The sequence below is a fragment of the Streptomyces sp. NPDC055254 genome (assembly GCF_053606025.1).
In genome coordinates, this window is sequence record NZ_JBSGQV010000018.1 from 69,824 (window position 1) to 127,494 (window position 57,671).

Annotated in this window: 46 protein-coding genes (1 of these 46 cut by a window edge); 29 read left to right on the top strand and 17 right to left on the bottom strand. The window is 73.5% G+C overall.

Annotation, left to right across the window (positions count from 1 at the left end):
• Positions 1 to 174: 174 nt before the first annotated feature.
• Entirely contained in the window at positions 175 to 1,395 is a 1,221-nt protein-coding gene (locus tag ACWFQ8_RS19065) for an acetyl-CoA C-acetyltransferase (RefSeq protein WP_453787408.1), read from the bottom strand.
• A gap of 204 nt (positions 1,396 to 1,599) precedes the next feature.
• Entirely contained in the window at positions 1,600 to 2,619 is a 1,020-nt protein-coding gene (locus tag ACWFQ8_RS19070; protein ID WP_453787409.1) for an SGNH/GDSL hydrolase family protein, read from the bottom strand.
• Between the two features lie 127 nt (positions 2,620 to 2,746).
• Between ACWFQ8_RS19070 and ACWFQ8_RS19075 the strand changes: the two genes are divergently transcribed.
• Positions 2,747 to 4,132, top strand: coding sequence for a cystathionine beta-synthase (locus tag ACWFQ8_RS19075; RefSeq protein WP_453787458.1), 1,386 nt, complete (start codon positions 2,747 to 2,749; stop codon positions 4,130 to 4,132).
• A 352-nt stretch (positions 4,133 to 4,484) separates the two neighbouring features.
• On the opposite strand, the gene ACWFQ8_RS19080 is transcribed toward ACWFQ8_RS19075, so the two are convergent.
• Entirely contained in the window at positions 4,485 to 4,871 is a 387-nt protein-coding gene (locus ACWFQ8_RS19080; RefSeq protein ID WP_453787410.1) for a hypothetical protein, read from the bottom strand.
• 131 nt (positions 4,872 to 5,002) lie between these two features.
• On the opposite strand from ACWFQ8_RS19080, the gene ACWFQ8_RS19085 reads away from it, so the two are divergent.
• Positions 5,003 to 5,845, top strand: a complete 843-nt coding sequence (locus ACWFQ8_RS19085) for a MurR/RpiR family transcriptional regulator (protein WP_453787411.1) — start codon at positions 5,003 to 5,005, stop codon at positions 5,843 to 5,845.
• A gap of 33 nt (positions 5,846 to 5,878) precedes the next feature.
• Here ACWFQ8_RS19085 and ACWFQ8_RS19090 read toward each other — a convergent pair whose 3' ends face one another.
• Complete coding sequence (locus ACWFQ8_RS19090) at positions 5,879 to 7,225, bottom strand: diaminopimelate decarboxylase (protein ID WP_453787412.1); 1,347 nt, start codon at positions 7,223 to 7,225, stop codon at positions 5,879 to 5,881.
• Positions 7,226 to 7,391: 166 nt separating this feature from the next.
• On the opposite strand from ACWFQ8_RS19090, the gene hutU reads away from it, so the two are divergent.
• The 8 genes from hutU (at position 7,392) to ACWFQ8_RS19130 (ending at position 17,390) form a co-directional block, all read left to right on the top strand.
• Positions 7,392 to 9,056, top strand: a complete 1,665-nt coding sequence (hutU, locus tag ACWFQ8_RS19095; RefSeq protein WP_453787413.1) for a urocanate hydratase — start codon at positions 7,392 to 7,394, stop codon at positions 9,054 to 9,056.
• A gap of 38 nt (positions 9,057 to 9,094) precedes the next feature.
• Entirely contained in the window at positions 9,095 to 10,300 is a 1,206-nt protein-coding gene (locus ACWFQ8_RS19100) for an allantoate amidohydrolase (protein WP_453787459.1), read from the top strand.
• Complete coding sequence (locus tag ACWFQ8_RS19105; protein WP_453787414.1) at positions 10,276 to 11,739, top strand: formimidoylglutamate deiminase; 1,464 nt, start codon at positions 10,276 to 10,278, stop codon at positions 11,737 to 11,739. The genes ACWFQ8_RS19100 and ACWFQ8_RS19105 overlap by 25 nt, the downstream gene beginning before the upstream one ends.
• A 161-nt stretch (positions 11,740 to 11,900) precedes the next feature.
• Positions 11,901 to 13,097: an imidazolonepropionase gene (hutI, locus tag ACWFQ8_RS19110; protein ID WP_453787415.1), complete on the top strand. Its 1,197-nt coding sequence runs from the start codon at positions 11,901 to 11,903 to the stop codon at positions 13,095 to 13,097.
• A 126-nt stretch (positions 13,098 to 13,223) separates the two neighbouring features.
• Positions 13,224 to 13,898 carry an LPXTG cell wall anchor domain-containing protein gene (locus ACWFQ8_RS19115; RefSeq protein ID WP_453787416.1) on the top strand — a complete coding sequence of 225 codons (675 nt, stop codon included), beginning with the start codon at positions 13,224 to 13,226 and terminating at the stop codon, positions 13,896 to 13,898.
• Between the two features lie 17 nt (positions 13,899 to 13,915).
• Complete coding sequence (locus ACWFQ8_RS19120; RefSeq protein ID WP_453787417.1) at positions 13,916 to 14,941, top strand: COG1470 family protein; 1,026 nt, start codon at positions 13,916 to 13,918, stop codon at positions 14,939 to 14,941.
• Between the two features lie 5 nt (positions 14,942 to 14,946).
• Entirely contained in the window at positions 14,947 to 16,062 is a 1,116-nt protein-coding gene (locus tag ACWFQ8_RS19125; RefSeq protein WP_453787460.1) for a hypothetical protein, read from the top strand.
• Positions 16,063 to 16,076: 14 nt separating this feature from the next.
• Positions 16,077 to 17,390, top strand: coding sequence for a hypothetical protein (locus ACWFQ8_RS19130; protein WP_453787418.1), 1,314 nt, complete (start codon positions 16,077 to 16,079; stop codon positions 17,388 to 17,390).
• 74 nt (positions 17,391 to 17,464) lie between these two features.
• On the opposite strand, the gene ACWFQ8_RS19135 is transcribed toward ACWFQ8_RS19130, so the two are convergent.
• Positions 17,465 to 18,982 (bottom strand): peptide MFS transporter, encoded by a 1,518-nt coding sequence (locus tag ACWFQ8_RS19135; RefSeq protein WP_453787419.1) that lies wholly within the window; start codon positions 18,980 to 18,982, stop codon positions 17,465 to 17,467.
• A gap of 509 nt (positions 18,983 to 19,491) precedes the next feature.
• Between ACWFQ8_RS19135 and ACWFQ8_RS19140 the strand changes: the two genes are divergently transcribed.
• Together ACWFQ8_RS19140 and ACWFQ8_RS19145 are read left to right on the top strand one after the other, a co-directional pair.
• A complete protein-coding gene (locus ACWFQ8_RS19140; protein ID WP_453787420.1) occupies positions 19,492 to 20,169 on the top strand; it encodes a response regulator transcription factor in 678 nt (225 codons plus the stop codon).
• Between the two features lie 97 nt (positions 20,170 to 20,266).
• On the top strand, positions 20,267 to 21,532 hold the full coding sequence (locus tag ACWFQ8_RS19145; RefSeq protein WP_453787421.1) for an ATP-binding protein: 1,266 nt from the start codon (positions 20,267 to 20,269) through the stop codon (positions 21,530 to 21,532).
• 72 nt (positions 21,533 to 21,604) lie between these two features.
• Here ACWFQ8_RS19145 and ACWFQ8_RS19150 read toward each other — a convergent pair whose 3' ends face one another.
• Positions 21,605 to 22,162 (bottom strand): GtrA family protein, encoded by a 558-nt coding sequence (locus ACWFQ8_RS19150; protein ID WP_453787422.1) that lies wholly within the window; start codon positions 22,160 to 22,162, stop codon positions 21,605 to 21,607.
• Positions 22,163 to 22,365: 203 nt separating this feature from the next.
• On the opposite strand from ACWFQ8_RS19150, the gene ACWFQ8_RS19155 reads away from it, so the two are divergent.
• From ACWFQ8_RS19155 to ACWFQ8_RS19170, 4 genes are all read left to right on the top strand, one after another.
• On the top strand, positions 22,366 to 23,505 hold the full coding sequence (locus ACWFQ8_RS19155; RefSeq protein ID WP_453787423.1) for a 5-(carboxyamino)imidazole ribonucleotide synthase: 1,140 nt from the start codon (positions 22,366 to 22,368) through the stop codon (positions 23,503 to 23,505).
• Complete coding sequence (gene purE, locus ACWFQ8_RS19160; protein ID WP_453787424.1) at positions 23,502 to 24,044, top strand: 5-(carboxyamino)imidazole ribonucleotide mutase; 543 nt, start codon at positions 23,502 to 23,504, stop codon at positions 24,042 to 24,044. The genes ACWFQ8_RS19155 and purE overlap by 4 nt, the downstream gene beginning before the upstream one ends.
• Positions 24,041 to 25,258 (top strand): dipeptidase, encoded by a 1,218-nt coding sequence (locus ACWFQ8_RS19165; RefSeq protein ID WP_453787425.1) that lies wholly within the window; start codon positions 24,041 to 24,043, stop codon positions 25,256 to 25,258. The genes purE and ACWFQ8_RS19165 overlap by 4 nt, the downstream gene beginning before the upstream one ends.
• Positions 25,259 to 25,513: 255 nt before the next feature.
• Complete coding sequence (locus ACWFQ8_RS19170) at positions 25,514 to 26,605, top strand: membrane dipeptidase (protein WP_453787426.1); 1,092 nt, start codon at positions 25,514 to 25,516, stop codon at positions 26,603 to 26,605.
• A 119-nt stretch (positions 26,606 to 26,724) separates the two neighbouring features.
• Here the strand turns inward: ACWFQ8_RS19170 and ACWFQ8_RS19175 are convergent, their stop codons facing one another.
• Positions 26,725 to 28,068 (bottom strand): UDP-glucose dehydrogenase family protein, encoded by a 1,344-nt coding sequence (locus ACWFQ8_RS19175; RefSeq protein WP_453787427.1) that lies wholly within the window; start codon positions 28,066 to 28,068, stop codon positions 26,725 to 26,727.
• A gap of 205 nt (positions 28,069 to 28,273) precedes the next feature.
• On the opposite strand from ACWFQ8_RS19175, the gene ACWFQ8_RS19180 reads away from it, so the two are divergent.
• Positions 28,274 to 29,446 (top strand): acyl-CoA dehydrogenase family protein, encoded by a 1,173-nt coding sequence (locus tag ACWFQ8_RS19180; RefSeq protein ID WP_393850838.1) that lies wholly within the window; start codon positions 28,274 to 28,276, stop codon positions 29,444 to 29,446.
• 111 nt (positions 29,447 to 29,557) lie between these two features.
• The gene (locus tag ACWFQ8_RS19185) at positions 29,558 to 30,640 is read left to right on the top strand and encodes a sugar phosphate nucleotidyltransferase (protein WP_453787428.1); all 1,083 of its coding nucleotides are present in this window, start codon (positions 29,558 to 29,560) and stop codon (positions 30,638 to 30,640) included.
• A gap of 65 nt (positions 30,641 to 30,705) precedes the next feature.
• Here the strand turns inward: ACWFQ8_RS19185 and ACWFQ8_RS19190 are convergent, their stop codons facing one another.
• Complete coding sequence (locus tag ACWFQ8_RS19190; protein WP_453787429.1) at positions 30,706 to 32,043, bottom strand: LCP family protein; 1,338 nt, start codon at positions 32,041 to 32,043, stop codon at positions 30,706 to 30,708.
• Between the two features lie 180 nt (positions 32,044 to 32,223).
• Here ACWFQ8_RS19190 and ACWFQ8_RS19195 point away from each other — a divergent pair, with 180 nt between their 5' ends.
• Positions 32,224 to 32,760 (top strand): acyl-CoA thioesterase, encoded by a 537-nt coding sequence (locus ACWFQ8_RS19195; RefSeq protein ID WP_384539912.1) that lies wholly within the window; start codon positions 32,224 to 32,226, stop codon positions 32,758 to 32,760.
• An 89-nt stretch (positions 32,761 to 32,849) separates the two neighbouring features.
• On the opposite strand, the gene ACWFQ8_RS19200 is transcribed toward ACWFQ8_RS19195, so the two are convergent.
• On the bottom strand, positions 32,850 to 34,343 hold the full coding sequence (locus tag ACWFQ8_RS19200) for an LCP family protein (protein ID WP_453787430.1): 1,494 nt from the start codon (positions 34,341 to 34,343) through the stop codon (positions 32,850 to 32,852).
• Between the two features lie 176 nt (positions 34,344 to 34,519).
• Between ACWFQ8_RS19200 and ACWFQ8_RS19205 the strand changes: the two genes are divergently transcribed.
• On the top strand, positions 34,520 to 35,563 hold the full coding sequence (locus tag ACWFQ8_RS19205) for a glycosyltransferase family 2 protein (protein ID WP_453787431.1): 1,044 nt from the start codon (positions 34,520 to 34,522) through the stop codon (positions 35,561 to 35,563).
• 82 nt (positions 35,564 to 35,645) lie between these two features.
• Here the strand turns inward: ACWFQ8_RS19205 and ACWFQ8_RS19210 are convergent, their stop codons facing one another.
• The 4 genes from ACWFQ8_RS19210 to ACWFQ8_RS19225 form a co-directional block, all read right to left on the bottom strand.
• Positions 35,646 to 37,379: an LCP family protein gene (locus tag ACWFQ8_RS19210; RefSeq protein WP_453787432.1), complete on the bottom strand. Its 1,734-nt coding sequence runs from the start codon at positions 37,377 to 37,379 to the stop codon at positions 35,646 to 35,648.
• Between the two features lie 63 nt (positions 37,380 to 37,442).
• Positions 37,443 to 39,158: an LCP family protein gene (locus tag ACWFQ8_RS19215; RefSeq protein WP_453787433.1), complete on the bottom strand. Its 1,716-nt coding sequence runs from the start codon at positions 39,156 to 39,158 to the stop codon at positions 37,443 to 37,445.
• A 223-nt stretch (positions 39,159 to 39,381) separates the two neighbouring features.
• Positions 39,382 to 40,686, bottom strand: a complete 1,305-nt coding sequence (locus ACWFQ8_RS19220; protein ID WP_453787434.1) for an LCP family protein — start codon at positions 40,684 to 40,686, stop codon at positions 39,382 to 39,384.
• A 223-nt stretch (positions 40,687 to 40,909) separates the two neighbouring features.
• Positions 40,910 to 41,659 (bottom strand): TIGR03089 family protein, encoded by a 750-nt coding sequence (locus tag ACWFQ8_RS19225; protein WP_453787435.1) that lies wholly within the window; start codon positions 41,657 to 41,659, stop codon positions 40,910 to 40,912.
• A 139-nt stretch (positions 41,660 to 41,798) separates the two neighbouring features.
• On the opposite strand from ACWFQ8_RS19225, the gene ACWFQ8_RS19230 reads away from it, so the two are divergent.
• Both ACWFQ8_RS19230 and ACWFQ8_RS19235 read left to right on the top strand, forming a co-directional pair.
• Positions 41,799 to 43,181 (top strand): peptidoglycan recognition protein family protein, encoded by a 1,383-nt coding sequence (locus tag ACWFQ8_RS19230; RefSeq protein WP_453787436.1) that lies wholly within the window; start codon positions 41,799 to 41,801, stop codon positions 43,179 to 43,181.
• A gap of 261 nt (positions 43,182 to 43,442) precedes the next feature.
• The gene (locus tag ACWFQ8_RS19235) at positions 43,443 to 44,441 is read left to right on the top strand and encodes a DNA-3-methyladenine glycosylase family protein (RefSeq protein ID WP_453787437.1); all 999 of its coding nucleotides are present in this window, start codon (positions 43,443 to 43,445) and stop codon (positions 44,439 to 44,441) included.
• Positions 44,442 to 44,453: 12 nt separating this feature from the next.
• On the opposite strand, the gene ACWFQ8_RS19240 is transcribed toward ACWFQ8_RS19235, so the two are convergent.
• From ACWFQ8_RS19240 to ACWFQ8_RS19250, 3 genes are read right to left on the bottom strand one after another with little or no spacing between them, the layout of a single operon-like run.
• Positions 44,454 to 45,758: a coenzyme F420-0:L-glutamate ligase gene (locus tag ACWFQ8_RS19240; RefSeq protein WP_453787438.1), complete on the bottom strand. Its 1,305-nt coding sequence runs from the start codon at positions 45,756 to 45,758 to the stop codon at positions 44,454 to 44,456.
• Complete coding sequence (gene cofD / locus ACWFQ8_RS19245; protein ID WP_453787439.1) at positions 45,755 to 46,714, bottom strand: 2-phospho-L-lactate transferase; 960 nt, start codon at positions 46,712 to 46,714, stop codon at positions 45,755 to 45,757. Before cofD ends, ACWFQ8_RS19240 begins: the two co-directional genes overlap by 4 nt.
• A 32-nt stretch (positions 46,715 to 46,746) precedes the next feature.
• Positions 46,747 to 47,295, bottom strand: a complete 549-nt coding sequence (locus ACWFQ8_RS19250) for a cysteine dioxygenase (protein WP_453787440.1) — start codon at positions 47,293 to 47,295, stop codon at positions 46,747 to 46,749.
• 646 nt (positions 47,296 to 47,941) lie between these two features.
• Here ACWFQ8_RS19250 and ACWFQ8_RS19255 point away from each other — a divergent pair.
• The 3 genes from ACWFQ8_RS19255 to ACWFQ8_RS19265 all read left to right on the top strand — a co-directional run bounded on the left by ACWFQ8_RS19255 (position 47,942) and on the right by ACWFQ8_RS19265 (position 53,549).
• Positions 47,942 to 48,205, top strand: a complete 264-nt coding sequence (locus ACWFQ8_RS19255; RefSeq protein WP_003983763.1) for a WhiB family transcriptional regulator — start codon at positions 47,942 to 47,944, stop codon at positions 48,203 to 48,205.
• A gap of 218 nt (positions 48,206 to 48,423) precedes the next feature.
• Positions 48,424 to 52,044, top strand: coding sequence for a glycosyltransferase (locus ACWFQ8_RS19260; protein ID WP_453787441.1), 3,621 nt, complete (start codon positions 48,424 to 48,426; stop codon positions 52,042 to 52,044).
• Entirely contained in the window at positions 52,041 to 53,549 is a 1,509-nt protein-coding gene (locus ACWFQ8_RS19265; RefSeq protein WP_453787442.1) for a DUF5719 family protein, read from the top strand. Before ACWFQ8_RS19260 ends, ACWFQ8_RS19265 begins: the two co-directional genes overlap by 4 nt.
• A gap of 29 nt (positions 53,550 to 53,578) precedes the next feature.
• Here the strand turns inward: ACWFQ8_RS19265 and ACWFQ8_RS19270 are convergent, their stop codons facing one another.
• On the bottom strand, positions 53,579 to 54,070 hold the full coding sequence (locus ACWFQ8_RS19270) for a metallopeptidase family protein (RefSeq protein WP_453787443.1): 492 nt from the start codon (positions 54,068 to 54,070) through the stop codon (positions 53,579 to 53,581).
• 131 nt (positions 54,071 to 54,201) lie between these two features.
• Here ACWFQ8_RS19270 and ACWFQ8_RS19275 point away from each other — a divergent pair, with 131 nt between their 5' ends.
• From ACWFQ8_RS19275 to ACWFQ8_RS19290, 4 genes are all read left to right on the top strand, one after another.
• Positions 54,202 to 54,651 carry a DUF3499 domain-containing protein gene (locus ACWFQ8_RS19275; protein WP_453787444.1) on the top strand — a complete coding sequence of 150 codons (450 nt, stop codon included), beginning with the start codon at positions 54,202 to 54,204 and terminating at the stop codon, positions 54,649 to 54,651.
• 78 nt (positions 54,652 to 54,729) lie between these two features.
• Positions 54,730 to 56,100: a phosphomannomutase/phosphoglucomutase gene (locus ACWFQ8_RS19280; RefSeq protein WP_453787445.1), complete on the top strand. Its 1,371-nt coding sequence runs from the start codon at positions 54,730 to 54,732 to the stop codon at positions 56,098 to 56,100.
• Between the two features lie 290 nt (positions 56,101 to 56,390).
• A complete protein-coding gene (locus ACWFQ8_RS19285; protein WP_388946262.1) occupies positions 56,391 to 56,576 on the top strand; it encodes a Trm112 family protein in 186 nt (61 codons plus the stop codon).
• Positions 56,577 to 56,682: 106 nt separating this feature from the next.
• Positions 56,683 to 57,671: the 5' portion of an SIS domain-containing protein gene (locus tag ACWFQ8_RS19290; protein ID WP_453787446.1), read on the top strand. Its footprint extends 145 nt past the window's final position; 989 of the gene's 1,134 nt are visible here — the first part of the coding sequence; it begins with the start codon at positions 56,683 to 56,685; the stop codon falls past the right edge of the window.

Sequence of the window (57,671 nt, forward strand, 5' to 3'; positions counted from 1 at the left end):
GCGCTGGGCTTCGCCACCGCTGCGGGCAGGTGCCGCCCTCGTGCCTCGGGCGACCCCTACCCTCCGCTACGGCTCAGCTCAGCCGCTCGATGACCTTGGTCGCGCTGGGCTTCGCCACCGCTGCGGGCAGGTGCCGCCCTCGTGCCTCGGGCGACCCCTACCCTCCGCTACGGCTCAGCTCAGCCGCTCGATGACCATGGCCATGCCCTGGCCGCCGCCCACGCACATCGTCTCCAGGCCGAACTGCTTGTCGTGGAACTGCAGGCTGTTGATCAACGTGCCCGTGATGCGCGCGCCGGTCATCCCGAACGGGTGACCGATCGCGATGGCCCCGCCGTTGACGTTCAGCTTGTCCAGCGGGATCTCCAGGTCCCGGTAGGACGGGATGACCTGCGCCGCGAAGGCCTCGTTGATCTCGAACAGGTCGATGTCCCCGACGGTCAGGCCGGCCCGCTGCAGCGCCTGCTTGGAGGCCTCGACCGGGCCCAGGCCCATGATCTCGGGGGAGAGGCCGGTGACGCCGGTGGAGACGATGCGCGCCAGCGGGGTCAGGCCCAGGTCCCGCGCCTTGGTGTCGCTCATGATGACCAGCGCCGCGGCGCCGTCGTTCAGCGGGCAGCAGTTGCCGGCGGTGACCAGGCCGTCGGGGCGGAAGACGGGCTTGAGGCCCTCCACGCCCTCCAGGGTCACGCCGGCGCGCGGACCGTCGTCGGCGGAGACCACGGTGCCGTCCGGGGTCGTGACCGGGGTGATCTCGCGGGCCCAGAAGCCGTTCTTGATGGCCTCTTCGGCCAGGTTCTGCGAGCGCACGCCGAACTCGTCCATGTCCCGGCGGGTCACGCCCTTGATGCGGGCCAGGTTCTCGGCGGTCTGGCCCATCGCGATGTACGCGTCCGGGACGAGGCCGTCCTCGCGCGGGTCGTGCCAGGAGCTGCCGCCGTTCTGCGCGACGGCGGCCGTACGGGCCTCCGCCTCGGCGAAGAGCGGGTTGTGCGTGTCCGGGAGGCCGTCCGAGGAGCCCTTGGCGAACCGGGAGACCATCTCGACGCCCGCGGAGATGAACACGTCGCCCTCGCCCGCCTTGATGGCGTGCAGGGCCATCCGCGAGGTCTGCAGGGAGGAGGAGCAGTAGCGGGTGACCGTCAGGCCCGGCAGGTGGTCCATGCCCATCTGCACGGCCACGATGCGGCCCAGGTTGTGGCCCTGCTCGCCGCCCGGGAGGCCGCAGCCGAGCATCAGGTCGTCGATCTCGCGCGGGTCCAGACCGGGGACCTTGGCGAGCGCGGCCTGGATGATCGTCGCGGTCAGGTCGTCCGGACGGACGTCCTTGAGCGACCCCTTGCCGGCGCGTCCGATGGGCGACCGGGCGGTGGAAACGATGACGGCTTCGGGCATCGGGGCTCCAAGGGTGTGTAGCGGCTCTAACCGGGACCGCAAGCGAAGTTACCGCCCCGTACGGTCGAGGTCACCGGCCTTGCGGTGTGATGCCCGTCGCTCCCGCGGGGACGGCGGGTACCGCGCGGCCCGCGGCCGGGCCCCCGTCCGTTCGCCTCCAGTGTGCTCCCGCACGGCGTCCCGGGGTCCGGCGGGGCGGCTCGGTCAGGACACCGGAGCCTCCGGGTCCGGGGTCGGGGCGTGGGCCGGGTCCTCGCCCGGAAGGCGCCGCCGCCGGCGGTGCTTGAGGAGCGCCCAGGGCCCGCGCGCGGCCGTGACCTCCGTACCCGCCTGGCCCGCCGCGGCGGACGCCGCCTCGGCGACCGGGAGCATGTCCTCGTCGCGCGAGACGTCCAGCCGGTCCGACTCGGGCCAGACGCCGAGCGCCGCGCACAGGGTCGGCAGTACGGCCATGGCGGCGGTCGCGTACCCCTCCGCCGAGGGGTGGTAGGAGTCCGGGCCGAACATCTCGCGCGGGTTCGCGGCGAACTCGGGCCCCAGCAGGTCCCCCATGGAGACCGTGCGGGCGCCCAGCGCGACCACTCCTATGGTCTGCGCGGCGGCCAGCTGGCGCGAGACCCGGCGGGCCACCCAGCGCAGCGGCTGGTACACCGGCTCGATGGTGCCCAGGTCCGGGCAGGTGGCCACGACGACCTCGGCGCCGGCGAGCCGCAGTCTGCGCACCGCCGAGGTCAGCAGCCGCACGGACTGGGTCGGCGGCATCCGGCGCGTCACGTCGTTCGCCCCGATCATGATCACGCACACGTCCGGGGCCGGCCCCGCACCGTCCAGCAGCATCCCCACCTGGCGGTCCAGGTCGTCCGACATGGCACCCGACACCGCGACGTTGCGCAGCTCCACCGGGCGCTCCGCCACCGCCGCCAGCCCCGAGGCCAGCAGGGCCGCGGGCGTCTGGCGGGCCCGCCGCACGCCGAGGCCGGCCGCCGTCGAGTCGCCCACCATGCCCAGGCGCAGCGGCCCGGGGCTCAGCTCCGGCCCGCCGAACTCGCTCCCGTACAGCCCGTCCGCGCGCGGCGGATCCGGCAGCCCGCTGCCGACCGTCCGCTTGGCGAACTGCACCTCGGCCAGTACCAGTCCCACCGCGGCGGCCCCCACCAGCCCGAGCCCGCCCCCGCCGTACGCTGCCCCCGCCGCGATCCGGCGGGCCGTTCTCGCCCTGGACACCCTTCAGGCCACCTCCGTCGGTCCTCGTTGACCTTCCTGCCCCGTACGGACGGTCGGCCAATCCCTTTCGGCATACTCTGGCCGGACCTCCCGGAGAACCCGTGGAGTCCCCTCCTTGGAGAACATGGTGCAATTCCACGACTCGATGATCAGCCTCGTCGGCAACACCCCGCTGGTGAAGCTCAACCGTGTGACCGAAGGCCTCCGGGCCACCGTCCTTGCGAAGGTCGAGTACTTCAATCCCGGTGGATCCGTGAAGGACCGGATCGCCGTACGGATGATCGAGGCCGCCGAGCAGAGCGGAGCCCTCAAGCCCGGCGGCACCATCGTGGAGCCGACCAGCGGCAACACGGGGGTAGGACTCGCCATCGTGGCCCAGCAGAAGGGCTACAAGTGCATCTTCGTCTGCCCTGACAAGGTGTCCCTGGACAAGATCAACGTCCTGCGTGCGTACGGCGCCGAGGTCGTGGTCTGCCCGACCGCCGTCGACCCGGACCACCCGGACTCGTACTACAACGTCTCCGACCGCCTCGTGCGCGAGACGCCGGGGGCCTGGAAGCCCGACCAGTACAGCAACCCGAACAACCCCCGTTCGCATTACGAGACCACCGGTCCCGAACTGTGGGAACAGACTGAGGGGAAGATCACCCACTTCGTCGCGGGCGTCGGCACGGGCGGCACCATTTCCGGCACCGGCAACTACCTCAAGGAGGTCAGCGGCGGGAAGGTCAAGATCATCGGCGCCGACCCCGAGGGCTCGGTCTACTCCGGCGGTTCCGGCCGTCCGTACCTCGTCGAGGGCGTCGGCGAGGACTTCTGGCCGACCGCCTACGACCCGGACGTCACCGACGAGATCATCGCGGTGTCCGACAAGGACTCCTTCCAGATGACCCGCCGCCTCGCCAAGGAGGAGGGCCTGCTCGTCGGCGGCTCCTGCGGCATGGCGGTCGTCGCCGCCCTGCGCGCCGCCGAGGGCCTGGGCCCCGACGACGTGGTCGTCGTCCTGCTGCCCGACAGCGGACGCGGTTACCTGAGCAAGATCTTCAGCGACGAGTGGATGGCCGGACACGGCTTCCTGGAGGAGGCCGGTCCCGCCGCGCGGATCGGCGCCGTGCTCGCGGACAAGGAGGGCGCCATGCCGTCCCTCGTCCACATGCACCCCGAGGAGACCGTCGGCGAGGCGATCGAGGTCCTGCGCGAGTACGGCGTCTCGCAGATGCCGATCGTCAAGCCGGGCGCCGGCCACCCGGACGTGATGGCCGCCGAGGTCATCGGCTCCGTCGTCGAGAAGGAACTGCTGGCCGCGCTGTTCGCGAAGCGCGCCTCGCTGGGCGACCCGCTGGAGAAGCACATGAGCGCCCCGCTCCCGCAGGTCGGCTCCGGCGAGCCGGTGTCCGAACTGATGGCGGTGCTCGGCGAGGCGGACGCCGCGATCGTGCTGGTGGAGGGCAAGCCCACGGGCGTCGTCAGCCGCCAGGACCTGCTGGCGTTCCTGGCCAAGGGCGCGAAGTAGCACCTGCGGCGGGCGGTACCGGCTGCGGTACGGGCGGTGCGGGCGGTGCGGGCTGCGGTACGGGCCGTACGGGGCCGCGCGCGGCCGTCGCGCAATCGGTACGGCCCTGTCACGTGGCGGCAGCACCGGCTTAACACGGCTCCGGCACAGTGGTGGTTGTCGGCAGGGAGGACCGGGAGACCGGAACCCCGGCCGGCACCACCGAACGGCGTTTGCGCACCTCCGGAGCGGCTCCCGGACCGCGTGGACGCCACGGACGCGGACGGCCCTGACCCGGCCCGTGTCCTCGCGGGGACCGCCGTCGTCCCGCCCCCGGGCAACCGGGGTGCGGCGGTCCCCGCGTGTTTTTCCCTCAGTCCGGGGTGGGTCGGGTGCGGTGCAGGCGCTTGCGGGCGTGGATGAAGTTCACGCCGACGATCCCCGCCCACGTGACCAGCAGCCCCTCCAGGCCCCCGGCCTGCGTCGCGCCGACGGCGGACAGCGGGATCGCCAGCACCAGCGTGATGACGGCGAAGCCGAAGCGCTCCCCGAAGTTCGCGTCCCCCGTCGCGGAGCGCGCCGCGGGCCCGTCCCCGCGGGCGGCGGCCAGGCGTTCCTCCGCCAGTCGGCGCCGGACCTGCGTGTCCACCTTCTCGACGAACGAGTCCACCAGCGCGGCCTCGTACTCCGGACCCAGCTCCCGCCGGGCGTCCAGGGTGGCGTCGAGTTCCTTCTTCAGCTCTTGGGTGTGGGCGTCCATCCCTCCACCGTAGGAACGCGCGCGGGCCCCCGCACGGGGGCTGTCCCCCGTATCCGGATCGTGGGCGCGGGTTGCCGAGCTGCATAAGCGCATGCAGAGTGCTCGGTGACTGAATAACCGGAGGGGACGGGATGAGCGACAGCCCGGCAGCGCGCCTGCAGAAACTGTTCGAGGGGCACCGCCTGACGCCGACCCAGCGGCGCATCGCGCACTGCATGGTGCGCGGCGCCGCGGAGGTGCCGTTCCTGTCGAGCGTGGAGCTCGCCGAGCTGGCCGGCGTCAGCCAGCCCTCGGTGACCCGTTTCGCGGTGGCGCTGGGATTCGACGGCTACCCCGCGCTCCGCCGCCACCTGCGCGACGTGGCCCCCGCCGAGCGGGCCGGCGCCGCGCACGAGGACGCGTACAACGAGTACCAGCAGGCCGTCCAGGGCGAGATCGAGAACCTGCGGCAGCTGTCGGCCGCGCTCGCCGACCCCGGGCCGGTCCAGGAGGCGGGGCGGCTGCTCGCCGCGTCGACACCGCTGCCGGTGCTGGGGCTGCGGGCGGCGTCGTCGCAGGCGCGCGGCTTCGCGTACTTCGCCGCCAAGGTGCATCCGGACGTACGGCTCCTCGACGAGGGCGGCTCGATGCTGGAGGACCGCATCGACGCGGCCCGCTCCGAGGGGGCCACGGCGCTGCTCTGCTTCGCGCTGCCGCGCCATCCCCGGGAGGTCGTGGAGACCCTGGAACGCGCCCGGGGGGACGGGCTGACCGTGGTGACGGTCGCGGACTCGGCCTTCGCGCCGGTGGCCCGCCACTCGGACCTGCTGATCCCGGCGCCGGTCGGGACCGGGCTGGCCTTCGACACGGCGTGCGCGCCGATGCTGCTGGGGCGGGTGCTGCTGGAGGCGATGGCGGACGCGCTGCCCGACGCGCAGGCGCGGCTGGAGGCCTTCGACGCCAGGGCCGCTGCGCGGGGCCTGTTCGTGGAGTAGCCCCGGCGGGCCCGACGCGGCGCTCCGGCGCCGCTACAGCAGCGCGTCGCGCCAGGCGGCACCGGCCTCCGTGACGAGGTCCGCCAGCGGCTGCCCCGGCCGGACCACCGCGAAGCGGACCCGGCCCGACGGCGTGAGCGTGTAGCCGTGGACCGCCGGCCGCGGGAGGCTGTTGTAGCCGTAGTGCGCGGTGAAGAAGTACGCCCCCGTGTCGGGGACGCCGATCAGGTCGCCCGGGGCGAGCTCCGGCAGCTCCCGCCCCGTGGCCAGCAGGTCCGCGGCGAAACAGGCGGGGCCCGCGATGTCCTGGGCGACCGGCGGCCCGGTCTTCGGCGCGCCCCGCGCGTCGTACGGCAGGATCCGCAGCGGCCACTCCGCCGGGGCGTACACGGTACGGGTCGCCAGTTGCACCCCCGCGTGGGTGACGGCGACGGCGCGGCCCCCGGCGGTCTTCGTGTACTCCACCCGGGCCAGGACCAGCCCCTGCTTGGCCAGCAGGGACCGGCCGAACTCCGTCACCAGGCCGTACGAGCCGTCGAAGAGCGCCGGTACGGCGGCGCGGAGGGCGGCCGCGTACTGCGCGTACGTCGGCCCGCCCGTGTCGCTGGAGAAGTCGACCGGCAGGCCCCCGCCGATGTCGAGGGTGTCGACCTGGCGGCGCCCGACGGCCCGGTTGATCTCCTCGGCCAGCGCGTGCAGCTCCCGCACGCCCTCCGCCATCAGCGTCAGCGGTACGCCCTGGGAGCCCGAGTGGGTGTGCAGCCGGGTCAGCCAGGGCCGGTCCGCGAAGGCCCGTACGAGCCACGCGCGGGCTCCCGGGTCGCGCAGCGCGATGCCGAACTTCGAGGTCGCCGTCGCGGTGGACAGCGCGCCGATCGAGCCCGCGCCGGTCTGCGGGTTGATCCGGACCCCGATCGGCGGGTGGGGGGCGCCCGCCGGGCGCGAGCCGAGGAGGGCGTCCAGGCGCCCCAGTTCCTGGCGGTTGTCGACGTTGACGGCGATGCCCGCCGTGAGGGCCTCGCCCAGTTCCGCCACCGTCTTGGCCGGGGAGTCCAGGACCGTGTCCCGTGCCGGTACCCCGGCCGCCCGGGCCAGCGCCAGCTCCCCGGGGCCGGCCACCTCGCAGCCGAGGCCGGCGTCCGAGAGCAGCCGCAGTACGGGCACGAGCGGGGCGGCCTTCACGGCGAAGGCGTGCAGCACGGGGGTGCCGGGCGCCACGGCGGCGGCGAAGGCGGCGGTCAGCTCGGCCGCGGCGGCCCGGATGCCGGCCACGTCCAGCAGGCAGACCAGCGGCTCCTCCCCGCCCACCAGCCCCTGGGCGACCGCGGCCCGCACGACCCGCTCCCGCCGCCGCGCCCCGGCCGTCCCGGCTCCGTCCATCTCCGCGACCTCCGCCCGTGTCCCGCACGTCCTGCGGCCAGTCCACCACCTTTCCCCCTCCCGCGTCCTCGCACTGGCCCGCACTCGCCCGCCCGCAGCTGTTGACTGAATCTATTCAGGGAGCGAGGATGTGAATGGATTGACCAACATCGGAGGAGGCACAGCCATGTCAGGACCTCGCCCCGTACGGGCCTCGCGCGGTACCGCACTCAGCACCCTGGGATGGCAGCAGGAGGCCGCGCTGCGGATGCTCCAGAACAACCTCGACCCCGAGGTCGCCGAGCACCCCGACAAGCTCGTCGTCTACGGCGGCACCGGCAAGGCCGCCCGCGACTGGCGCTCGTACGATGCGATGGTCCGCACGCTGCAGACCCTCAAGCAGGACGAGACGATGCTCGTCCAGTCCGGCCGCCCGGTCGGCGTCATGCAGACCCACGAGTGGGCGCCGCGCGTCCTGCTCGCCAACTCCAACCTCGTCGGCGACTGGGCCAACTGGGAGGAGTTCCGCCGCCTGGAGCAGCTCGGCCTGACCATGTACGGGCAGATGACGGCCGGCTCGTGGATCTACATCGGCACCCAGGGCATCCTCCAGGGCACCTACGAGACCTTCGCGGCCGTCGCGGCCAAGAAGTTCGGCGGCACCCTCGCCGGCACCATCACCCTCACCGCCGGCCTGGGCGGCATGGGCGGCGCCCAGCCGCTCGCCGTGACGATGAACGACGGCGTCGCGATCTGCATCGACGTCGACCCCCGCGCCATCGAGCGCCGCATCGAGCACCGCTACCTGGACGTGCGGGCCGACAGCCTCCAGCACGCGCTCCAGCTGGCCGTCGAGGCCCGCGACGCCCGCAAGCCGCTCTCCATCGGCCTGCTCGGCAACGCCGCCGAGCTCCTCCCGCGGATGCTGGCCGAGGGCGCGCCGATCGACATCGTCACCGACCAGACCAGCGCGCACGACCCGCTGGCCTACCTCCCCGTCGGGGTGGACCTCGACGACATGGCGGCCTACGCGGCCAAGGACCCGGCCGGCTTCACCACCCGGGCCCGCGAGTCCATGGCCGCGCACGTCGAGGCCATGGTCGGCTTCATGGACGCAGGCGCCGAGGTCTTCGACTACGGCAACTCCATCCGCGGCGAGGCCCAGCTGGCCGGCTACGACCGCGCCTTCGCCTTCCCCGGCTTCGTCCCCGCCTACATCCGGCCGCTGTTCTGCGAGGGCAAGGGCCCCTTCCGGTGGGCCGCCCTGTCCGGCGAGGCCTCCGACATCCACAAGACCGACAAGGCGATCCTCGACCTCTTCCCGGAGAACGAGTCCCTGCACCGCTGGATCAAGATGGCCGGCGAGCGGGTCCACTTCCAGGGCCTGCCCGCGCGGATCTGCTGGCTCGGCTACGGCGAGCGCGACAAGGCCGGCGAGCGGTTCAACGACATGGTCGCGAGCGGCGAACTGGCCGCCCCGCTGGTCATCGGCCGCGACCACCTCGACTGCGGCTCCGTGGCCTCCCCGTACCGCGAGACCGAGGCCATGCTCGACGGCTCCGACGCCATCGCCGACTGGCCGCTGCTCAACGCCATGGTCAACGTCGCCTCCGGCGCCTCCTGGGTCTCCCTGCACCACGGCGGCGGCGTCGGCATGGGCCGCTCCATCCACGCGGGCCAGGTCACCGTCGCCGACGGCACCCCGCTGGCCGGCGAGAAGATCCGCCGCGTCCTCACCAACGACCCGGGCATGGGCGTCATCCGCCACGTCGACGCCGGCTACGACATCGCCGAGTCGGTCGCGGACGAGCGCGGCGTCCGCGTCCCCATGCGCGAGGGTGACGGCGCGTGAGCGAGGCGCCCGCGGGCGAGGCCCCCTCCTTCCACCGCATGTGGGCGGAGCTCGCGCCCATCGGCCGCGACAGCGGCTCCGGCGGCTACCGCCGCTACGCCTGGACCGGGGCGGACGCCGACTGCCGGGCCTGGTTCCAGGAGCAGGCGCGGGCGCGCGGCATGGCGTACGAGACCGACCGCAACGGCAACCAGTGGGCCTGGCTCGGCGACCCCCTCGCGGGGGACGCCGTGGTCACCGGCTCGCACCTGGACTCCGTCCCCGACGGCGGGGCCTTCGACGGCCCCCTCGGGGTGGTGTCCTCCTTCGCGGCCCTGGACGAACTCCGCAGGAGGGGCGCGGAGTTCGCCAGGCCCCTGGCCATCACCAACTTCGGTGACGAGGAAGGGGCCCGCTTCGGCCTCGCCTGCGTCGGCTCCCGGCTCGCGGCCGGGCAGCTGACCCGGGAGAAGGCCTACGAGCTCCGCGACGCCGACGGCGTCAGCCTGCCGAGCGCCATGGAGGCCGCCGGGCACGACCCCGGCGCCATCGGGGCGGATCCCGAACGCCTCGCCCGGATCGGCGCCTTCGTCGAACTGCACGTGGAGCAGGGCCGCGCCCTCGACCTCAGCGGCGACCGGGTCGGCATCGCGTCCGCGATCTGGCCGCACGGCCGCTGGCGGTTCGACTTCCGCGGCGAGGCCAACCACGCCGGCACCACCCGGCTCGTGGACCGGCGCGACCCGATGCTGACGTACGCGGCCACCGTCCTCGCGGCCCGTACCGAGGCGGCGCTCGCCGGCGCCGTCGCCACCTTCGGGAAGATCTCCGTCGAGCCCAACGGGGTCAACGCGATCCCGTCCCTGGTGCGTGGCTGGCTCGACTCCCGCGCCGCCGACCAGGCCACCCTCGACACGGTGGTCACCGCCGTCGAGAAGGCCGCCCGCGAGCGCGCCGACCAGGACGGCACCGACCTCGCGGTCGTCCGCGAGTCCTTCACCCCGGTCGTCGAGTTCGAGCACGCCCTGCGCGACGAGCTGAACCGGATCCTGGGCGGGGCGGTCCCCGTCCTCGGCACCGGGGCGGGACACGACGCCGGAATCCTCTCCGCGGCCGTCCCGACCGCGATGCTGTTCGTACGGAACCCGACCGGCGTCTCCCACTCCCCGCGGGAGTTCGCCGCCGAGGACGACTGCGTGGCCGGCGTCCTCGCCCTCGCCGACGTACTGGAAGGACTCGCATGCAGTCGAAGGGGCACGCGGTGACCGCGCGGAAGACGTACTGGCTGGAACACGCCTGGCTGGGCACCCACGTCGGGCCGGGCGTGGCCCTGGCCGTATCGGCCGACGGCCGCATCGCGGCCCTGCGCACCGGCGCGGACACCCCGCCGCCGGGCGCCGAGCCGCTGCGCGGCCTGACGATCCCGGGCCTGGCGAACGCCCACTCCCATTGCTTCCACCGCGCATTGAGGGGAACCGTCCAAGCCGCGGCCGAGCTGTCCGTACCGGGACCGGCGACCGCGGACAGCCAGGCGGGATCACCCCCGCGTGCGCGGGGAGCGGGCGCGGTGGAAGCCATGGGGCGTGCGCCGGATTCCTTCTGGACCTGGCGCGAGGTCATGTACGGAGTGGCCCAGAAACTCACCCCGGACCGCTACTACGCGCTCGCGCGTGCGACGTACGCGGAGATGGCGCTGGCCGGCATCACGAACGTCGGTGAGTTCCACTACGTCCACCACGCCCCCGGCGGCGCCCCCTACGCCGACCCGAACGCCATGGGCGAGGCGCTCATCGAGGCCGCCGCCGCGGCCGGCATCCGCATCACCCTCCTCGACACGGCCTACCTGTCCGCCGGCTTCGGCCAGGCCCCCGAACCGCACCAACTGCGCTTCTCCGACGGCACCGCCGAGGCCTGGGCGGAGCGCGTCTCGGCCCTCAAGCCCCGCGAGCACGCGCTGATCGGCGCCGCGATCCACTCGGTCCGCGCCGTGCCCGCCGACCAGTTGGCCGCCGTCGCGGACTGGGCCCGGGAGCGGCAGGCCCCCCTGCACGTCCACCTCTCCGAGCAGACCGCCGAGAACGACGCCTGCCGGGCCGCCCACGGCCGCACCCCGACCCAGCTCCTCGCCGACCACGGGGTCCTCGGCCCGCGCACCACCGGCGTCCACAACACCCACCTCACCGACGAGGACATCGCCCTGCTCGGCGGCACCTCCACCGGCACCTGCATGTGCCCCACCACCGAACGCGACCTCGCCGACGGCATCGGCCCGGCGACCCGCCTCCAGCACGCGGGCAGCCCGCTGTCGCTCGGCAGCGACAGCCACGCGGTGATCGACCTGCTGGAGGAGGCCCGGGCGATGGAGCTCAACGAGCGCCTGCGCAGCCGCACCCGGGGGCACTGGACGGCGAACGCCCTGCTGTCCGCCGCCACCGCCGAGGGCCATGCCGCCCTCGGCCGGCCCGACGCGGGCCGGCTGGAGCAGGGCGCGCTCGCGGACTTCACCACCATCGCCCTGGACTCCGTCCGCACGGCCGGCCCCCTGCCGCACCTGGGAGCCGAGACGGCGGTGTTCGCCGCCACGGCGGCGGACGTCCGCCACACCGTGGTCGGCGGCCGCCACGTCGTCCGTGACGGCGCCCACACCCTGGTCGGCGACGTCCCCTCGGCCCTGGCCGAGTCCATCGCCGCCCTCCGCGCCTGACCGACCGTTCCGCCTGGGGCGGGCTCATTCCCCCACCCCGCCGCTTCCCGAAACCCGGCTCCGCCCGGACCCGGTCCTCAAGCGCCGGACGGGCTGAAGACAGCCCCGCCGGCGTGTGAGGCGCCGGGTCCGGGGCGGAGTTCCCGTCCTGAGAGGAACCCGTGACCACCACCGCCATCACCAACATCGGCAGCCTCGTCACCAATGACCCCGCCCTCGGCGACGGCACCCCCCTCGGCCTCATCCGGGACGCGGCCGTCGTCATCGAGGACGGGGCCATCGCCTGGGTCGGCCCCGCCGGCAACGCGCCCGCCGCCGACACCGCGTACGACGCGCACGGCCGCGCCGTCATCCCCGGCTTCGTCGACTCCCACTCGCACCTGGTCTTCGCCGGCGACCGCACCGCCGAGTTCAACGCCCGGATGTCCGGACGCGGTTACACCGCCGGCGGCATCCGCACCACGGTCGCCGCCACCCGCGCCGCCAGCGACGCCGAGCTGGAGGCCAACCTGCTGCGCCACCTCCACGAGGCCCTCCGCCAAGGCACCACCACCTTCGAGACCAAGTCCGGCTACGGCCTCACCGTCGCCGACGAGGCCCGCGCCCTGCGCATCGCCGCCGCGCACACCGAGGAGGTCACCTACCTCGGCGCGCACATCGTCTCCCCCGACTACGCCGAGGACCCGGCCGCCTACGTCGACCTCGTCACCGGCGAGATGCTGGCGGCCTGCGCCCCCTACGCCCGCTGGGTCGACGTGTTCTGCGAGAAGGGCGCCTTCGACGGGGACCAGGCCCGGGCGGTCCTGACCGCCGGCGCCGCCGCCGGGCTGATCCCGCGCGTCCATGCCAACCAGCTCGGCCACGGCCCCGGCGTCCAGCTCGCCGTCGAGCTCGAAGCGGCCTCCGCCGACCACTGCACCCACCTCACCGACGCCGACGTGGACGCGCTCGCCCAGGCCCGCGCGACCACCGTGGCCACCCTGCTGCCGGGTGCCGAGTTCTCCACCCGCGCCCAGTGGCCCGACGCCCGCCGGCTGCTCGACGCCGGTGCGACCGTCGCGCTGTCCACCGACTGCAACCCCGGCTCCTCCTACACCAGTTCCATGCCGTTCTGCATCGCCCTCGCGGTCCGGGACATGCGGATGACCCCCGACGAGGCCCTCTGGTCGGCCACCGCCGGCGGGGCCCGCGCGCTGCGCCGCGGCGACATCGGCGCCGTCACCCCCGGGGCCCGCGCGGATCTGTCCCTCCTCGACGCCCCGAGCCACGTCCACCTCGCCTACCGGCCCGGCGTCCCCCTCGTCTCGGCCGTCTGGCAGCGCGGCGTACGGGTGCCCGCGCCGGCTCCTGTGGCCTGAAACCGTGCGGCCGACGGGCCGTCGATCCGGGCCGTCCTTTGTCTTCCCTCCGTAAGGCCCCCGGCGTACCTTGAGCCACTGATCTGATGTGTCGTCAGTAACTCGTGGCCCGAGGGGAAGACGAAGGTGTCCAACCGGAAACGCTCCACCGCGCTCGCGCTGGCCTCCGCGCTGGCCGGATCGGCGGTGCTGCTGGCCGCCCCCGCAGCCCACGCCGAGGTCGTCGACGTGGCCTACGACTGCAAGACCCCGATCGGGGACAAGTCGGCCGTGTCGCCCATCGACATCAAGGCCGTCAAGGAGGGCGACTCCTACAAGCTCACGATGTCCTTCCAGAAGGGCGTCTCCTCCAGCCCGATCGAGCTGGGCAAGGGCGCGATGTCCCCGAGCGCGGTCATCCTCGCCGACGGCGCGGAGAAGGTGTCCGTACCGGTCTCCGGGCCGCCCAACGCCGAGGCCGCGCCCGCCGACACGCCCATCAGGATCACCGACCTCTCGGGCACCTACACGCCCGGGAAGAGCGGCAAGGTCACCTTCACCGCCGGGGTCCTCACCATCAAGGCGATGGGCACCACCACCACCTGCGTCCCCGGCAACAACCCCCGGCCCGCACTGGAACTGGACGTCACGGCGCCCGGCGCCGCCGCCCGGTCCGGCGGCGGGGCGGCCGGCGACACCCTCCCGCAGACCGGGCCCGTCGACTCCGCCCTCGCCCTCGGCACTTTCGGCGCCACCGTGCTGCTGTCCGGCGCCGCCGGTGTCCTCTGGCTGACCCGGCGCGGCCGGCGGACCCGGTCCTGAACGGAGCACCCCCGGCCATGCCCGTGCTCCACAGCCTCCGGCGCCCCGGCGCCCCCTTCCTCACCGCCCTCGCCGCCCTCGCGCTGTACGCGGGCCCCGCGCATCCCGCCGCCGCCGACGGGTCCGGCTGGACCGCCGAGCCCGCCGCGGGCACCGCCGCCACCCGGGCCGGCGGCGCCCGCCCGTACTTCTACCTCGCGGGCGCCCCCGGTTCCGTGCTGGAGGACCGCCTCGCCCTGGCCAACACCACCGAGCAGGAGCGCACCGTCACCCTGCGCGGCGCCGACGCCCACCACACCGCGGAAGGCGCCCTCGCGGTGCGCCCGGCCGCCCCCGCGACCGCCCCGGCTCCCGGCGCCGGCGCCTGGATCAGCTTCGGCCCCACCGCCACGGTCACGATCCCGCCCCGGACCCGCGCGGTGGTCCCCTTCACCGTCACCGTGCCCCCCGCCTCCGTGCCCGGCGACCACCCCGCCGCCGTGGTCGCCACCGAGGGCGGCCGCGAGGTGGGCGTACGGGTCCACCTGCGGGTCAGCGGGCCGACCCTCGCCGCCCTCACCGTCGAGGACGTCGCCGTACGCGGCCGGGGCGCCACCGCGCGGGTCGCGTACACCCTGGTCAACCGGGGCAACGTCGCCCTCGCCCCCGAGCTGGAGGTCCGCGCCGTCGGCCGCCTCGGCGACGTCCCCGGACGCGGCCCCCGCACCCTGCCCGTGGAACTGCTCCCCGGCCGGCGGATCGAGCTGACCGAGCCCTGGCCCGGTGCCCCCGTCCTGGACCGGGTCCGCGTCACCGTCGCCGTCACCGCCCCCGGCGGCGCCCGGGCCGAGGCGAGCACCTCCGCGTGGTTCGTGCCGTGGCGGATCGCCGGCTGGACCGGCGCGGGGCCGGCCGCCCTCACCGGGACCGCGGCGGCCGCGCTGCACCTCGTACGGGGCCGGCGGCCCGGGCAGGGGCGGCCGCGCGGCGGGCCGCCCGGCGCGGCCCCCGGGCCGGGGCCCGCCCACGGACCGGAACACGAACTGACGGGAGCAGTCACGTGAGTGCCATGCCCGGCCCCGGCGCCACCGCACGACTCGCGGCCCTCCTCGCGGCGGGGCTGGCGGTGTGCGCCCTGATCCTGGCGCCCGCGCCCCCGGCCGCCGCCGACGAGGGCAGGGCGGCCGCGGCCCTCTCGCTCCAGGAGACCGCCAAGGGCACCGAGATCACGGTCACCGGCACCGGCTGGCGGCCGAAGACGATGGTGATGCTGCTGGTCTGCGGGCAGAACATGATCGGCGGCACGAACAGCTGCGCCAACGCCGACGGCGCCGCCGTCCCGGTCGCCGACGACGGACGCTTCGCCGCCCAACTGCCCGTGGTGGCACCGCCCAAGCCCTGCCCGTGCGTCGTCAACGTCACCTCCGTCAACGGCGACCGGTCCACCGTGGCCCTTCCGCTGAAGATCACCGACCACCCGGTGGCCGAGCTGCCCGCCGAATCCGGCACCGCCCGCCTCGCGATGCTCACCGGCGTCCGGCTGGAGGGCGAGGACGGGGTGCTCACCTGGTTCGGGGCCCCGCCGAGCCGGAAGTTCACGGTCACCGTCGGCAACCTCGGCTCCGCCCCCGTCGAGGACCCCGTCTTCCAGCTCGGTACCGCCCACGGGGTGTTCGCGCCTCTGTGGGAGGAGGTCCGCTGGAAGGGCACCATCGCCCCCGGCGGCAAGGCGGAGATCGCCCTGGACGTCGCCCTCGCCGCGGGGGCCCACGGGGACTACACCCTCTCCCTCAAGTACGGCGAGACCGTCGTGGCCACCCAGCCCTGGGGCGTGGACCGGCCGTACGGGGTCCTGCTCTTCCGGGGCCTGCTCCTGGTGGTGATCCCCGCCGCCGTCTTCCGCGTCGGCATGGCCGTCGTCGACAGGGTCCGCCCCCGCCCCGCGCCGGCCGGCGGACGCCACCGGGACGCGCGGCCCCCGAACGGCCCGGCGGCGGCGACGGCCCGGCTGCCGAGGATCCCCGCCCTACGGGGATTCGCGGCTGCCCGCTCCGCACCGCCGGCCGAGCCCCCCGAGACCACCACGGCGGTCCTGCCGTGGTTCACCCCGGACAGCGCGCCGGAGACAGCACCGCAGACGTCCGCACCGTCTGAGAACCGTTCGACGACGAAGGGACATTCGTGAAGACCCAACGGAGGGTGAGCGCGACCGTGGTCGCGCTGCTGCTCGGCGGCGCGGGTATCGCCACATCGGCTTCTCCCGCCCTGGCCGCCGAGACCACGTACAAGGTCACGTGCGTGCCGCCGGCCGGCGGTGGCGGCCCGGTCGAGGGCGAGACCACGGCCAGGGTCACGGCCCCGGCCGCGGCCAAGGTCGGTGATGAGGTCGATGTGGTCTGGGAGACGGTCAAGCCCGCCTCGAACAACACCGACCTGATGGACATCCCGCAGGACGCCGTCCAGCCGACCGGCTGGATCGCGCTGGGCGGCGGGATGGGCGAGCTCAAGGTCGTCGGGGAGAAGAAGAACCCGCCGATCGCCAAGAAGGCCCCCATGGTCATGTCGGCCATGAAGGGCAAGCTGAAGCTCACCAAGGCCGGCAAGATCACCCTGACGCCCGGCAAGTACGACGTCGCCGTCTCCTTCTCCTTCGGCACGTTCGTCACCAAGTGCGCGCCGCAGGGGAACGTGGCCGCCGGGGCCACCATCGACGTGTCGGCCGGCTCCACCAACGGCGGCACGAACAACGGCGGCACGAACAACGGCGGCACGAACAACGGAGGCACGAACAACGGAGGCACGAACAACGGAGGCACCACCGGCAACGGCGGCGCCGCCAACGGCGGCGCCACCGCCGGCTCCGGGGGTCAGACCGACTTCCCGGGCAAGCCCGTCGAGGTCGCCTTCGACTGCGGCCCCGTCGTTCCCGGCGGCATCAAGACCCCGGTCACGATCAACGCGAAGAAGAAGGGCGGCGGCTACGACCTGACCGTCAAGACCGCCAAGGGCGCGATGGCGGCGCCCATGGCCCTGCCCGCGGGGGCGCTCAAGCCCTCGATGAACGTCAAGCTGGGCGGCGCCGACACCGGCGTGGTCAAGGTCTCCGGCCCGGCCAACGCGGAGGCCATCCCGGACAAGGGCCCGGTCAGCCTCAGCGACATGACCGGCACCTACACGCCCGGCAAGACCGGCAAGGTGACGCTGAGCCCGGACCAGCTGACGATCGACGTCACGATGGCGCCGGGCGCCACGCCGATCAACGTCCCGTGCAAGGCGGCCAGCAGCGGCGTCTCACTGGAGCTGGACACCACCGCGCAGCAGGGCGGATCAGGCTCCCCGTCCGGCACCGGCAGCACCTCCTCCGCCGCCACCTCGGGCAACCTCGCCGAGACCGGCGCGCAGGACGAGGGCGGCATCAAGGCCCTGGCCCTGATCGCCGGCACGGTGATCCTGCTCGGCGCAGCGGTGTTCACCTTCACCCCGTGGCGCCGTCTGCGCGGCACCCGCCGCTAGTCCCCGTACGACAGGACGGCCCGGCACACCTCGCGGTGTGCCGGGCCGTCCCGGTGAGGCAGCGGTTCAGGGCGTCAGCGGACGTCGCCCATCAGCGACTGGACCTTCTTGCGGTACATGTAGATCGCGAAGCCGGCGAGCACCGCGAGCGCGGCCTGCGCGCCGATGATCGAGGTGCCGTTCAGGTCGACCCCGGCGATCGAGAGCAGACCCGTGGTGCAGTCACCGGCGGTGACGGCGAGGAACCAGACACCCATCATCTGGCTCGCGTACTTCTGCGGGGCCATCTTGGTGGTGACCGACAGACCCACCGGCGACAGGCACAGCTCGGCGATCGTCTGGATCATGTAGATCGAGACCAGCCACATCGGGCTCACCTTGTCGCCGCCGTTCGCCATGCCCATCGGCACGACGAAGACGAAGAACGAGGCGCCCACGAGGACCAGGGCCATCGAGAACTTCACGATGGTGCTCGGTTCCTGGTTCTTGCGTGCCAGCCAGATCCACAGCCAGGCGAAGACCGGGGCCAGGGACATCACGAAGAGCGGGTTCAGCGACTGGAACCACGTCGAGGGGAAGTCGAAGCCGAAGACGGTGTTCGCGGAGTTCTTCTCGGCGAAGGCGGCCAGCGTGGAACCACCCTGGTCGTAGATCATCCAGAAGACGGCGGCGGCGACGAAGAACCAGATGTAGCCGTTCATCTTCGACTGCTCGGGCGCCGACAGGTCCTTGTCGCGCTTGATGCGGACGAGGACGCCGACCGGGATCAGCAGACCGGCGAGGGTCAGCGGCACCAGGGCCCAGTTCAGGGTGAAGATGCCGGTGAAGGCGATGACCGCGTAGAAGGCGGCCACGACGCCGACGGCGCCGGCGACCTTCATGACGATCGCGGTGCGCTCCTGCGCCGTCAGCGGGTTCGGAACCAGGCTGCTGGTCGGGCTGAGGTGCTTGGTGCCCAGCATGAACTGGATCAGACCCACGGCCATGCCCGCACCGGCCAGGGCGAAGCCCACGTGCCAGTTGACGGTCTGGCCGACGGTGCCGATGACGAACGGCGCGACGAACGCACCGAGGTTGATGCCCACGTAGAAGAGGGTGAAGCCACTGTCACGGCGCGGGTCCTGCGGACCGTCGTAGAGGTGGCCGACCATCGTGGAGATGTTGGCCTTCAGCAGACCGGAACCGGCCGCCACCAGGGCGAGACCGACGAAGAACATCGCCTGGCCCGGCAGGGCGAGCGAGAAGTGGCCCGCCATGATCACGCCACCGGCGATGGCGACCGTCTTGCGGGCACCCCAGACGCGGTCGCCGAACCAGCCACCGGGCAGGGCCATGAGATAGACCATGGCCACGTAGATGGAGTAGATGGCCGTGGCCGTGGCGGCCGTCATGGCCAGACCGCCGCCCTGGCTGTCGGTCGCGGCGTCGACGCCACCCGAGATCAGGTAGACGACGAGGAGGGCGCGCATGCCGTAGTAGGAGAAGCGCTCCCACATCTCGGTCATGAACAGAGTGGCCAGGCCACGGGGGTGGCCGAAGAAGGTCTTCTCGGTGGACGGATCCGCCGGGTCCTTCGTCAGGCTGGAAGCCATGGTCGATCCTTGCTTGCTCGGGACGCCTCGGCCTTGTGAGCTGATGAGCGCCCGGTGAGGGGTGGCCGGCGCCGGCGGCGGACGACCCACCCCACGCCCGGGGGTCTCGCCCCCCACGCATCGGGGGGCGAAAGGGCAGCCGTCACCCGGATCCACGCCCTGTCGCGCACCATCGCGCGCAGGGCCCGACCCACAGGTCATTCGCTGTCATCGAGGCCGGACACAGCAAGTCCGTCACTGCTTCACCAGGACCGCCGAACCGGCCGGAACAGAAATCAGAGACCTTCGGCTCGCTTTTCGGCACAAAGGTCCCCTGGGTAGTGCATCAGGCGTCTCGCCACCATACGACACGACAGTGCCGTATATGGAAGGACTTGAGATATGGATCACAAGGGCGTACGGGAACCGTTTGGCCCTTTTCGAAGGTCCACAATCGTTCATAACCCCAGATCGGCAGGGCTCTGCGGGCAGGCCCCTCCTTTTAGCTCGTGCGGACTACCATCACCCACATGACGCGTGTACTGCTCGCCGAGGACGACGCATCCATCTCGGAACCCCTCGCCCGCGCCCTGCGCCGGGAGGGGTACGAGGTCGAGGTCCGGGAGGACGGCCCCGCGGCCCTGGACGCCGGACTTCAGGGCGGCGTCGACCTCGTCGTCCTGGACCTGGGCCTGCCGGGCATGGACGGCCTGGAAGTGGCCCGCAGACTGCGCGCCGAGGGCCACGGCTTCCCGATCCTGGTCCTCACCGCCCGCGCGGACGAGGTCGACACGGTCGTCGGCCTGGACGCCGGCGCCGACGACTACGTGACCAAGCCCTTCCGGCTCGCCGAGCTGCTGGCCCGGGTCCGGGCCCTGCTCCGGCGCGGCGCCGCCGAGACCGCCCAGCCCCCCGCCACCCACGGCGTGCGGATCGACGTCGAATCGCACCGCGCCTGGATGGGCGACGAGGAGCTCCAGCTCACGGCCAAGGAATTCGACCTGCTGCGGGTCCTGGTCCGCGACGCCGGCCGGGTGGTCACCCGCGACCAGTTGATGCGCGAGGTCTGGGACACCACCTGGTGGTCCTCCACCAAGACCCTCGACATGCACATCTCCTGGCTGCGCAAGAAGCTGGGCGACGACGCCGCCAACCCCCGCTACATCGCCACCGTCCGAGGCGTCGGCTTCCGCTTCGAGAAGAGCTGATCGGGCTCCCCGAGGAATCGGACCCGAGGACTCGACCCGAGGACCCGACCCCCAGGGACCACCCCCAGGGACCCGACCCCGAGGAACCTCCCCAGCCATGCGCCGCCGCCTGATCAACTCCACGCTCGCCGTGGTGCTCGTCGTCATCGCCGTCTTCGGGGTCTCCCTGGTCATCGTGGAGACCCGGACCATCACCAGCAGCGCCCAGGACCGGATCGAGTCCGAAGCGCTGCGGTTGATGGGCATCGTCGAGGCGGACCTCCTGGAGCAGCGGCGGATCGACCCCCGCGCGCTCGCCGAGCAGCTCGACGCCGGCCACTACGCCCGGGTCACCGTGCCCGACCGGCCCGCCGTGGAGGTGGGGGACCGGATCTCCGGCAGCGTCGTGCGGGGCATCGCGCGCGGCGAACAGGGCGAGGTCGTGATCGTCGAGGAGTCCCGCTCCACCGTCACCAGAGAGGTCGGGCGGACCCTGGCCGTGGTCGGCGCCGTGGCCCTGCTGGCCGTCGTGGCGGCCGTACTCCTCGCCGTACGGCAGGCGAACCGGCTGGCCTCCCCGCTCACCGACCTCGCCGAGACGGCGGAACGGCTCGGCTCCGGCGACCCGAGGCCCCGCCACAAGCGGTACGGGGTTCCCGAGCTGGACCGGGTCGCCGACGTACTGGACTCCAGCGCCGAGCGGATCGGCCGGATGCTGACCGCCGAGCGCCGGCTGGCCGCCGACGCCTCCCACCAGCTGCGCACCCCGCTCACGGCCCTGTCCATGCGGCTGGAGGAGATCAGCGTCACCGACGACCTGGCGACGGTACGGGAGGAGGCGACGATCGCCCTCACCCAGGTGGAGCGGCTCACCGACGTGGTCCAGCGGCTGCTGACGAACTCCCGGGACCCCCGCACCGGCTCGGCGGTCCCCTTCGACCTGGACGAGGTCGTCAAACAGCAGGAGGAGGAGTGGCGGCCCGCCTACCGCAGCGCCGGCCGGGCCATCGTGCGCTCCGGCAAGCCCGGCGTACGGGCCGTCGGCACCCCGGGGGCGGTCTCGCAGGTCCTGGCGACCCTGGTGGAGAACGCGCTCATGCACGGCGGCGGGACGGTCGCCCTGCGCACCCGGGTCGTCGGCAACCAGGCGGTGCTGGAGGTCACGGACGAGGGCCCGGGAGTCCCGCCCGACCTCGGCAACCGGATCTTCGAGCGGGCCATCAGCGGCCGCAACTCCACCGGGATCGGCCTGGCGGTCGCCCGGGACCTCGCGGAGGCGGACGGCGGGCGGCTCGAACTGCTCCAGGCGAAGCCGCCGGTCTTCGCCCTGTTCCTCAGCCGGACGGCGCCGGAGCGCGGCGAGCCGCGGCACACGGTCCGCTAGTGCCGTGACCGGCAGGGTCCACCGGGTTCCGACGCCGGCGGGGCCGCTTCCGGGCCCGCGGGCGCGGAAGCGCTAGTTGTTCGCCGGCTCCGGCTCGGGGACCGGCAGCGCCCTCGCCCCGGTCCGGGGCGGCGGCGCCGGCCCGGACACCGGCTCCACGGCCTCGGGCGCCGGTACGGTCTCCGGCTCGGCGGGCAGGGCCTTGAAGACCCAGGTCCGGTAGGACCAGAAGCGGAAGACGGTCGCCGTGCCGATGCCGACGAACTTGAACACGTTCGTCGCGACCGGGCCGTCCCAGCCGAAGCCGTACGTGGCCGCGTACAGCACGCCGTTCTCGATGACCAGGCCGATGGCGCTGAACGCGGCGAACAAGGTCAGCTCACGGGTGCGGCCGCTCTTGGCCCGGTCGCGATAGGCGAAGTAGCGGAAGCCCAGGTAGTTGGTGGCGATGGCCACGACGGTGGCTATCACGCTCGCGCGCACCACCTGGAGGTCGGTCGTGTGCCGGATCAGGTTGAAGACACCCAGATTGACCAGCACGCCCAGACCGCCGACCGCCCCGAACTTGGCGACCTCCCGTACGAGGCCGCGTACGCGTTCGAGAACAGATCCGTTCCCCGGCGTGCTCATCTGCTGGTTCAGTCCCTGTCGGTCACCGCCCCGCACGGGCGCCCGGTCGCATTCCGTCAACCCACTCATCGTAAGTGTCCCCCCTGTGCCCCGCGTGTGCCTTCGGACACCGTGCGACGCACGGCACACCCCCCGGGGCCGTCCCGCACGTTCCGCGCCAGGGCCCGTCCGGATGGCGGAATACCGGCGGATACCCTGGAGGAGTGACGTTCCCGGTAGTCGGCATGGTCGGCGGCGGACAGCTCGCCCGCATGACCCACGAGGCGGGTATCCCCCTCGGAATCAAATTCAAGATCCTCAGTGACACCCCACAGGACTCGGCGGCCCAGGTCGTGAGCGACGTCGTCATCGGCGACTATCGCGACCTGGAGACGCTGCGCGCCTTCGCGCGCGGCTGCGACGTGATCACCTTCGATCACGAGCACGTCCCCACCGAGCACCTCAGGGCCCTGGAAGCGGACGGCATCCCCGTCCGGCCGGGGCCCGACGCGTTGGTGCACGCCCAGGACAAGGGGGTGATGCGCGCCAAGCTCGACGCGATCGGCGCGCCCTGCCCCCGCCACCGGATCGTGAGCGATCCGGCGGACGCGGCGGCCTTCGCGGACGAGGTGGGCGGCTTCCCGATCATCCTCAAGACGGTGCGCGGCGGATACGACGGCAAGGGCGTGTGGTTCGTCCGCGCGCCCGAGGACGCGGAGGCCCCCTTCAAGGCGGGCGTCCCGGTCCTCGCGGAGGAGAAGGTCGATTTCGTCCGCGAGCTCGCGGCCAACATCGTCCGCTCCCCGCACGGCCAGGCGGTGGCCTACCCCGTCGTGGAGTCGGTCCAGGTGGACGGGGTCTGCGACACGGTGATCGCCCCGGCCCCGAACCTCTCGGAGGCCCTGGCGGGCGATGCCCAGGCCCTGGCCCTGCGCATCGCCAAGGAGCTCGACGTGACCGGCCACCTGGCCGTGGAGCTGTTCGAGACCACCGACGGGCGGATCCTGGTCAACGAGCTGGCGATGCGCCCCCACAACAGCGGCCACTGGACCCAGGACGGCGCCGTCACCTCCCAGTTCGCCAACCACGTCCGCGCGGTCCTGGACCTCCCGCTGGGCGACCCGCGCCCCCGGGCCCGCTGGACGGTCATGGCGAACGTACTGGGCGGGGACTACCCCGACATGTACGCGGCGTACCTGCACTGCATGGCCCACGACCCGCAGCTGAAAATCCACATGTACGGCAAGGACGTGAAACACGGCCGCAAGGTCGGCCACGTCAACACCTACGGCGACGACCTGGACGATGTGCTGGAGCGAGCACGTCACGCTGCCGGCTACCTCAGAGGAACGATCACAGAATGAGCACCACTGCCCCCTCCGCGGGTCCCGTCGTCGGCATCGTCATGGGCTCGGACTCGGACTGGCCCGTCATGGAGGCCGCCGCCAAGGCCCTGGACGAGTTCGAGATCCCCTACGAGGTCGACGTCGTCTCCGCCCACCGGATGCCGCGCGAGATGATCGCGTACGGCGAGCAGGCCGCCGGGCGCGGACTCAAGGCGATCATCGCGGGCGCGGGCGGGGCGGCCCACCTGCCCGGCATGCTCGCCTCCGTCACGCCGCTGCCGGTCATCGGCGTGCCGGTCCCGCTGAAGTACCTCGACGGCATGGACTCGCTGCTGTCCATCGTCCAGATGCCGGCGGGCGTCCCCGTCGCCACCGTCTCCGTCGCCGGCGCGCGCAACGCCGGCCTGCTGGCCGTGCGCATGCTCGCCGCGCACGACCCGGAGCTGCTGGCCCGGATGCGGGAGTTCCAGCAGGAGCTGAGCGACCAGGCCACCGAGAAGGGCAAGCGGCTGCGTACGAAGGTGGCCGGCGCGGACGCCTTCGGATTCGGCAAGTGAGCGCGGCGCGGCGCCTGGACGAGGCGCGTGCCCTGCTCGGCGAGCACCCGGTCGTCGACGGGCACAACGACCTGCCCTGGGCGCTGCGCAACGGGGCCGCCCCGGCGGGCGCACCGGCGACGGTGCGCTACGACCTCGACCGCTGGGACCTATCCGCGGACCAGTCGGCCCACCTGCACACCGATATCCCCCGGCTGCGCGCCGGAGGCGTCGGCGCGCAGTTCTGGTCCGTCTACGTCCGCTCCGACTACGCGGGCGACGAGGCGGTCAGCGCCACGCTGGAGCAGATCGACGCCGTCGCCCAGCTGATCGGACGCTACCCGCGCGACCTGGTGCGGGCACTGACGGCCGACGACATGGAGGCGGCCCGCGCCGACGGCCGGATCGCCTCGCTGATGGGTGCCGAGGGCGGCCACTCCATCAACAACTCGCTGGCCACCCTGCGCGCCCTGCACCAGCTGGGCGTGCGGTACATGACGCTCACCCACAACGACACCATCGACTGGGCGGATTCGGCGACGGACGAGCCCCGGCACGGGGGCCTGAACGACTTCGGCCGCGAGGTCGTCCGCGAGATGAACCGCATCGGCATGCTCGTGGACCTCTCCCACGTCGCCGCGACGACGATGCGGGACGCGCTCGCGGTCACGGCCGCACCCGTGATCTTCTCGCACTCCTCCGCGCGGGCGGTCTGCGACCACCCGCGCAACGTCCCGGACGACGTGCTGGCGCTGCTGCCGGCCAACGGCGGCGTGGCGATGGCCACCTTCGTACCGAAGTTCATCCTCCCGGCGGCGGTCGAGTGGACCCTGGCGGCGGACGAGAACCTGCGGGCCAACGGCTTCCACCACCTCGACACCACGCCCGGCGCGATGGCCCTGCACCGCGCCTTCGAGGAGGTGCGGCCGCGCCCGGTGGCCACGGCCGCCACGGTGGCCGACCACCTGGACCACATGCGCGAGGTGGCCGGCATCGACCACATCGGCATCGGCGGGGACTACGACGGCACGGCCTTCACCCCGTCCGGGCTGGACGACGTGGCGGGCTACCCGAACCTGATCGCCGAACTGCTGGCGCGCGGCTGGTCGAAGGCCGACCTGGCCAAGCTGACCTGGTCCAACGCGGTACGGGCGCTGCGCGACGCGGAGGCGGTGTCCCGCGAGCTGTCGGCGGCGCGCGGCCCGTCGAACGCGATGCTCGCGCCGGTCGCGTAACCGGCCCGCGGGCCCGCCGGCCGTCGGGTCAGGCCGCCGGGAGGCGTTCATCCGCGTCCGCGTCCGCGGTGCGACCGTCCCGGCCCACAGGCCGGCCGGCCTGTGGGCCGCGCCCGCCCGGCGCCCGCCCGTCCGGCGGCGTTCGTCCGCGATCCGCGGATTGCACCCGAACGCCACATCCGCCGGGCGGCTTCCGCGTCCCACGTGTCACGGTGGCACCACCTCTCCCTGCTGCCGCCGAGACGGAGCGAACAGATGGCCGACCTGCAGGATGAACGTCCCGACACGGGCCACGTCCCCGTCGGCCCCGGCTCCCTCGGAGCCGAGGACACTCCCGCCGCGGCCGGGGCCGGTGCCCTCGACCGGGCTGCCGCCCTGCTGGCCGTCCACCCCGTCGCGGACGGGTGCAACACGCTCGTCTGGACCCTGCGCCAGAGCCCGCACCACGACATCGACACCCCGGACGCCGGAGTGGACACCGACATCCCGCGGCTGCGCGCCGGGGGAGTGGGGGCCCAGTTCTGGTCCCTGCTCCCGCCGTCGGCCCGGCCGCACCAGAGCGGCGCCGCCGACCAGGTGGTGTCCGACACCCTGGACCAGATCGACGTGGCCCTGGCCCTCGTGCGCCGCTACCCCGACAGCCTGTGCCTCGCGCTGACCGCCGACGACATGGTGGACGCCCGCAACCGGGGCGTGATCGCCTCGCTGCTCGGCCCCGTGTCCGGCCGTACCCTCACGGACTCCCTCGGCGCGCTGCGCGCCTTCCACACCCTCGGCGTACGGATCCTCGCGCCCGCCGGGGCCTGCTGGGCCCAGGAGGGACCGACGGCCTTCGGCCACGAGGTGGTCAAGGAGGCGAACCGGCTGGCGGTCCTGCTGGACCTGGCCGGCTGCCCGCCGGTGTCGGCCTGCCGGCTCGCCGAGGCGTCCAAGGCGCCCGTCATCGTCTCGAACACGGCGGCCGCGGCGCTGAACCCGCACCCCGACAACGTGACCGACGAGGTCCTGCTGGCGCTGCGCGCGGCGAACGGCCTGGCCATGGTCACCTTCGACACCGCGCGGACCGGGGACTCGCTGCACGCGGTGGCGGACCACCTCGACCACGTACGGGCGGTGGCCGGCCCCGAGTGCGTCGGGCTCGGCGCCGCCTTCGGCGCCGAACCGGGCATTCCCCGGCCGACGGGCCTCACCGACCCCTCGGGCTACCCGCGGCTGCTCGCGGAGCTCCTGGACCGCGGCTGGCCGGAGTCCGACCTGGCCCTGCTCACCTGGGGCAACGCCCTGCGGGTGCTGCGCGACGCGGAATTCACCGCCCGCGCCGCCCAACACCGCCGCCCGCCCGCCTGACCCTTCTTCGACGTGCCACCGCTCGGCCCGGGGTCGTCCGCCCGGCCGGAGCCGCAGCCGGAGCCGGAGCCGGAGCCGGAGCCGGAGCCGGAGCCGGAGCCGGGCCCCGGCTCCGGGCCTCAGGCCTTGGGGCGGCCCATCGCGCGGTACGTCCAGCCCGCCGCGCGCCAGCGGACCGGGTCCAGGGCGTTGCGGCCGTCGAGGACGAGCCGGTCGGTGACGACGGAGGCGAGCTCCGCCGGGTCGAGCTCGCGGAACTCGCGCCACTCGGTGAGGTGCAGCACGACCTCCGCGCCCCGGGCCGCCTCGCACGCGGAGTCCGCGTAGCCCAGCGTGGGGAAGACCCGGCGGGCGTTGTCCATGCCCTTGGGGTCGTAGACGGTCACCTGCCCGCCCTGGAGGTGGATCTGCCCCGCCACGTTCAGCGCCGGCGAGTCCCGCACGTCGTCCGAGTCGGGCTTGAAGGTCGCGCCCAGGACCGCGACCCGCTTGCCGAGGAAGGACCCGCCGACCGCCTCACGCGCCAGTTCGACCATGTGCCCGCGGCGCCGCATGTTGATGGAGTCGACCTCGCGCAGGAACGTCAGCGCCTGGTCGGCGCCGAGCTCGCCCGCACGTGCCATGAACGCCCGGATGTCCTTCGGCAGGCAGCCGCCGCCGAAGCCGATCCCGGCCCGCAGGAACTTCGCGCCGATCCGGTCGTCGTGGCCGATGGCCTCCGCCAGCTTCAGCACGTCCCCGCCGGCGGCCTCGCACACCTCGGCCATCGCGTTGATGAAGGAGATCTTCGTGGCGAGGAAGGAGTTCGCCGCCGTCTTCACCAGTTCGGCGGTGGGGAAGTCGGTGACGACCATCGGGGTCCCCTCCGACATCGGCGTCTCGTACACCTCCCGCAGCAGCTTCTCGCCGCGCTCGCCCTGGACCCCGATGACGATGCGGTCCGGGTGCAGGGTGTCCTGCACGGCGAAGCCCTCCCGCAGGAACTCCGGGTTCCACGCCAGCTCCACGTCCGCGCCCGCCGGGGCCAGCTCGATGAGCTTGGCCGCCAGCCGCTGCGCCGACCCGACGGGGACCGTCGACTTGCCGACGACCAGCACGGGCCTTGTCAGGTGCGGGGCCAGCGAGGCCGTCGCGGCGTCCACGTAGGACATGTCGCACGCGTACTCGCCGTGCTTCTGGGGGGTGTTCACGCAGATGAAGTGGACGTCGCCGAAGGCGCCGACCTCCTCCCAGGAGGTGGTGAACCGCAGCCGGCCCGTCGACCCGGGCAGGCCGGCGACGTGCGCGGCGAGCAGCTCCTCCAGCCCGGGCTCGTACATCGGCACCCGGCCCGCCGCCAGCATCTCGATCTTCTCCGGGACCACGTCCAGCCCCAGCACCTCGAACCCCAGTTCCGCCATCGCCGCGGCGTGGGTCGCACCGAGGTATCCGGTGCCGATCACTGTGATCCTGAGGGGGGCCATGGGTGCTCCAGAGGTGCGGGGCCGTTTGCGGCCACTGAGCATAGTCGGGCCGGTCCGGGGGGACGTCGTCCAGGAGCGCGGGTGGTCGCCCCCGCTGTCACGCAACTCACGTGGACCGTCCATATCGCCATCGGCGCGGCGGACACTAAGCTTGGGTTACTTAACGGTAGTTAGCATCACGCATCACCCTGGGGAGTGAGAGATCTTGGCGGGTTCTGCCGACTTCGACCTGTACCGCCCGGCCGAGGAGCACGACATGCTCCGCGAGTCCGTCCGCTCGCTCGCCGAGGCGAAGATCCTGCCGTTCGCGGCAGCGGTCGACGAGGAGTCCCGTTTCCCGCAGGAGGCCCTCGACGCCCTGGTCGCCAGCGACCTGCACGCCGTCCACGTGCCCGAGACCTACGGCGGCGCGGGCGCCGACGCCCTCGCGACCGTGATCGTGATCGAGGAGGTGGCCCGCGTCTGCGCCTCCTCCTCCCTCATCCCGGCCGTGAACAAGCTCGGCTCGCTCCCCGTGATCCTCTCCGGTTCCGAGGAGCTCAAGGCCAAGTACCTCGGGCCGCTCGCCAAGGGCGACGCGATGTTCTCGTACGCGCTCTCCGAGCCGGACGCGGGCTCCGACGCCGCGGGCATGAAGACCCGCGCGGTGCGCGACGGCGACTTCTGGGTGCTCAACGGCGTCAAGCGCTGGATCACCAACGCGGGCGTCTCCGAGTACTACACGGTCATGGCCGTCACCGACCCGGAGAAGCGCTCCAAGGGCATCAGCGCCTTCGTCGTCGAGAAGAGCGACGAGGGCGTGTCCTTCGGCGCCCCGGAGAAGAAGCTCGGCATCAAGGGCTCCCCGACGCGCGAGGTCTACCTCGACAACGTCCGGATCCCCGCCGACCGCATGATCGGCGCCGAGGGCACCGGCTTCGCCACCGCCATGAAGACCCTGGACCACACCCGCATCACCATCGCGGCCCAGGCCCTCGGTATCGCGCAGGGCGCGCTGGACTACGCCAAGGGCTACGTCCAGGAGCGCAAGCAGTTCGGCAAGCCGATCGGCGACTTCCAGGGCGTGCAGTTCATGCTCGCGGACATGGCCATGAAGATCGAGGCCGCCCGCCAGCTGACGTACGCGGCGGCGGCCCGCTCGGAGCGCGTCTCCGCCGGCGGCGCCCACGAGGACCTCACCTTCTTCGGCGCCGCGGCCAAGTGCTTCGCCTCCGACGTGGCGATGGAGGTCACCACCGACGCCGTCCAGCTCCTCGGCGGCTACGGCTACACCCGTGACTACCCGGTGGAGCGCATGATGCGCGACGCGAAGATCACGCAGATTTACGAAGGCACCAACCAGGTGCAGCGGATCGTCATGGCACGTAACCTGCCGTAGACGAACCCCCAGGCCGGAGGCGGATGCGTACATCCGCCTCCGGCCTTTGCACGCCCACCGGATGGGCTAAATTTGGACCTTCGTACGCCGGAATCGGTTGGGGAGAACGCAATGACGGAAGCGATCCTGCTGGTCGGCGGACAGGGGACACGGCTGCGCCCGGTGACGGTGAACACCCCCAAGCCGATGGTGCCGACCGCGGGTGTCCCGTTCCTCGCCCACCAGATAGCCAGGGCCGCCGCCGCCGGCGTCACGCACGTCGTCATGGCCACCTGCTACCTCGCCGAGGTCTTCGAGCCCTACTTCGGCGACGGATCCGACTTCGGCCTCAGCCTGGAGTACGTGGTCGAGGACGAGCCGCTCGGCACCGGAGGCGCCATCCGCAATGCCGCCCGGCGCCTGACCGGCGGTCCGGACTCGCCCGTCCTCGTCTTCAACGGCGACATCCTCACCGGCCTGGACATCGCCGGCCTGGTCGAGTCCCACCGGGCCGCCGACGCGGACGTCTCCCTGCACCTCGTCCGGGTCGACGACCCGCGGGCCTTCGGACTGGTCCCCACCGATCCCGACGGGCGGGTACTGGCCTTCACCGAGAAGCCGCAGACCCCCGAAGAGATCATCACCGACCAGATCAACGCCGGCTGCTACGTCTTCCGCCGCAGCGTGATCGACTCCATCCCGGCCGGCCGCCCGGTCTCCGTCGAGCGCGAGACCTTCCCCGGTCTGCTCGCCTCCGGGGCCAAGCTGCACGGCGTCACCGAGAACACGTACTGGATGGACCTCGGCAAGCCCGAGGCGATCATCCAGGCCTCCGCCGACCTGGTCCGCGGCGTCGTCCCCTCCCCGGCCGTCCCCGGCCCCCGGGGCGAGTCCCTGGTCCTTCCCGGCGCCCGCGTGGCGGCCGGCGCCAAGCTGTCCGGCGGCACCGTCGTCGGGGCCGGCGCCCGGATCGAGGAGGGCGCGGACGTCTGCGGCTCCATCGTGCTGGACGGAGCGACCGTGGGCCCGCACACCCGGATCAGCGCCAGCCTGATCGGCGCGGGCGCCCTGGTGGGGCCGCGCACGGTGCTGGACGGAACGGTGGTCGGCGACGGAGCCGTCGTGGGCGCCGACAACGAACTGCGCGCCGGGGCACGGGTGTGGTGCGAGGCGCGACTGCCCGCCGCCGCGCTCCGCTTCTCCTCGGACGCCTGAGGCCCGCGGGGGCCGCTGCGGGGGCGGGCCCCCGGGGCCCGGTGGCGGGCCCCGGCGCGCCGCCGTCACTGGCCCCGGACGGTGACCTTCTCGTCGTTCTGGATCTGCTTCACCAGCTGCTGCACCTTCGCCTTGTCCCAGACCAGGTTGCCGCCGCGCTGGCCGGAGATCGGCATGTTCATCGAGACGCCGTCACCGCCGTTGACGCCCTTCATCGCGAAGAACATCTGGCCCATGTCCCACAGGCCCATGTCCTTGTCCACGATCAGCGTGTCCAGGCCCGCGCCCAGCATCGGGTAGAGCGAGAACGGGTTGAGGACGGTCGACGGGGTCGCCGCCTGGCTCGCGAGCGCCGACAGGAACTTCTGCTGGTTCTTCGTCCGCTGGAGGTCCGACTCGGCGAAGGCGTACCGGGTGCGGACGAAGGCCAGCGACTGCTCGCCGTTCAGGGTCTGCTTGCCGGCCTGGAAGTCGGCGCCCGACTTCTCGTCCTTGAAGCCCTCCTCGATGTTCAGCTCCACCCCGCCGAGCGCGTCCACGATGTTCGCGAAGCCGGCGAAGCCGATCTCCGCGTAGTGGTCGATGCGCAGGCCGGTGTTGTGCTCCACCGTGCGCACCAGCAGCTCGGGGCCGTCCTCCGCGTAGGCGGCGTTCAGCTTGACCCGCCGCCCCTGGGCCGGGAACTTCTTGCCCGACTGGGAGCCGACGAAGGAAGGGATCTCCACGTCGGAGTCGCGGGGGAGCGAGATCATCGTGTTCCCGCTGGAGCACTTCGCCAGGATCATCATCGAGTCGGTCCGCTTGCCCTCGGCCGAACCGGTGTGGAGCTTCTTCTTCTCCTCGGCGGACATCCCCTCGCGGCTGTCGGAGCCCACGATCAGGTACGTCGTGCAGTCACCCTCCTTCGGGCGCTCGATGACCTTGGAGAGGTCCACCTCGCGGCGCACCTGGGAGTCGGCCCACACATAGGTGGCGACACCGGTCACCAGCAGGGCGGAGACCACCACGATCGATCCGACCTTGATCCGCTTGCGCCAGTCGGGGGCGGGGCCGGGGGCCCGTCCGGGGCGGCCCGGACCCGTCGGCGGCGGCTGCGGCCCGCCGGGTCCGCCCGGGGCGCCGCCCGAGGGGGCCCCGTAGACCTGTCCGGTGTTGTAGCCGCTGTCGTAGCCGCCGGGGGTGCGCGCCTGCTGCGGGGGCACCCCGTGCGGGGGCCGGCTCCCCGGCGGCTGCGCCGGCGGCGGCACGGTGGGGCGCGGCGGGCGCGCCGGCTGCTGCCGCTGGACGTGCCGCATCCGCTGCGGGCCCTCGGGCTCCGCCCGCGAGCTGCCCCGTCCGTACCCGTCGTCGCGGCGCCCGCGCTCGTCGCGGTCGCCGTTCCACCCCTCTGGCCAGTCATTCATGTGCCAAGGATGCCCGGCCGGGCGTGTCGCCCGACACCCCGGTGGACGATCCGTACCGGTGCTGTTGCGAAGCTGATGCCTCCGCGATCCCCGCGGTACGCGCCAGGGGCGGTCTTCGGCCATGCCGGACGGCGCCCGCCGAAGCCGACCGGCCGTCGGTGCACCCCCTAAAGTGGCGGTATGACAGAGATACCGGGCGAGCTCCCGGGGAAGCCGACCGCGGCCTCGCGGACCACTCTCAGCCACATCATGACCGCGAACGACACCAACCTCCTCGGTACGGTGCACGGTGGCGTGATCATGAAGCTCGTGGACGACGCGGCCGGCGCCGTGGCCGGTCGCCACTCCGGGGGCCCGGCGGTCACCGCGTCCATGGACGAGATGGCCTTCCTCGCGCCCGTCCGCGTCGGTGACCTCGTCCACGTGAAGGCCCAGTGCAACTGGGCCGGCCGCTCCTCCATGGAGATCGGCGTACGGGTCCTCGCGGAGCGGTGGAACGAGTCCACCCCCGCCACCCAGGTCGGCACCGCCTACCTGGTCTTCGCGGCGGTCGACTCCGACGGCAAGCCCCGCCGGGTGCCGCCGGTCCTCCCCGAGACGGAGCAGGACGAGCGGCGCTACCAGGAGGCGCAGATCCGCCGGACCCACCGGCTGGCCCGGCGGCAGGCGATCATGGCGCTGCGCGAGGAGCGGTCGGCCCAAGGCTTCGACGACTGACGACTGACGACTGACGACTGACGGGCGGCGGGCGGCACGCGGCGGGCCGCAGGCAACGGTCGGAGCGGCGCGCGGACCCGCCGCCGGCCTCAGCCGCCGCAGACCATCTGGTCGCCCGTGACCACCCCGAACGGCCCCTGGTACGGATCCTCGGAGCGCACCGGCACCACCTTGCGGTAGTCCGTCCCGGCGATCACCAGCACCGTCCGCCCCTGCCCCGCCACCGCGCGCAGTCGGCTGCCCGGCAGCGCGGTCGCCACCGTCCGCGCGCTGCGGTCCCAGCGCGGATCGTAGGCGATCACCGTGCGCTTGACGTCGCGGCCGGCGCCGTTGCCCGGGGCCCGGGTGGTGTCGAAGCCGGTGGCGCGCAGCGCCGCGTCGACCCGTCCGCCCAGCCCGTCGACGCGGGTCCCGTTCTCCACCTGCACCCGGATCTGCTGCGGCGGCACGTCCACCGGCACCGCCACCGGCCGGGTGGGGGCCGGCCCGGTCCGTACCGGGGCGAGCGGCCGGTCCTCGCGCAGTGCCTCGAACAGCCTGGCGGCCTTCGGCCCGTCCCACTTCACGGTCGAGCCGATGCCCTTGACCCGGTACGAGGGACTGCCGATCGGCACCGAGGCGAACTCGGAGGACGAAGGGGTGAAGTCCCGCATCGCCTGGCCCAGCGCGAGCATCTGCTCCGAACCGAAGCCCTTGTCCGCCCGCACCGACCCGAGCAGGGTGGAGCTGACCTGCTTGAACTTCACCGGGTTGAGCAGCACCCCGCTGCCGGTCGCCTGCTTGATCAGGGCCGCCACGAAGCGCTGCTGGCGCTGCATCCGGCCCAGGTCGGAAGCTCCGTCGACATGGCGCGCGCGCACGTACTGCAGGGCCTGTCCGCCGCTGAGGCGGTGGGTGCCGGGCAGCAGGTCGAGGCCGGTGTTGGGGTCGCGCATGGTCTTGGCGGTGCAGATCTCCACGCCGCCCATCGCGTCGACCGTCTTCATGAAGCTGGTGAAGTCGACCTCCAGGTAGTGGTCGATCTTCACCCGGGTCATGTGCTCGACGGTCCGTACGGTGAGGTGGGGCCCGCCCTCCGCGTACGCCGCGTTCAGTCTCACCGGGTGGACCTTGTGCGCCTTGCCGGTGACCTGGTCCCGGTGCGCGGGCACCTCCGCGTAGCTGTCGCGGGGGAGGCTGATCACGCTGGCCCGCTCCTTGTCCGCGGACAGGTGCACGAGCATGATCGTGTCCGTGCAGTGGCAGGGCGCCCCGCCGAGGCGGTACTCGCGCTTCTCCTCGGGGCTGATCCGGCCCCGGCCGTCGGTACCGACCAGCAGGACGTTCAGGCCGTGTCCGGCCTGCGGGCGGTTCTTCATGTCCTTGAACGGGTCCACCCGCTCGATCCCGGTGTCCAGGCCCGTCATCACCGCGTGTCCGACGGCACCCGAGCCCAGCACCACCACCGACAGCCCGGCCGCGATCCGGACCCCCCACCGGGGCCGCTCGCGCCGGCGCCGGGCCGGACCCCCGCCACCGGCCTGCCGGGCGCGCGTCGGCTGCGGTGGCCTGGCGGGACGGGTGGGACGGTGCGGCTGGGGCACGGTGGACACCTCCGCAGGGGCAGCAGGGAGACCGGGTGACGGGTAGGAGAGATCCTTCGGATTCGTCAGAACAGTAGGCCCATACGATCAGCCTCTGTCCGTACCGCTCACTCGGCGCGCACCCGGTTCCCCCGTACGCGGTAACGTGACACCGATACCCGACCGTGAAGGACCACATGCCCGCCCAGCAGCCCGCAGTCTCGGTGATCATGCCGGTGCTCAATGAGGAGCGCCACCTCCGCGACTCCGTCCGCCACATCCTGGATCAGGAGTACGCGGGCGAGATGGAGGTGGTGATCGCACTCGGGCCGTCCACGGACCGCACCGACGAGATCGCCGCCGAGCTCGTACGCGAAGACTCCCGAGTCCACACCGTCCCGAACCCCACCGGTCGCACTCCGGCGGCCCTCAACGCCGCCATCAAGGCCTCGCGTCACCCGATCGTGGTACGCGTCGACGGCCACGGCATGCTCTCGCCGAACTACATCGCCACCGCGGTCCGCCTCCTGGCGGAGACCGGTGCGCAGAACGTCGGCGGCATCATGCACGCCGAGGGCGAGAACAGCTGGGAGGAGGCCGTCGCCGCGGCGATGACCTCGAAGATCGGTGTCGGCAACGCCCCCTTCCACACCGGTGGCCGTGCCGGTCGGGCCGAGACGGTCTACCTCGGCGTGTTCCGCCGGGAGGCGCTGGAGCAGCAGGGCGGCTACAACGAGGAGTTCATCCGCGCCCAGGACTGGGAGCTGAACTTCCGCATCCGTGAGGCCGGCGGCCTGATCTGGTTCTCGCCGGAGCTGAAGGTCCAGTACCGCCCGAGGCCTTCCGTACGGGCCCTGGCCAAGCAGTACAAGGACTACGGGCGGTGGCGCCACGTGGTGGCCCGCTACCACGCCGGCTCCATCAACGTGCGCTACCTGGCCCCGCCGACCCTGGTCTGCGCGCTCGCGGCCGGTGTCGTCGTCGGGGCGGCCGTCACTCCGCTGGGCTTCGCGGTCCCGGCCGGCTACCTCGCGGCGATCGTCCTGGGCTCCGTCCCGGCGGGCAAGGGCCTGTCCCTCAAGGCCCGGGCGCAGATCCCCGTCGCCCTCGCCACCATGCACCTGTGCTGGGGCTACGGCTTCCTGACCAGCCCGCGCGCGCTCGCCCGCACGCTCATCGCCGGCCGCCGCCCGCCGGTGCGCCGGGGCAGTCAGGACCTCCCCGACCCCTCGCAGGTCTGAGGCACGTACGAGCAAAGGGGCCCGGCGGGGACGGTGCGATCACCGTCCCCGCCGGGCCCCTTTCGCGGGCCCGCGGGGCCGCCTACCAGGTGAAGCCCGGCTGGATGGGCATGCAGGCCTTGTCGTTGTCGCCGTTGAGGGCGTGGGCGGAGTCCGGTGCCTTGGTCGGCGCGGGCGGCGGCGGGGTCGGAGCGGCGCCGGTCCGCCAGTCCTTGCCGACGAACACGACGATCCCGGTGACCTCGTCGGACTTCTGCACCGACGTCGCCGGCAGGCCGAGCGCGGTGGCCAGCGCGGTGGCGTTGCCCGCCTGGTCGGCGCCGGCGAAGCGGATCACCGTGGTGTCCTCGGCGCCGGTCTGCCGTTCCGCGAGGGCCTTGCCGAAGCCCTTGCCGACCAGCAGCGCGGCGACCTCCGTCGCGCGGTTCTTGGCCGCGGCCTGGGCGCCGTCCTTGCCGCCGGTGGCGTTGCGGACGGTCACCGCGACCTTCGCGGGCGGCGAGGCCGGCGCGACGGCCGCCGGCGGTGCCCCGGTGGCCGGAGCGCCGGTGGTGGCCGGCGGCGTGGCGCCCGGCGCGGTGGTGGCGGCCGGGTCCGCCGGCGCGGAGGCGCCGTCCGTCGGGGTCCCGGAGCCCTTCCCGTCGAGCGCGATGTCCTCGCGGACCATCCGGAACAGCGCTTCCGCCTCGCCCGCCATCGGCTCGACCCGCCCTTCCAGGCCGGGCCGCGTGCTGTAGACCCACGGCATGGTGGTCATGGTGATCCGCCCCGGCGGCACCTTCTTGAGCTCCATGCTGAGGTCGTACAGCTTGTCGATCTTGTTCAGGCCGGTGTCCACGACCATCGCCTCGATGGCGGCCTGCGCCAGGCTGTTGAGCTTCACCGGATTGGTGAGCTTGGCGTTCTTGCGGAACTCACGCGCCATCGAGTTCATGTACTGGTGCTGGGCGTGCGTACGGCCGATGTCGGTGCCGTCCTCGAAGCCGTACCGGGTCCGCAGCCACTGCAGGGCCGTCTCGCCCTGGATGATGCTCTCGCCCTTCGGCAGCCTCAGGCCGGAGCCCTTGCCGTCACGGGTGCGGGAGTGGACGTTCTCCTGGACGCAGACCGGGACGCCGCCGATGGCGTCCGCCATCGAGACCACGCCCTTGAAGTCGATCATCATGAAGTGGTCGACGGGTATCTTCGTGAGCTCCTGCCAGGCCGCGACCGTGCAGCCCGGTCCGCCTCGGCCCAGCGACTCGTTCGTCTGGACGAGCCCCTTGCTGGCGGGGTGCACCGTGCCGCCCGGCTCGGTGCACTTGGGCATCATCAGCATCGTGTCGCGCGGCATCGACACCACCGACATGTTGCTGCGGTCCGCGGACAGGTGCAGCAGCATCTGCACGTCCGCGAGGGGCGGTCCGTCGAAGGTGTCGGAAGCGCCGCCGAGGGCCTGGTTCTCCGCGTCGTCGCGCGCGTCCGAACCGATGATCAGGATGTTCAGCGGGGTCTGCCCGAAGGCGTTGGGCTTGGACCCGCCCAGTTTGTTCTCGCCGAGGTTCAGCGCGTCCGTCTGAATGCTGCCGTTGAGGTGGCGGTAGTAGAGGTAACCGGCCGCCGCCGTCCCGAGTATGAGGAAGGCCAGCACCGAGGACACCCAGCGCAGCACCCGCCGACGGCCACGCCGTTGCCCTCGGGTGCCGGCCGCGCGGCGCTCCGCCCGCGAACCGCCCCGCGGCGGGGGCACGGTGGGGGTCCCGCCCGCACCGCCGCCGGGTATGTCCCCGGTGGCGCGGGCGGCCGCCCCCTCCCCCCGCACGCTGCTGTGCCTCACACGTACCCCCCTGAAGAAAACTGGTCAGTCGTTCGTGGTGCCGGTCCTACCGGCCGTGCTCCGTCACTTCGCGCAGACTTCCTTGTCCGCCTCGATGCGCTGGACGCCCTCGGGCACCGTCTGCGGCGCCGGCGCCGCGGGCGGCGCACCCGGCTCCTTGAAGTCCGGTCCGAGCGTCAGCTTCATCGGCGCCTTCGCCGCGGCGTCGGCCGTGCCCATCCTCAGGGCCGAGGCGGGCAGCCCCATCATGTCCGCCAGCGCCCTGGCCTGGTCGGCCTGGTTGGGCGCGTACTCCAACTGCGTGGCGCCGACCTTCGCGGGCGCGTTGCCCTGGTTGCTGGCCTTCGGCACGCCCTTCTTGGTCTGCAGCCAGTTCAGCGTGGTGGAGGCCGACCCCTTGGGACCGCCGCCGTTGTAGACGTTGACCCGTACGTCCTGGGCGGGCGCGCGGGTGCCCTGGAGCAAGGCGTCCTGCTGGGCCTTCGCCTGCGCGTCGGCCGCCTCCTGCGCGGCCTGCTCCTTCTGCTCGACCTCCGTGAGCGAGACGTCCCCCCGGATCATCTGCAGCAGCGGATCGGCCTGGGTCGGGTTGAGCACGACGGTGGCCTTGACCTTCTCGGCCGGGTTGTCGAGCACCGGCAGCGTGGTGAACGTGACGTTCTTGAGGTCGATGTTCTTCAACTCGCCCGCCAGATCGGTGAGTTTGTCGATGGACCCCAATCCCTGGTCCACCGTCAGCGACTTGGTGGCCGCCTCCGCGAGGGAGAAGAACTTCTTCGGGCTCGTCAGCGTCTCCTTGGACTTCATCTCGCGCATCATCGAGCTGAGGAACTGCTGCTGGGTCTTGATGCGGTCCAGGTCGCTCTCGTTGCCGAAGGCGTGCCGGGTGCGTACGAAGGCCAGCGCCTGCTCGCCCGCCAGCCGGTGCTCGCCCGCGGACAGCTTGAGCTTGGAGTCCTCGTCGTCGACGGCCTTCTCCAGGCAGACGGGCACGCCGCCGACCGCCGTGCTCAGGTTCTTCACCGCGTTGAAGTCGACCATCATGAAGTTGTCGACCTCGATCCCGGTGAGGTCCTTGACGGTGCGCATCGTGCAGCCCGCGTCGCGGCCCTCCTGGCCGAGGCTGTTGTTGAAGCGGGTGCCCTTGGTGCCCTTGATCTCCTTCGTCGTACCGTCCGGCTGCTTGGTGGGGCAGGACGGGATGTCGGTGATCAGGTCCCGGGGGATGGACAGCGCGGTGGCGTTGGATCGGTCCTTGGCGACGTGGAACAGGATCGTGGTGTCGGCGTGGCCGACGCTGTTCGCGTCCCCGTAGCCCTCGTTGCCGGCGCCGCTGCGCTTGTCGGTGCCGATGACCAGGATGTTGATGGCCTGGTCCTTCTTGAAGCCGCCGGAACCGGCACCCGCGATGTCGGTGATGCTGAGGTTGCCGTTCAGGTGGTCGTAGTAGAGGTACGCCCCCACGGACCCGGCGACGAGGAGGAAGGCCAACGTCCCGCCGGTGACGACGAGGGCCTTCTTGCGCCGTCCGCCACCGCCGCCCTGACGGGACCGGCCGCCGCGCCGCCCGCCGGGCGGACCGTCGCCGCGCCGCGGCTTCGGTACGGCGGGGGAGGGGGTGACGGGCGCCGAAGTCGATCGGCGGGGAGCGGTGACGGAAGCCCTCGACTGCGGAGCGGATTGATCCGGTAGCAGTTCGTAGTGGCCGGTGCGGGGGTTGAGTACCCACTGGTCAGCGGGGTCGATCTCGTCCGCCCGCCCACGGCTTTGCGCATCCACGGTTGCTCGAATCCTCCGTCGGTGCTTCGCGACGCGCCTCCCCCGGGCGCCCGGTCAACGATCCGGCTGCTGGTGCCCGGCCTCTTGGTCGGCCGGGGCACCGGATCGCTCACCTTATCCGTCCGGTTCGACCGCAAACCATGCTGGTGACAAATTCCACTCCCCTTATAACGGGGCGAACCGCTCAACCCGCCCGGTTCGGTCACCGCCTTTTGGGATTGCTTTACCGGCAATCGGCCGTGCCCGCAGTGGTCCCGGTAAAGGTGGGGACGGGTACGGGAGCCGTGTCGGTTCCGTCGGAGGGAGTGTCCGGGCTCACGGGTGTTGCCCGCGTCGACGGTGCGGTCGGTGTGATCGGTGTGATCGGTGCGGTCGGGGTTGCAGGTGCCGTTGATGTCGTCGGGGCTCCGGAGGGCTCGGTCGGCCCCTCGGGCCGGATCCCGGCCTCCGGCTCGGCTTCCGGCGGCGTCACGGTGACCGGCTTGTCCGTGCGCAGCTGCTCGAACAGCCGGGCCGCGTCCGGTTCGACCAGCTCGTCCCGGTTGGGGTTGGCGGCGTACGGACGGCGCGGCACCGTGAGGAACTTGACCTGTTCGGTCGGTATGTCCCTTACACCGCGCACGAGTTCGTACAGCCCGCGCAGCGAGGACAGTCCCGGGTCCGTGGTCACCGAGGAGGTCGCCGCGTCCAGCAGCGGGTACAGCCGGCCCGGGTTCAGCAGGACCCCGTTGCTCTGCACCTTCTTGACGAGCGAGCCGAGGAACGCCTGCTGGCGCTCCATCCGTTCGGTGTCGCTGCCGTTGCCCAGGCTGTAGCGGGCCCGGACGAAGCCGAGCGCCTGCTCGCCCCGCAGGGTCTGCCGGCCGGCGGGCAGCCTGAGTTTCGCCTCGGTGTCGTCCATCGGCCGCCGCAGGCACACCTCCACGCCGCCTATGGCGTCGACCATCTTCTTGAACCCGCCGAAGTCGATCACCATGTGGTGGTCGATGCGGATTCCGGTGAGCTTCTCCACCGTACGGATCGTGCAGGCGGCCCCGCCCCACTGGAACGCCCAGTTGAACTGCGCGAACTGCTCGCGGCTGCGGCTCCCGTCCGCCTTCAGGCAGCTGGGGACGTCCGCCATCAGGTCCCGGGGTATCGAGACCGCCGTCGCGCTCGCGCGGTCCGCCGGCAGGTGCAGCAGGATCGTCGTGTCCGAGCGCTGGGTGCCCCGGTCCTTCCCGTACCGGCGGTTCTCCAGGCCGGAGCGAGAGTCGGAGCCGATCAGCAGGATGTTCTGGGCGCCGGAGTCGAAGTGGGCGGGACGATCGCGCTCGAAACGCCTGAGCTCGGCCGCCGCCGAGGTGTCCTCCGTGATGTTCCCGTCGAGCTTGCGGTAGATCCACCAGCCGGTGGCGGCCCCCAGCAGGACCAGCAGGGCCACTCCGAGGCCGATCCAGCGCAGCAGGCGGCGCCGGCGGCTGCGCGGAGGCCTGGTGCCGCCTCCGGCCGCTCCGGTCCCGCCCGGTATGCCCGCACTGTCGGTCACTCGCGTCCGTCCCCTCACCGCTCGCGCCACAGCCGTACGGGGGGGTACGACCACTGCCGATCCTGCCCCCGGGCGGCTGGAGCAGCCCGGGGGCGGGGCCCTGTCCAGGGCCATGCGGGTGACAAATCGCCCGTTGTCGGTGGCGAGGGCGGTCCGACGGGCGCCGCGCCACGCGACCCTCCGAGGGCCGCAGGGGCCCGGGCCGGCGGAGCGCCGCGCGGACTCAGACCGTGTGGGTGACGCGCTCGCTCTCGGTGCGCTGGGCCAGCGCCTGCGCCGGAAGCCGGTCCAGGTTCCGGCACAGCACCACGGAGCCGCCGGCGGCCAGCGCCGCGAACAGGCCCGCCGAGAGGCCGTCCCAGGTGTCGTACCCGCCCCCGGTCAGCACCCGCGAGCCCGCGTCCAGGCCCAGCTTCGCCGCGTCCTGGCGGGCCCGCGCCGTCAGCTCCGCGTACGAGAGCTCCTCGCCGCCCACGACCAGCCCCGGGCCCTCGGGGTCCACCGGGACGAAGGGAGCGAACCGGTCGCCCTGCCCCGGCACCTCCACCGCGTAGTCCGCGAAGCCCTCCGGCGGCTGCGGGAACCGCCCGCCCAGCGGCCGCAGCGCCAGCGCCACCCGCTCCCCGGAACAGGCGCGGGCCTCCTCCAGGGAGTCCGGACCGCTGACGACGAGGTCCGCGGCGGCCGGATCCCCGCCCACCTCGACGACCACGCCGACCGAGGCGCAGGCGAGCAGCCACACGGCGCTCTGCCAGTGCGCGGGGAGCAGCAGCGCCAGCCGGTCACCGGGCTCGGCCCCCAGGTCGCCCTGGAGCAGATTGGCGGTCTTGGCCACCCAATTGGCGAAGGTGGCGACGGACAATTCGACGCGCTCGCCCGTGGCGTCGTCGTAGAAGGTGACGAGCGGGCGGCCCGGATCGGCGGCGAGCGCGGATCGCAGCAGGTCGGCAGGGGTGCGGTCAGTGGCGTTCACCCGGCACAGGGTACGCGGGGCCCTCCCCCGTACGGCCGTCGCCGGCTCCTCCGTACGGGGGAGGGTCGGCCCGCGCCCGACGGACGGGGCGTCAGTTCTCGGATGGCGCCGGGCGGTGGGGGTGCTCACCATCCTTTTCATGCGTGGATTCCTTGCTTCCTCGATCGGCGTCGCGACGGCTGCCGTACTGGCCATGCCCCTCGCGCTCCCCACTCCGGCCCGGGCGGAGACCGCCCCCGTCAACCCCGCCGGGTCCACCCAGTCGCTGCCACTCGTCCCCCTGGGACCCTCGGCGGACCGGACGCCGGGCGTCCCCGGCACGAGCGCCTCGCCCCGCCTGCCGCAGACGCAGGGCCTGGGCGCGCGGGAGGTCAAGACGTTCTCGCTGGTCGGCGTCGTCTGGGACGACGCGGCCACCGAGCTGTACGGCCGGGTTCAGGTCCGTACCCGCTCCGCGCGGACCGCGACCTGGTCCGACTGGCAGGACCTCGAAACCCACAACAGCGAGCACGCCGCCGACCCCGACGCGGCGGAGACCGGGTCCGGCCGCGTCCGCGGCTCGACCGCGCCCCTGTGGGTGGGCGAGTCCGACGGCGTGGAGGTCCGCGTCCAGGCGGAACCCGGCACCCCGACCACCCGCGCCCCGGCCCGCCTGCCGTCGGGGATGCGGATCGAACTCGTGGACCCGGGCGCGGACGGGCCGGGCGGCGCCGGGGACGGCAAGAACGCCGGTCCCGTCGGCGACGACAAGGGCGAGATCGTCCTTCCGGGCATGACGATGGAGATGGCCGAGGCCTCGGCGGCGAACCTGCCGCACGCGGAGCTCGGGGCCAAGGAGATCACCGCCCTCGACAAGGCCGACTCCACCGCAGACGCGGTCTTCGCGAACGACGGCGCGCTGGCCGCGGCCCCGTTCATCGGGCCCCGTCCGAAGATCGTCACCCGCCTGGGTTGGGGTGCGGACGAGAGCCTGCGCGAGAAGGCCTTCGTCTACACGAACACCGTCAAGGCGGCCTTCGTGCACCACAGCGCCTCCGGCAACAACTACGCCTGCAAGGACGCCCCCGCGCTGCTGCGCAGCCTGTACCGCTACCACGTCGTCAGCAGCGGCTGGCGCGACTTCGGCTACAACTTCGCCGTCGACAAGTGCGGCACGGTGTACGAGGGCCGCGCGGGCGGGGTCGCCAAGGCGGTGCTCGGGGCGCACACCATGGGCTTCAACACCGACAGCATGGGCATCGCGGTGCTCGGCAGCTACACCTCGACGGCGCCCCCGGCGGCGGCGGTCGACGCGGTCGCCCGGCTGACCGCCTGGAAGCTCGGCCTCTTCGGTCGCGACCCGCGGGCGAAGGCCACGTTGAAGTCGGGCGGCGGCAACCGCTACCCGAAGGGCCAGAACGTGTCGATGAACGTCATCTCGGGCCACCGCGACGGCTTCGCCACGGAGTGCCCCGGCAAGCAGCTCTACAGCAAGCTGGGCACGACCCGCACCTCCTCGGCCAAACTCCAGGGCCGTCCGTAGCCCACCCCGCCCCGGTCCGCTCCCCCGTCCAACCCCAGCCCCCGGCGTTCGAGGCGCGCCGCCGCCTCGGGCCGTATCCAACCCCGCCGGCGCCGTATCCAGCCCCGGGGGCGTTCGAGGCGCGGGGTCCGGGGCGGAGCCCCGATCCGTGACCCGCAGGTTCCCACCCACCCCCGCCGGGGCCCGGGGGCGGAGCCCCGATCCGTGACCGCGGGCGCCACCCCGGTCCGCCGAGCCTCCGGCCAGGGATACGCTCGGGAGATGGCCGGTCGCTTCGAACCCCTCAGCCGCGCCGCCGTCCGCGGCGGGCGGACCGCCGTACCCCCGGGTACGGGCGGCGCGGCCGGCGCCGGCGCCCGCGCGCGGACCTGGCGGCCCGCCGGCCCCGGCCCCCTCGACCTCGGCCTCGTCCTGGGGCCGCTCCGCCGGGGCCCCGGCGACCCCACCTTCCGCACCACCCCGGACGGCTCCGTCTGGCGGGCCACCCGCACCCCCCAGGGCCCCGCGACCCTCCGGGTCTCCCGCGCCGGGGAGGAGGTCGCCGCCGAGGCCTGGGGCCCCGGCGCCGACTGGATCCTCGAACAGCTGCCCGAGCTCCTCGGCGGCGCCGACGACCCCGCCGCCTTCGTCCCGCGCCACCGGCTCGTGCACGCCAGTCACCGCCGGCGCCCGGGCCTGCGCCTCGTCCGCACGGGCCTGGTCCTGGAGTCGCTGATCCCGTGCGTGCTGGAACAGAAGGTCACCGCCGACGAGGCGTACCGCGCCTGGCGCCGCCTCGTGCGCCGGCACGGGGACCCCGCGCCCGGCCCGCAGGACCTGTACGTCATGCCCGACGCCCGCACCTGGGCGCTCATCCCCTCCTGGGACTGGCACAAGGCGGGCGTGGACGCCAAGCGGTCCGACACCATCGTCCGCGCGGCCCGGCTGGCCGCCCGGTTGGAGGAGGCCGCGGCGATGGCGCCCGAGGCCGCCGCCGCCCGGCTGGAGGCCGTACCCGGCATCGGACCCTGGACCTCCGCCGAGACCCTCCAGCGCAGCAACGGCGCCCCGGACGCGGTGACCACCGGCGACCTGCACCTGCCCGGCATCGTCGGCTACGCACTGGCCGGCGACCGCGACGCCGACGACGCCGTCATGCTGGAGCTCCTGGCCCCCTACGCCGGCCAGCGCCACCGCGCCGCCCGCCTGATCCTGCTGGCGGGCCGCACCCCGCCCCGCCGCGTCCCGCGCATGCCCCGCACCGACATCGGCAGGCTGTGACGCCGCAGGCGCTCAGCGGACCTCGATGAACGCCTCCGCGGACCGGGCCGGCCGCTCGGCCGCCGGCGCCGCCGGATGGCCGACCGCGACCGCTCCCATCGGGTCCCAGTCCCGCGGCAGCCCCAGTACCTCTCTCACCACGTCCCGGCAGAACATCGTCGAGGACACCCACGCCGACCCCAGCCGCTCCCCGGCCAGCGCGACCAGGAAGTTCTGCACGCCGGCGCCCATGGCGACCACGAACATCTCGCGCTCCGCCGCGTCCCGACGCGCATGCCCGTAGTGGTGCGCGCCGTCGGTCACCAGACACGGCACCACCAGGTACGGGGCCCGTCGCAGCACCTCCCCGCGCCGGACGCGCGCGGCGATGGACTCCTCGGACTTCCCGTCCGCCCGCAGGTCCGCGATCCACGCGTCCCGCATGGCGTCCAGCAGCCGCACCCGCGCGGCCGGCGACTCCAGCAGCACGAACCGCCACGGCGTCGTGTGGTGCGGCGCCGGGGCCGTGACGGCCGCCGCCACGGCCCGGCGCACCGCGCCCGGGTCCACCGGTTCGGCCGTGAAGGCCCGTACGGTGCGCCGCTGCGTGACGGCCTCCCGGACGGCCTCCGAGGTCCCCAGCCGGAACATGTCGTCCTGCGGCGGGCGCACCAGCTCCCGCGCCGACGAGCCCTCGCCCAGTACGTGGGCCAGCCCGCGCACGACGGCCACCGGCAGCCCGGCCGCCTTGCCCTTGACCAGGTCCCCGGCGGCGGCCAGCTCGTCGGCGGTCGCCACCACCGTGGCGCTCAGCGGGTTGCCGTGCGCATCGGTGCCGCCGCGCAGGTCGTCCAGGACCCGCACCCCGGCCGAGCCGATCGCCACGTCGGTGAGCCCCGTGCGCCACGGCCGTCCGAAGGTGTCCGTCACGACGACGCCCACGTCCACGGACAGCGCCTCGCGCACGCCCGCGCGGATCGCGGCCGCCGAGGCGTCCGGGTCCTCGGGCAGCAGCAGCACGGTGCCGGGGGCGGTGTTGGACGCGTCGACCCCTGCCGCCGCCATCACCAGCCCCTGCCGGTTCTCCACGATCCGCAGGGCGCCCCGGCGCGCGACCACCCGTACGGTCTCGGCGTCTATCGCCGCCTCCCGGGAGCCGGCCCGGACGATCCGGCCCTCCGCCTTGGAGACGATCTTCGAGGTGACCAGCAGGACGTCCCCGTCCCGCAGGTCCGGGGCGGCCGCAGTGATGAGCTTCGCCAGGTCGTCGCCGGGAGCGACCTCGGGAATCCCCTCGACGGCCCGCACCTCGTACGAGGGCACGCGCCCGGCGGTCACCGCGAGGCCTCGGCCAGTGCGAGCGCGGCCCGGGCCATCTCGGCGGTCGCCTCCAGGTCGGTCATCATCAGGGGCACCGCGCGGCAGGTGATCCCGGCGGCCTCCACCTCGGGGACGGCGTCCGCGTCGGAGGTGTCCACGAGCCAGGCGTCGAGCAGGTCCGTCCCGTAGTGCAGCGCGACCGCCGAGGCGGTGGACTCGACGCCCACCGCGGCGAGCACCTTGTCGGCCATCCCGCGCACGGGGGCGCCCCCGACGATGGGGGAGAGGCCCACGACGGGTGCGGGGGCGGCGGCCACGGCCTCCCGGATGCCGGGCACGGACAGGATCGTCCCGATCGAGACCACGGGGTTGGAGGGCGGGAAGACGATGACGTCGGCCGCCGCGAGGGCCTCCAGCACGCCGGGTGCGGGCCTGGCCTGTTCGGCGCCCACGGGGACGACGGCCTCCGCGTCGACCGAGGCGCGCAGCCGGACCCAGTACTCCTGGAAGTGGATGACGCGGCGCTCCCCGGTGCCGGCCTCGGTGATCGCGACGTGGGTCTCGACCCGGTCGTCGGACATGGGCAGCAGCCGTACGCCGGGCCGCCAGCGGTCGCACAGGGCCTCGGTGACCGCGCTCAGCGGATAGCCCGCGCCGAGCATCTGCGTGCGGACGATATGGGTGGCGAAGTCGCGGTCGCCGAGACCGAACCAGGTGGGTCCGACCCCGTACGCCGCGAGTTCCTCCTTGACGGTGAAGGACTCCTCGGTGCGGCCCCAGCCCTGGTCCTCGTTGATGCCACCGCCGAGGGTGTACATCACCGTGTCCAGATCGGGGCACACCTTGAGTCCGAACAGGTGGATGTCGTCACCGGTGTTCCCGATGACCGTGATGTCAGCGTCGGGCACGGCCGACTTGAGTCCGCGGAGGAACCGGGCGCCGCCTATACCGCCGGCCAGAACAACAATGCGCATGCACCGAAGTCTGTCAGGCCGCCCGGCCGGGGTCAGGCGGGGACGGACGCGGAACGGGCCGGGGAGCAGGTGCGCATGGGCATCTCGGTCAGGCCGGGGAAGTAGACGTGAAGGCTGACGGCGCCTTCGAGGGTGTCGTTGAGGACCTCGTGGCCGTAGCCGGGGGCGAGGACGCGCTGGGCGCCGGCGCCGAGGCGGAGCGGGCCCCGGGCGGTGTGCTCGGTGAGCTCGCCCTCCAGGACGGTCAGGACGCCGGAGGAGGCGCCGTGGCTGTGCGGGCCGCTGCCCTGGCCGGGGACCCAGCTGAGCAGCCAGACCTCGTAGCCGGGGCCGGTGCGCAGCCGGTGGTACCAGCGGGTGGTGGCGTCGTACCGGACGAGGTGCTCCCAGGAGGCGCGGTCCTCGGCGATGGAGCGGGCGAGGCCGACGAACTCGGCGACGGTGGCCGGGTGTTCCCGGGCGGGCTGGAGGAGGTGCTGGACGGCGAGGATGTCGCCGGCGATCTGGAGGTCGCTCTCGCCGCCGGCAGGGGCGGGGGCGGTGGCGCCGTTCGTGGGGTTCTTCACGGTGGTGCTGTTCATCGTGGGGGTACCTCGACGGGTGTCAGTCGTGCTGGCGGTTGCTGTGGGGGGCCGGAGCTCAAGGGAGCCGAGGCTCCGCGGGCATCAACAGCTGCAACAGCAACAGCGAACCCGGGCAGCGCACAGGACCCCACGCATGGGGGTCCGATCGGTGGCTGCGGGTGCTGACATGCGAACCAGGAGACCGGGTGGAGGGCCGGACTGTCAACCCAATGTCTGGTTTGGGCTAAAAGTTTCACCTCATCCGGTTAGCGTGCGGGGAGAAAGGTTTGTGCAGTCCGTCCCAGGGGATGTGGCGCTGTGCCGAGCCCAAACCTGATGCGTCAGGTCGTGATCGGAATGTGATCTGCGCCGCTTCCGTGGCCGAATCGCAACCCCGTCCGAAATTGGTACGTCGATTCCGGGTGAAGCGGGGCATGAGCGGGTCGTCACGTGGCGCCGCGAGGCATCTGTGGCATGTGTCACGATTTTTGGCGATTTGAACACTTTCTGCTTAGGCTTGGTTCCGCAGAGTGAATAAGGGGCCCAATAGCAGACCTCGGCTTGACTGGCCCGGAGCCACGCACTTGTAATTTCACTCGTGTCGTTACGTAGCGATCAGCGACGACAACACCACGGGGACGCACAGACAGAGCGAGGGGCGCACATGACCGAGCTGTTTCAGGAACTGCTGGTCGAGGAGGCGGACGAGGAGCTCGGATGGCAGGAGCGCGCTCTGTGCGCCCAGACCGACCCCGAATCCTTCTTTCCGGAGAAGGGCGGCTCCACCCGGGAGGCCAAGAAGGTCTGCCTCGCCTGCGAAGTCCGCTCCGAATGCCTTGAGTACGCCCTCGCCAACGACGAGCGATTCGGCATCTGGGGCGGTCTCTCCGAGCGCGAGCGCCGCCGGCTGAAAAAGGCAGCGGTCTGAGTCGGCCCGAGCACTTCCGGCCGCGCACCTACCGCACATCGCACGACATATCGAACCGCACCGCCCGTACGGCACCACGCACACCACACGGTCCGCCTCCTGCCCCTTCCCCGCAGGAGGCGGACCGCTGCTTTGCCAGCCGTTAGTCTGGGCCGCCTGTCCAGCAGCCTCCGAGGGCACACCACCCCCGGACCCCCGGCCGGAGGGCCCGTACCGCGATGTCCCTGCACAGCCAGTCGGCGGCCTCCCACCAGGCCCCCGCCACACCCGAGTTCCCCCGGCACGTCGTCACCGCGGTCCTCGTCGCCCACGACGGCGCCCGCTGGCTGCCCCGGACCCTCGCCGGCCTCCTCGGCCAGGAACGCCCCGCCCAGAACCACGTCGCCGCCGACACCGGCAGCGCCGACGACTCCGCGCGGCTGCTCACCGAGGCCTTCGGCGACGACCGCGTCCTGCACCTCGCCCGGCGCACCGGATTCGGCACCGCCGTCGACGAGGCCTCCCGCACCGCGGGCACCCTCACCCCCGAGGACCTGCCGTACCTCAAGCGCCCCAGCGGCTGGGACCCCGTCAGCCGCACCTGGCGCGACGACACCTACGACCTCCCCGAGCTCCCCCACGGCGAACCCGTCCAGTGGCTCTGGCTCCTCCACGACGACAGCGCCCCCGAGGCCGACGCGCTCGCCGAACTCCTGCGCGTCGCCGACGAGAACCCGGACGCCGCCGTCATCGGCCCCAAACTGCGCGGCTGGTACGACAAGAAGCAGCTCCTCGAAGCCGGCGTCACCATCGCCCGCAGCGGCCGCCGCTGGACCGGCCTCGACCGCCGCGAACAGGACCAGGGCCAGCACGACCAGGTCCGCCCCGTCCTGTCCGTCTCCACCGCCGGCATGCTGGTGCGCCGCGACGTCTACGACGCCCTCGGGGGCTTCGACCGCCGCCTGCCCCTCATGCGCGACGACGTCGACCTGTGCTGGCGCGCCCAGAGCGCCGGGCACAGCGTCCTCGTCGCCCCCGACGCCGTCATGCGCCACGCCGAGGCCGCCGCCCGCGAGCGCCGCACCGTCGACTGCGCCGGCCGCACCACCGCCGGCCCGCACCGCGTGGACAAGGCCGGCGCCGTCTACACGATCCTCGCCAACAGCTCCGCCCGCGCCCTGCCCTACGTCCTGCTGCGGGTCCTGCTCGGCACCGTGCTGCGCACCCTGGCCTACCTCGTCGGCAAGGCACCCGGCCAAGCCGTCGACGAGTTCACCGGCCTCCTGGCCACCCTGCTGCGCCCCGGCCGGATCCTCGCCGCCCGCAAGGCCCGCCGCCGCCCCGCCGTCCCCGCCGACGAACTGCGCCCGCTCTTCCCGCCGCCGGGCGCCTCACTGCGGGCCAACGCCGAGCAGCTCGCCGGATACTTCGGCGGCGACCGCGACCGCGACAGCTCCGCCGCCGGCCGGCACGGCGGCGCCAGCATCCTCACCGCCCCCGGCGAGGAGGGCGAGTACCTGCAAACCGAGCGCTTCGCCCGCCTCAAGCGGATCGCCCGCAACCCGGCCCCCGTCCTCTTCGGCCTGCTCCTGCTCGTCTCCCTCGCCGCCTGCCGCGCCCTGATCGGCGGCGGCTCCCTGATGGGCGGAGCCCTGCTGCCCGCCCCCGACAGCGGCCCCGACCTCTGGCGCGCCTACACCGACGGCTGGCACGCCCTCTCCACCGGTTCCACCGCAGACGCACCCCCCTACCTGGCCGTCCTCGGCGCCTTCTCCACCCTGCTGCTCGGCTCCACCCAGGCCGCCCTGACCCTGCTGCTCGTCGGCTCCGTCCCGCTCGCCGGACTCGCCGCGTACTTCGCCTCCCGGCCGCTCGTCACCTCCCGCCTGCTGCGCGCCTGGGCCGCCGTCGCCTACGCCTTCCTGCCCGCCGTCACCGGCGCCCTCGCCGCCGGCCGCCTCGGCACCGCCGTCCTGGCCGTGCTGCTGCCGCTCATCGCCCGCTCCGCCGTCGCCGCCTTCGCCCTCAGCGACGGCCGCGACGCCCCCGAGAAGCCCGGTGGCCGGCGCGCGGTGTGGACGTACACCCTCCTGCTGGCCCTCGCGACGGCCTTCACCCCCGTCGTCTGGCCGCTCGCCGCCGTCCTGGGCACCGGCGCGCTCGTCCTGCGCCGCGCGCACTGGAAGACGTACGGACTGCGGCTGCTCGCCACCCTCGCCGTCCCGCTCCTCGTGCTCGCCCCCTGGTCGCTCGGCCTGCTCCTGCACCCCGGCCGGTTCCTGCGCGAGGCCGGACTGCCCTACGGAACCGGCTCCGCCGGCGCCCTCGACCTGCTCGGCGTCAACCCCGGCGGCCCCGGCACCGGCAGCGGCCTTCTCCTCCTCGGCATCGTCCTGGCCGCCCTGGCCGCCCTGCTCCGCACCGACCGGCGGTTCGCCGTCCGCACCGCCTGGGCCGCCGCCCTCGTCGGGCTGACCCTCGCCGTCCTGCTCAACCGCGACGGCTGGGCCGGCCCCGCCACCCTCTGCTACGGGCTCGCCCTGCTGGCGGCCGCCGTGCTCGGCGCCGACGGCGCCAAGCACCGCGTCGCCGCCCGCAGCTTCGGCTGGCGCCAGCCCCTGGCCGCCCTCATCGCCCTCGCGGCCGCCGCGGGCCCGCTGCTCGGCGCGGCCGGCTGGCTGTTCGCAGGCGCCGACGGGCCGCTGGAGCGCCGGGACCCGGTCCAGGTCCCGGCCTTCGTCGCCGACGCCGGCCGCGACGACAACCAGTTCCGCACCCTGATCCTCGACATCGACGGTCCCGGCACCGTCTCCTACAGCCTCGTCCGCGGCTCCGGCGGCAGCCTCGGCGACGCCGACATCGCCGCCCGCACCGGCAGCGACGCACGGCTCGACAAGGTCGTCTCCAACCTGGTCGCCGGCTCCGGCGCCGACCAGTCCAGCCAGCTCGGCGCCTTCGCCGTCGGCTTCGTCATGTTCCGCCCCGGCGGTCCCGAGGACATCCGCCGCGTCCTCGACGCCACCCCCGGCCTGACCCGGCGCCACCAGCCGGACGGAACCGCCCTGTGGGGCGTCGAACCCTGGCTGCCCCGGGCCGTCATCGTCCCGGCCACGCAGGGGGAGGCGCCGATCCCCGTCGCCTCCGGCCCCGTCGAGGCCCACTCCGAGGTCCCGGCCGGGGAGGCAGGCCGCGTCCTGCGCATCGCCGACCGCGCCGACGCCGGCTGGCAGGCCACCCTCGACGGCAAGCCCTTGAAGCCCAAGACCGTGGACGGCTGGGCGCAGGGCTTCGAACTGCCCGCCGCCGGCGGCCGCCTCGACCTCGTCCACGAGACCTCCCTCCTGCGCGGCGCCTGGCTCTGGGTGCAGGGCCTGCTCGCCCTGGTCCTGCTCGTGATGGCGCTGCCCGGCCGGCGCGTCGAGCTCGACGACGACCTGCCCGAGGAGGCCGCGGCCATCCCGGCCCAGGACGGCCCGGGCGAGCCCGGCGAGGGCCGCCGCGCCCGCCGGCTGCGCGCCGAGGCGGAGCCCGCCGCGGTGGAGACCGCCGCCGTCGCCGACCCGTACGCGCAGATCCCGGCGCAGCGGCCCTACGGGGACGACGCCTACGCCTACCAGCCGTACGCGGACCAGGGCGGCTACGAGCAGGGCGGCTACGCCTACGAGCAGCAGTCGCAGCAGCCGTACGTCCCGGAGCCGCACTACGACCCGTACCCGCAGCAGGGCGGCCCCGGCTACGACCCCGCGTATCCGCAGCAGCAGCCCCACGACCCCCACCAGCAGCAGTACCCGTACCCGTACGAGCCGTACGACCCCCACGCACCGCACGACCCGCGTCCCGACGGGAGCCCCCAGCAGTGAAGCAGCGCGCACCCCTGACGCTGGCGGCCGTGACGGCGGCCCTCGCCGCCCTCACCGGCATCGCCGCCCTCACCACGCCGGCGGCCGGCGGGAACGCGGCCGACGCCAAGGCGGCCGCGGCGGCCCGGATGCCGGTCGAGCGGTCCCTGCTGGTGTGCCCGGCGCCCAGCTCCTCCGACATCGCGGACACCACCTACACCTCTTTCACCCCGGCCGCGGCCGGGACCGGCGCCGGGGCGCCCGCCGACGGGGCCAAGGGCGCCGCCCGCCTGCTCGGCGCGACCCAGGAGGCCAAGCCCGTACTGGAGCCCAAGGAGCCCGGCAAGCCCGCCGCGGCCACCGCGAGCGGCGCCGACGCCCCCGCGCTCACCGGCAGCGCCGAAGGGGCCATGGCCCCCGGCTGGACCGTGCAGCAGACCACCAAGGTCTCCGTCGGGCGGGCCCGGGGCCTGCTCGGCGTCGGCTGCACCGCACCCGGCACCGACTTCTGGTTCCCCGCCGTGAGCACGGGCAAGGGACGCGAGGACTCCGTGCACCTGACCAACCTCGACGAAGAGGCGGCGGTCGTCGACATCAAGCTCTTCGGACCGGACGGGCTCGCCAAGCCCGCCGCGGGCACCGGCGAGAACATCCGGGTGGACCCCCGCTCCACCAAGGCCGTCCTGCTGTCGTCACTCGTTCCGGGGACCCAGCTCGCGGACGTCACCGCCCACGTGACCACCCGTGCGGGCCGCGTCGGGGCCTCCGTGCAGGTCGCCGAGGAAGGGGTGGGCGCGGACTGGCTGCCGGCCGCCACCGACCCGGCGGGCTCGCTCGTCCTGCCCGGCATCCCGGCGGACGCCACCTCGGTCCGGCTCGTGGCCTTCGTCCCCGGCGACGAGGACGCGGACCTCACGCTCCGGCTGGCGGCGCCGAACGGCGCCATCAATCCGGCCGGGAACGAGCAGCTGCACGTCAAGGCCGGTATGACGGCCGCCGTGGACCTCGGGGACCTGACCCGGGGCGAGCCCGGCTCGCTGCTGCTGACCCCCGCCGACCCGAAGAAGGCCGCCCCGGTGGTCGCGGCGGTACGCGTGGTGCGCGGCAGCGGGGCCAAGCAGGAGCTGGGCTTCGTACCGGCCGCCGGACCGGTCGGCCCCCGCGCCGGCGTGGCCGGCAACCGCACCGAAGAGAACGCCACCGTGCTGTCGCTGACGGTGCCCGGCGGAGCGGACGCCAAGGTCAAGGTGACGGCCTCGCCCGGCACCGAGGGCGGCGAGGCGGCCACCCAGGAGGTGACGGTCAAGGCGGGCACCACCCAGGCGGTGTCCCTGGCCCCGGCGGGCGGAAAGGGCACCTACGCCCTCACCGTCGAGACCCTCTCCGGCGGCCCCGTGCACGCGGCGCGCACGCTGACCCTCCCGCACGACGGCATCACGATGTTCACCGTCCAGGCCCTGACGGACGACCACTCCACGGTGTCCGTCCCCCGGGCCGCGCAGGACCTCTCGGTCCTGACCGGATAACGGGCGGCGGACGGTACGGCCGGGACGGCTCAGTCCTGGCCGTACCGGGGGTCGACCGTCTCCGGCGAGAGCCCCAGCAGCTCCGCGACCTGCTCCACCACGATCTCGTGCACCAGCAGGGCCTTCTCGTCCCGCGTCTTGGTACGGATCTCCACCGGCCGCCGGAAGACCACGATCCGGGCCGGCCGCCCTTCGCGGGGCTCGTACAGGGCGCCCAGCGGCACCGCCTCGTCGTTCCAGCCGCCGTCCGGGCCGCCCGGCGGACCGGGGACGTCACCGATCAGGAACTCCACCTCGGCCAGCTGCGGGAACCGCCGCTCCAGCCGCTCGACGGAATCCCGCACGAGGTCCCCGAACAGCTCCGACCGGCTCGCCGACAGCGGCACCTGCGGCGGGGCCACCGGGCCGCGCATCCCGCGTCCGTGCCGGTCACGCCGGCGCGGGCGTGGTTCGGCGGGGGCGCCGGCGGGAGTTCCGGCGGGCGGCTCGGCGGGTCGGGGAGGCAGGGGGCTGTCCGTCACCCCCGCAGGGTAGCCCTCAGCACGAGCGCCCACCGGGCCGCGAGCGGATGTCGCGCCGGGCGCGATCCGGGCGCGATCCGGGCGCGGTCCGGCGGCGTTTCCCTACGCACGCCCGCCCCCGCCACCCACCGGTGACCACGACACGGGGGAGTGAGGGGCGGGAGAGTCGTCGCGGCCCGGTCAAGAGTGCGGTACCGTCCAACGTCGTGAGCCTTGTACGTCGTTGTTCGCGCACCGCGTGCGGCCGCCCTGCCGTCGCGACACTGACGTACGTCTACGCCGATTCGACCGCAGTTCTCGGCCCGCTCGCCACCTACGCCGAACCACACTGCTACGACCTGTGCGCCGAGCACTCGGAGCGCCTGACCGCCCCGCGCGGCTGGGAGGTGGTCCGGTTGTCCGACGGCTCCGCGCCGTCCCGCCCGAGCGGCGACGACCTCGAAGCCCTCGCCAACGCCGTCCGCGAAGCCGCCCGGCCGCCCGAGCGCGCCGCCGGGGCGGGGGGATCCGGTCAAGGTGGGCCGGGCACCGGCGAAACGCGGCGCGGACACCTGCGCGTCTTGCGGTCGCCCGATTCCTGACACCCGGACGGTCCGAAAAGCGGTTCCCCGTTCAGGGTAGGTTTGCCGGACCGCACAGGACCTTCAGGAGGGCAGGCAGTGGCCGCAGATCTTTCGAACATCGTCAAGGCGTACGACGTACGGGGCGTCGTACCGGACGAGTGGGACGAGTCCCTGGCCGGACTGTTCGGCGCAGCCTTCGTCGAGGTCACCGGCGCCACGGCGATCGTCGTCGGCCACGACATGCGCCCCTCCTCGCCGGGCCTGTCCGCCGCCTTCGCGCGCGGCGCGGCCGCCCGCGGCGTGGACGTGACCCTCATCGGTCTGTGCTCCACCGACCAGCTCTACTACGCCTCCGGGTCCCTGAACCTGCCCGGCGCGATGTTCACCGCCTCGCACAACCCGGCCCAGTACAACGGCATCAAGCTGTGCCGCGCGGGCGCCGCCCCCGTCGGCCAGGACACCGGCCTCTCGCAGGTCCGCGAGCTCGTGGAGCGGTGGATCGACGAGGGCGCCCCGGCCGTCCCCGCCGGCACCGCCGCGGGCACGATCACCGAGCAGGACACCCTCGCCGGCTACGCCGCCCACCTCAAGGGCCTGGTCGACCTGACCTCCGTCCGGCCGCTCAAGGTCGTCGTCGACGCGGGCAACGGCATGGGCGGCCACACCGTCCCCACCGTCTTCGACGGCCTCCCGCTGGACCTCGTCCCCATGTACTTCGAGCTGGACGGGACCTTCCCCAACCACGAGGCCAACCCCCTCGACCCGAAGAACATCGTCGACCTCCAGGCCCGTGTGCTCTCCGAGGGCGCCGACCTCGGCATCGCCTTCGACGGCGACGCCGACCGCTGCTTCATCGTCGACGAGCGCGGCGAGGGCGTCTCCCCGTCCGCGATCACGGCCCTGGTCGCGGCCCGCGAGCTGGCCCGCAACGGCGGCTCCGGCACCGTGATCCACAACCTGATCACCTCCTGGTCCGTCCCGGAGGTCGTCAAGGAGCACGGCGGCACCCCGGTCCGCACCCGCGTCGGCCACTCCTTCATCAAGGAGGAGATGGCCAGGACCGGCGCCATCTTCGGCGGCGAGCACTCCGCGCACTACTACTTCAAGGACTTCTGGAACGCGGACACCGGCATGCTCGCCGCGCTCCACGTCCTCGCGGCGCTCGGCGGCCAGGACGGCCCGCTCTCCGGGCTGGTCTCCTCCTACGACCGCTACGCGGGCTCCGGCGAGATCAACTCCACCGTCGCCGACCAGGCGGCCCGCCTCGCCGCCGTCAAGGAGACCTACGGCGCCCGCGAGGGCGTCGAGCTCGACGAGCTGGACGGCCTGACCGCGACCGCCGCCGACTGGTGGTTCAACGTCCGCGCCTCCAACACGGAGCCGCTGCTGCGCCTGAACGTCGAGGCCCGCGACGCCGCCACCCTCGCCGAGGTCCGCGACGAGGTCCTCTCCCTCATCCGCGCCTGACCCCTCCCGGAGGCACCGCCCCGGCGCGGTGCCTCCCCCGGCGACTCCCGCCCCGGCGCGCGGCTCCGGGCAACTCCGGCCCGCCCGGCCGCAACCCCGGCCCCGCCGGCCGCCCGGCTCCGGGCAACCCCAGCCCCGCCGCCGTTCGAGGCGCGGGTCCGGGCGGAGCCCGGTGCCCGGCGGAGCCGGGGTCCCCGGGGCGGAGCCCCGGACGACTCGGGGCCCCACCGCAGGTGACTCGGCGGTACGCTGACCACGCCCCACCCGCACCCCCGAAGGGAACCCGCCCCATGCCGCTCGAAGCCGGTCTGCTGGAGATCCTCGCCTGCCCCGCCTGCCACGCTCCCCTCCAGGACGAGTCGGCCGACGAGACGACCCCCGAGCTGCTCTGCACCGGCCAGGACTGCGGACTCGCCTACCCGGTCCGCGACGGCATCCCGGTGCTCCTCGTCGACGAGGCCCGCCGCCCGGCCTGATCGCCGCCCCGCGCCCGCCGCAAGGCGTGCCGCACCGCGTGCCGCGCCCCGCGCCGCCCCCCAGGACGCGCAGACTGGTTCCGCCACACAACAGCCGGAGGCCGCCATGCTCGACGAGTCGCTCCTCGACGCACCGGACGATCTCGCCCGCGCCGACCGCCGCGGCCTGCTCCGCGGCGCCGCCGAGGCCGGAGCCCGGGTCCGCACCGCGGCCCGGCACGCGACCGAGGCGGGCCTCGCCGACCTGCGCCCCGACGGGCGGCCCCGAGCCGTACTGATCGCCGGCCCCGGCACCGCCGCGACCGGCGTCGCCGACCTGCTGGGCGCCCTCGCCGGAGCCTCCGCACCCGTCATCCGACTGCAGCCCACCGGCGTCGCCCACGCGGCCGGCGCCCTGCGCTGGGTGCTGCCCGGCTGGGTCGGCCCCGTCGACCTGCTGCTCCTCGCCACCACCGACGGCACCGAACCCGCGCTCGCGGTCCTCGCCGAGCAGGCCTACCGGCGCGGCTGCACCGTCGTCGCCGTGGCCCCCGAGCGCTCACCGCTGAGCGAGGCCGTGGACGGCGCGCACGGGCTCCTCGTACCGATGGCCAAGGCCCCGTACCAGGAGTACGACGAGTCCGCCGCGGCCGGCCCCGGCGCCCTGTGGGCCCTGCTGACGCCGCTGCTGGTGCTCCTCGACCGGGTCGGCCTGATCACCGCCGCCCCCGCCACGCTCCAGCTCGTCGCCGACCGGCTCGACCGCACCGCGGAGCGCTGCGGGCCCGCCGTCGCCACGTACTCCAACCCGGCCAAGACCCTCGCCTCCGAACTCGCCGACTCCGTCCCGCTGATCTGGAGCGAAGGCACCGGAGCCGGCCCCGCCGCCCGCCGCTTCGCCGCCACCCTCGCCGAGCTCGCCGGCCGTCCCGCACTGGCCGCCGCGCTGCCCGAGGCGCTCCCCGCCCACGGCGTCCTGCTCGCCGGCTCCTTCGCCGCCGGCGCCGACCCCGAGGACTTCTTCCGCGACCGGGTCGAAGAGCCCCAGGCACTCCGCGCCCGCATCGTCCTGCTGCGTGACCGGCCGGCCGGCGGCCTCACCGCCGCCACGGCCGC

Bases quoted from the DNA above. Each gene is read 5' to 3' on its own strand.
- ACWFQ8_RS19105 (WP_453787414.1), top strand. From the start codon at position 10,276: ATGCAGTCGAAGGGGCACGCGGTGACCGCGCGGAAGACGTACTGGCTG.
- ACWFQ8_RS19195 (WP_384539912.1), top strand. From the start codon at position 32,224: ATGACAGAGATACCGGGCGAGCTCCCGGGGAAGCCGACCGCGGCCTCG.
- purE (WP_453787424.1), top strand. From the start codon at position 23,502: ATGAGCACCACTGCCCCCTCCGCGGGTCCCGTCGTCGGCATCGTCATG.
- ACWFQ8_RS19065 (WP_453787408.1), bottom strand. From the start codon at position 1,395: ATGCCCGAAGCCGTCATCGTTTCCACCGCCCGGTCGCCCATCGGACGC.
- ACWFQ8_RS19150 (WP_453787422.1), bottom strand. From the start codon at position 22,162: ATGAGCACGCCGGGGAACGGATCTGTTCTCGAACGCGTACGCGGCCTC.
- ACWFQ8_RS19230 (WP_453787436.1), top strand. From the start codon at position 41,799: ATGCGTGGATTCCTTGCTTCCTCGATCGGCGTCGCGACGGCTGCCGTA.
- ACWFQ8_RS19190 (WP_453787429.1), bottom strand. From the start codon at position 32,043: ATGAATGACTGGCCAGAGGGGTGGAACGGCGACCGCGACGAGCGCGGG.
- ACWFQ8_RS19100 (WP_453787459.1), top strand. From the start codon at position 9,095: ATGTGGGCGGAGCTCGCGCCCATCGGCCGCGACAGCGGCTCCGGCGGC.
- cofD (WP_453787439.1), bottom strand. From the start codon at position 46,714: ATGCGCATTGTTGTTCTGGCCGGCGGTATAGGCGGCGCCCGGTTCCTC.
- ACWFQ8_RS19085 (WP_453787411.1), top strand. From the start codon at position 5,003: ATGAGCGACAGCCCGGCAGCGCGCCTGCAGAAACTGTTCGAGGGGCAC.
- ACWFQ8_RS19145 (WP_453787421.1), top strand. From the start codon at position 20,267: ATGCGCCGCCGCCTGATCAACTCCACGCTCGCCGTGGTGCTCGTCGTC.
- ACWFQ8_RS19235 (WP_453787437.1), top strand. From the start codon at position 43,443: ATGGCCGGTCGCTTCGAACCCCTCAGCCGCGCCGCCGTCCGCGGCGGG.
- ACWFQ8_RS19175 (WP_453787427.1), bottom strand. From the start codon at position 28,068: ATGGCCCCCCTCAGGATCACAGTGATCGGCACCGGATACCTCGGTGCG.
- ACWFQ8_RS19205 (WP_453787431.1), top strand. From the start codon at position 34,520: ATGCCCGCCCAGCAGCCCGCAGTCTCGGTGATCATGCCGGTGCTCAAT.
- ACWFQ8_RS19285 (WP_388946262.1), top strand. From the start codon at position 56,391: ATGCCGCTCGAAGCCGGTCTGCTGGAGATCCTCGCCTGCCCCGCCTGC.
- ACWFQ8_RS19080 (WP_453787410.1), bottom strand. From the start codon at position 4,871: ATGGACGCCCACACCCAAGAGCTGAAGAAGGAACTCGACGCCACCCTG.
- ACWFQ8_RS19090 (WP_453787412.1), bottom strand. From the start codon at position 7,225: ATGGACGGAGCCGGGACGGCCGGGGCGCGGCGGCGGGAGCGGGTCGTG.
- ACWFQ8_RS19250 (WP_453787440.1), bottom strand. From the start codon at position 47,295: ATGAACAGCACCACCGTGAAGAACCCCACGAACGGCGCCACCGCCCCC.
- ACWFQ8_RS19125 (WP_453787460.1), top strand. From the start codon at position 14,947: ATGCCCGGCCCCGGCGCCACCGCACGACTCGCGGCCCTCCTCGCGGCG.
- ACWFQ8_RS19140 (WP_453787420.1), top strand. From the start codon at position 19,492: ATGACGCGTGTACTGCTCGCCGAGGACGACGCATCCATCTCGGAACCC.
- ACWFQ8_RS19120 (WP_453787417.1), top strand. From the start codon at position 13,916: ATGCCCGTGCTCCACAGCCTCCGGCGCCCCGGCGCCCCCTTCCTCACC.
- ACWFQ8_RS19260 (WP_453787441.1), top strand. From the start codon at position 48,424: ATGTCCCTGCACAGCCAGTCGGCGGCCTCCCACCAGGCCCCCGCCACA.
- hutU (WP_453787413.1), top strand. From the start codon at position 7,392: ATGTCAGGACCTCGCCCCGTACGGGCCTCGCGCGGTACCGCACTCAGC.
- ACWFQ8_RS19255 (WP_003983763.1), top strand. From the start codon at position 47,942: ATGACCGAGCTGTTTCAGGAACTGCTGGTCGAGGAGGCGGACGAGGAG.
- ACWFQ8_RS19170 (WP_453787426.1), top strand. From the start codon at position 25,514: ATGGCCGACCTGCAGGATGAACGTCCCGACACGGGCCACGTCCCCGTC.
- ACWFQ8_RS19185 (WP_453787428.1), top strand. From the start codon at position 29,558: ATGACGGAAGCGATCCTGCTGGTCGGCGGACAGGGGACACGGCTGCGC.
- ACWFQ8_RS19135 (WP_453787419.1), bottom strand. From the start codon at position 18,982: ATGGCTTCCAGCCTGACGAAGGACCCGGCGGATCCGTCCACCGAGAAG.